Annotated in this window: 50 protein-coding genes, 1 tRNA gene and 2 riboswitches (1 of these 53 running past the window's edge); of the genes, 28 read left to right on the top strand and 23 right to left on the bottom strand. The window is 67.5% G+C overall.

Translation table 11 applies throughout. The features are described from left to right. The 3 genes in view from AC1RQF_RS04640 to AC1RQF_RS04630 are tightly spaced (at most 30 nt apart) and all read left to right on the top strand, a layout consistent with a single transcriptional unit that may run on beyond the window. A protein-coding gene (locus AC1RQF_RS04640; RefSeq protein ID WP_492871421.1) for a phage tail tape measure protein crosses the window boundary here: on the top strand, positions 1 to 1,786 show its 3' portion. 866 nt of this gene lie to the left of the window's left edge; the window shows 1,786 of its 2,652 coding nt (coding positions 867–2,652); the start codon falls outside the window, past its left edge; its stop codon occupies positions 1,784 to 1,786. A 30-nt stretch (positions 1,787 to 1,816) separates the two neighbouring features. After that, on the top strand, positions 1,817 to 2,281 hold the full coding sequence (locus AC1RQF_RS04635; protein WP_274000256.1) for a phage tail protein: 465 nt from the start codon (positions 1,817 to 1,819) through the stop codon (positions 2,279 to 2,281). Then, positions 2,278 to 3,318, top strand: a complete 1,041-nt coding sequence (locus tag AC1RQF_RS04630; protein ID WP_274000255.1) for a phage late control D family protein — start codon at positions 2,278 to 2,280, stop codon at positions 3,316 to 3,318. The genes AC1RQF_RS04635 and AC1RQF_RS04630 overlap by 4 nt, the downstream gene beginning before the upstream one ends. An 85-nt stretch (positions 3,319 to 3,403) precedes the next feature. Here AC1RQF_RS04630 and AC1RQF_RS04625 read toward each other — a convergent pair whose 3' ends face one another. Both AC1RQF_RS04625 and AC1RQF_RS04620 read right to left on the bottom strand, forming a co-directional pair. Further along, positions 3,404 to 4,129, bottom strand: a complete 726-nt coding sequence (locus tag AC1RQF_RS04625) for an alpha/beta hydrolase (RefSeq protein WP_492871420.1) — start codon at positions 4,127 to 4,129, stop codon at positions 3,404 to 3,406. A 60-nt stretch (positions 4,130 to 4,189) separates the two neighbouring features. Further along, positions 4,190 to 4,618 carry a helix-turn-helix domain-containing protein gene (locus AC1RQF_RS04620; RefSeq protein WP_492871419.1) on the bottom strand — a complete coding sequence of 143 codons (429 nt, stop codon included), beginning with the start codon at positions 4,616 to 4,618 and terminating at the stop codon, positions 4,190 to 4,192. A 104-nt stretch (positions 4,619 to 4,722) separates the two neighbouring features. Here AC1RQF_RS04620 and AC1RQF_RS04615 point away from each other — a divergent pair, with 104 nt between their 5' ends. The 9 genes from AC1RQF_RS04615 to AC1RQF_RS04575 all read left to right on the top strand — a co-directional run bounded on the left by AC1RQF_RS04615 (position 4,723) and on the right by AC1RQF_RS04575 (position 11,263). Further along, positions 4,723 to 4,953: a hypothetical protein gene (locus tag AC1RQF_RS04615; protein WP_492871418.1), complete on the top strand. Its 231-nt coding sequence runs from the start codon at positions 4,723 to 4,725 to the stop codon at positions 4,951 to 4,953. Between the two features lie 67 nt (positions 4,954 to 5,020). After that, on the top strand, positions 5,021 to 5,269 hold the full coding sequence (locus tag AC1RQF_RS04610; protein WP_252982054.1) for an Ogr/Delta-like zinc finger protein: 249 nt from the start codon (positions 5,021 to 5,023) through the stop codon (positions 5,267 to 5,269). A gap of 111 nt (positions 5,270 to 5,380) precedes the next feature. Beyond that, positions 5,381 to 5,587 carry a hypothetical protein gene (locus tag AC1RQF_RS04605; RefSeq protein WP_492871416.1) on the top strand — a complete coding sequence of 69 codons (207 nt, stop codon included), beginning with the start codon at positions 5,381 to 5,383 and terminating at the stop codon, positions 5,585 to 5,587. A 63-nt stretch (positions 5,588 to 5,650) separates the two neighbouring features. Next, positions 5,651 to 8,419, top strand: a complete 2,769-nt coding sequence (locus AC1RQF_RS04600; protein ID WP_492871415.1) for a toprim domain-containing protein — start codon at positions 5,651 to 5,653, stop codon at positions 8,417 to 8,419. Continuing rightward, the gene (locus tag AC1RQF_RS04595) at positions 8,416 to 8,895 is read left to right on the top strand and encodes a hypothetical protein (protein ID WP_492871414.1); all 480 of its coding nucleotides are present in this window, start codon (positions 8,416 to 8,418) and stop codon (positions 8,893 to 8,895) included. Before AC1RQF_RS04600 ends, AC1RQF_RS04595 begins: the two co-directional genes overlap by 4 nt. Continuing rightward, entirely contained in the window at positions 8,892 to 9,242 is a 351-nt protein-coding gene (locus AC1RQF_RS04590; protein WP_274000241.1) for a helix-turn-helix domain-containing protein, read from the top strand. The genes AC1RQF_RS04595 and AC1RQF_RS04590 overlap by 4 nt, the downstream gene beginning before the upstream one ends. Further along, positions 9,155 to 10,195 (top strand): tyrosine-type recombinase/integrase, encoded by a 1,041-nt coding sequence (locus AC1RQF_RS04585; protein ID WP_492871443.1) that lies wholly within the window; start codon positions 9,155 to 9,157, stop codon positions 10,193 to 10,195. Before AC1RQF_RS04590 ends, AC1RQF_RS04585 begins: the two co-directional genes overlap by 88 nt. Positions 10,196 to 10,499: 304 nt before the next feature. Beyond that, entirely contained in the window at positions 10,500 to 10,982 is a 483-nt protein-coding gene (locus AC1RQF_RS04580) for a DUF2778 domain-containing protein (protein WP_492871413.1), read from the top strand. Next, positions 10,979 to 11,263, top strand: a complete 285-nt coding sequence (locus AC1RQF_RS04575; RefSeq protein WP_274000237.1) for a hypothetical protein — start codon at positions 10,979 to 10,981, stop codon at positions 11,261 to 11,263. Before AC1RQF_RS04580 ends, AC1RQF_RS04575 begins: the two co-directional genes overlap by 4 nt. A gap of 298 nt (positions 11,264 to 11,561) precedes the next feature. Here the strand turns inward: AC1RQF_RS04575 and AC1RQF_RS04570 are convergent, their stop codons facing one another. From AC1RQF_RS04570 to AC1RQF_RS04555, 4 genes are all read right to left on the bottom strand, one after another. Then, a complete protein-coding gene (locus AC1RQF_RS04570) occupies positions 11,562 to 13,190 on the bottom strand; it encodes a TIGR04141 family sporadically distributed protein (RefSeq protein WP_492871412.1) in 1,629 nt (542 codons plus the stop codon). 247 nt (positions 13,191 to 13,437) lie between these two features. Beyond that, positions 13,438 to 13,743 carry a DUF3892 domain-containing protein gene (locus AC1RQF_RS04565; protein WP_492871411.1) on the bottom strand — a complete coding sequence of 102 codons (306 nt, stop codon included), beginning with the start codon at positions 13,741 to 13,743 and terminating at the stop codon, positions 13,438 to 13,440. A gap of 158 nt (positions 13,744 to 13,901) precedes the next feature. Further along, complete coding sequence (locus AC1RQF_RS04560) at positions 13,902 to 14,756, bottom strand: tyrosine-type recombinase/integrase (protein ID WP_492871410.1); 855 nt, start codon at positions 14,754 to 14,756, stop codon at positions 13,902 to 13,904. Positions 14,757 to 14,849: 93 nt separating this feature from the next. Beyond that, positions 14,850 to 15,629, bottom strand: coding sequence for a rolling circle replication-associated protein (locus AC1RQF_RS04555; RefSeq protein WP_492871409.1), 780 nt, complete (start codon positions 15,627 to 15,629; stop codon positions 14,850 to 14,852). Between the two features lie 518 nt (positions 15,630 to 16,147). Here AC1RQF_RS04555 and AC1RQF_RS04550 point away from each other — a divergent pair. Further along, entirely contained in the window at positions 16,148 to 16,396 is a 249-nt protein-coding gene (locus tag AC1RQF_RS04550; RefSeq protein ID WP_492871407.1) for a hypothetical protein, read from the top strand. Between the two features lie 194 nt (positions 16,397 to 16,590). Here the strand turns inward: AC1RQF_RS04550 and AC1RQF_RS04545 are convergent, their stop codons facing one another. From AC1RQF_RS04545 to AC1RQF_RS04505, 9 genes are all read right to left on the bottom strand, one after another. Continuing rightward, positions 16,591 to 17,394, bottom strand: a complete 804-nt coding sequence (locus AC1RQF_RS04545) for a DNA cytosine methyltransferase (RefSeq protein ID WP_492871406.1) — start codon at positions 17,392 to 17,394, stop codon at positions 16,591 to 16,593. Beyond that, positions 17,391 to 18,746 (bottom strand): type II secretion system protein GspD, encoded by a 1,356-nt coding sequence (locus AC1RQF_RS04540; RefSeq protein ID WP_492871442.1) that lies wholly within the window; start codon positions 18,744 to 18,746, stop codon positions 17,391 to 17,393. The genes AC1RQF_RS04545 and AC1RQF_RS04540 overlap by 4 nt, the downstream gene beginning before the upstream one ends. Beyond that, positions 18,746 to 19,666, bottom strand: a complete 921-nt coding sequence (locus AC1RQF_RS04535; protein ID WP_492871405.1) for a zonular occludens toxin domain-containing protein — start codon at positions 19,664 to 19,666, stop codon at positions 18,746 to 18,748. The genes AC1RQF_RS04540 and AC1RQF_RS04535 overlap by 1 nt, the downstream gene beginning before the upstream one ends. Beyond that, on the bottom strand, positions 19,663 to 19,941 hold the full coding sequence (locus AC1RQF_RS04530; RefSeq protein WP_492871404.1) for a DUF2523 family protein: 279 nt from the start codon (positions 19,939 to 19,941) through the stop codon (positions 19,663 to 19,665). Before AC1RQF_RS04530 ends, AC1RQF_RS04535 begins: the two co-directional genes overlap by 4 nt. Then, entirely contained in the window at positions 19,938 to 21,587 is a 1,650-nt protein-coding gene (locus AC1RQF_RS04525; RefSeq protein WP_492871403.1) for an IgG-binding virulence factor TspB family protein, read from the bottom strand. Before AC1RQF_RS04525 ends, AC1RQF_RS04530 begins: the two co-directional genes overlap by 4 nt. A gap of 73 nt (positions 21,588 to 21,660) precedes the next feature. Then, the gene (locus AC1RQF_RS04520; protein WP_492871402.1) at positions 21,661 to 21,927 is read right to left on the bottom strand and encodes a hypothetical protein; all 267 of its coding nucleotides are present in this window, start codon (positions 21,925 to 21,927) and stop codon (positions 21,661 to 21,663) included. 73 nt (positions 21,928 to 22,000) lie between these two features. Further along, positions 22,001 to 22,207 carry a major capsid protein gene (locus AC1RQF_RS04515; RefSeq protein WP_492871401.1) on the bottom strand — a complete coding sequence of 69 codons (207 nt, stop codon included), beginning with the start codon at positions 22,205 to 22,207 and terminating at the stop codon, positions 22,001 to 22,003. 82 nt (positions 22,208 to 22,289) lie between these two features. Continuing rightward, positions 22,290 to 22,592, bottom strand: coding sequence for a cellulose synthase (locus AC1RQF_RS04510; RefSeq protein WP_492871399.1), 303 nt, complete (start codon positions 22,590 to 22,592; stop codon positions 22,290 to 22,292). 856 nt (positions 22,593 to 23,448) lie between these two features. Continuing rightward, a tRNA-Arg gene (locus AC1RQF_RS04505) sits at positions 23,449 to 23,524 on the bottom strand. A gap of 252 nt (positions 23,525 to 23,776) precedes the next feature. Between AC1RQF_RS04505 and AC1RQF_RS04500 the strand changes: the two genes are divergently transcribed. After that, positions 23,777 to 24,682: a c-type cytochrome gene (locus AC1RQF_RS04500; protein ID WP_274000236.1), complete on the top strand. Its 906-nt coding sequence runs from the start codon at positions 23,777 to 23,779 to the stop codon at positions 24,680 to 24,682. A 77-nt stretch (positions 24,683 to 24,759) separates the two neighbouring features. Here the strand turns inward: AC1RQF_RS04500 and AC1RQF_RS04495 are convergent, their stop codons facing one another. Beyond that, positions 24,760 to 26,847: a UvrD-helicase domain-containing protein gene (locus tag AC1RQF_RS04495; RefSeq protein WP_274000235.1), complete on the bottom strand. Its 2,088-nt coding sequence runs from the start codon at positions 26,845 to 26,847 to the stop codon at positions 24,760 to 24,762. Positions 26,848 to 27,097: 250 nt separating this feature from the next. Between AC1RQF_RS04495 and AC1RQF_RS04490 the strand changes: the two genes are divergently transcribed. The 8 genes from AC1RQF_RS04490 (at position 27,098) to AC1RQF_RS04455 (ending at position 37,359) form a co-directional block, all read left to right on the top strand. Next, a complete protein-coding gene (locus tag AC1RQF_RS04490; RefSeq protein WP_492871398.1) occupies positions 27,098 to 27,856 on the top strand; it encodes an SGNH/GDSL hydrolase family protein in 759 nt (252 codons plus the stop codon). 202 nt (positions 27,857 to 28,058) lie between these two features. After that, positions 28,059 to 29,111: an oxidoreductase gene (locus tag AC1RQF_RS04485; protein ID WP_492871397.1), complete on the top strand. Its 1,053-nt coding sequence runs from the start codon at positions 28,059 to 28,061 to the stop codon at positions 29,109 to 29,111. Positions 29,112 to 29,272: 161 nt separating this feature from the next. Beyond that, positions 29,273 to 29,635: a hypothetical protein gene (locus AC1RQF_RS04480; RefSeq protein ID WP_492871396.1), complete on the top strand. Its 363-nt coding sequence runs from the start codon at positions 29,273 to 29,275 to the stop codon at positions 29,633 to 29,635. A gap of 113 nt (positions 29,636 to 29,748) precedes the next feature. Beyond that, positions 29,749 to 29,849: riboswitch (glycine riboswitch) on the top strand. 35 nt (positions 29,850 to 29,884) lie between these two features. Continuing rightward, positions 29,885 to 30,010, top strand: a riboswitch (glycine riboswitch). 89 nt (positions 30,011 to 30,099) lie between these two features. Next, positions 30,100 to 31,218, top strand: a complete 1,119-nt coding sequence (gene gcvT, locus AC1RQF_RS04475) for a glycine cleavage system aminomethyltransferase GcvT (RefSeq protein WP_274000226.1) — start codon at positions 30,100 to 30,102, stop codon at positions 31,216 to 31,218. A gap of 64 nt (positions 31,219 to 31,282) precedes the next feature. Beyond that, positions 31,283 to 31,663: a glycine cleavage system protein GcvH gene (gene gcvH, locus AC1RQF_RS04470; RefSeq protein ID WP_274000224.1), complete on the top strand. Its 381-nt coding sequence runs from the start codon at positions 31,283 to 31,285 to the stop codon at positions 31,661 to 31,663. Between the two features lie 96 nt (positions 31,664 to 31,759). Continuing rightward, a complete protein-coding gene (gcvP, locus tag AC1RQF_RS04465; RefSeq protein ID WP_274000223.1) occupies positions 31,760 to 34,690 on the top strand; it encodes an aminomethyl-transferring glycine dehydrogenase in 2,931 nt (976 codons plus the stop codon). Between the two features lie 127 nt (positions 34,691 to 34,817). After that, complete coding sequence (locus AC1RQF_RS04460) at positions 34,818 to 35,942, top strand: alginate lyase family protein (RefSeq protein ID WP_274000220.1); 1,125 nt, start codon at positions 34,818 to 34,820, stop codon at positions 35,940 to 35,942. Positions 35,943 to 35,970: 28 nt separating this feature from the next. Further along, on the top strand, positions 35,971 to 37,359 hold the full coding sequence (locus AC1RQF_RS04455; RefSeq protein ID WP_274000217.1) for an L-serine ammonia-lyase: 1,389 nt from the start codon (positions 35,971 to 35,973) through the stop codon (positions 37,357 to 37,359). A 13-nt stretch (positions 37,360 to 37,372) separates the two neighbouring features. On the opposite strand, the gene AC1RQF_RS04450 is transcribed toward AC1RQF_RS04455, so the two are convergent. After that, the gene (locus AC1RQF_RS04450; protein WP_492871395.1) at positions 37,373 to 38,623 is read right to left on the bottom strand and encodes a calcium:cation antiporter family protein; all 1,251 of its coding nucleotides are present in this window, start codon (positions 38,621 to 38,623) and stop codon (positions 37,373 to 37,375) included. Between the two features lie 430 nt (positions 38,624 to 39,053). On the opposite strand from AC1RQF_RS04450, the gene AC1RQF_RS04445 reads away from it, so the two are divergent. Together AC1RQF_RS04445 and AC1RQF_RS04440 are read left to right on the top strand one after the other, a co-directional pair. Further along, a complete protein-coding gene (locus AC1RQF_RS04445; RefSeq protein WP_274000213.1) occupies positions 39,054 to 40,757 on the top strand; it encodes a thiamine pyrophosphate-binding protein in 1,704 nt (567 codons plus the stop codon). 18 nt (positions 40,758 to 40,775) lie between these two features. Beyond that, positions 40,776 to 41,846, top strand: a complete 1,071-nt coding sequence (locus AC1RQF_RS04440) for a glycosyltransferase family 9 protein (RefSeq protein WP_492871394.1) — start codon at positions 40,776 to 40,778, stop codon at positions 41,844 to 41,846. Between the two features lie 167 nt (positions 41,847 to 42,013). Here the strand turns inward: AC1RQF_RS04440 and AC1RQF_RS04435 are convergent, their stop codons facing one another. Beyond that, the gene (locus AC1RQF_RS04435) at positions 42,014 to 43,030 is read right to left on the bottom strand and encodes a helix-turn-helix domain-containing protein (RefSeq protein ID WP_274000210.1); all 1,017 of its coding nucleotides are present in this window, start codon (positions 43,028 to 43,030) and stop codon (positions 42,014 to 42,016) included. Positions 43,031 to 43,331: 301 nt separating this feature from the next. Here AC1RQF_RS04435 and adh point away from each other — a divergent pair, with 301 nt between their 5' ends. After that, positions 43,332 to 44,852: an aldehyde dehydrogenase gene (gene adh, locus AC1RQF_RS04430; RefSeq protein WP_274000209.1), complete on the top strand. Its 1,521-nt coding sequence runs from the start codon at positions 43,332 to 43,334 to the stop codon at positions 44,850 to 44,852. 237 nt (positions 44,853 to 45,089) lie between these two features. Here adh and AC1RQF_RS04425 read toward each other — a convergent pair whose 3' ends face one another. Continuing rightward, positions 45,090 to 46,658 carry an MFS transporter gene (locus tag AC1RQF_RS04425; RefSeq protein WP_492871393.1) on the bottom strand — a complete coding sequence of 523 codons (1,569 nt, stop codon included), beginning with the start codon at positions 46,656 to 46,658 and terminating at the stop codon, positions 45,090 to 45,092. Between the two features lie 187 nt (positions 46,659 to 46,845). Here AC1RQF_RS04425 and AC1RQF_RS04420 point away from each other — a divergent pair, with 187 nt between their 5' ends. Beyond that, on the top strand, positions 46,846 to 47,736 hold the full coding sequence (locus AC1RQF_RS04420; RefSeq protein ID WP_274000205.1) for a LysR family transcriptional regulator: 891 nt from the start codon (positions 46,846 to 46,848) through the stop codon (positions 47,734 to 47,736). A gap of 19 nt (positions 47,737 to 47,755) precedes the next feature. Here the strand turns inward: AC1RQF_RS04420 and eutC are convergent, their stop codons facing one another. The 3 genes from eutC to eat all read right to left on the bottom strand — a co-directional run bounded on the left by eutC (position 47,756) and on the right by eat (position 51,424). Next, on the bottom strand, positions 47,756 to 48,550 hold the full coding sequence (gene eutC, locus AC1RQF_RS04415) for an ethanolamine ammonia-lyase subunit EutC (protein ID WP_492871392.1): 795 nt from the start codon (positions 48,548 to 48,550) through the stop codon (positions 47,756 to 47,758). Further along, positions 48,547 to 49,944: an ethanolamine ammonia-lyase subunit EutB gene (locus AC1RQF_RS04410; RefSeq protein WP_274000202.1), complete on the bottom strand. Its 1,398-nt coding sequence runs from the start codon at positions 49,942 to 49,944 to the stop codon at positions 48,547 to 48,549. The genes eutC and AC1RQF_RS04410 overlap by 4 nt, the downstream gene beginning before the upstream one ends. Before the next feature lie 70 nt (positions 49,945 to 50,014). Continuing rightward, positions 50,015 to 51,424: an ethanolamine permease gene (eat, locus tag AC1RQF_RS04405; protein WP_492871391.1), complete on the bottom strand. Its 1,410-nt coding sequence runs from the start codon at positions 51,422 to 51,424 to the stop codon at positions 50,015 to 50,017. 278 nt (positions 51,425 to 51,702) lie between these two features. Between eat and AC1RQF_RS04400 the strand changes: the two genes are divergently transcribed. Further along, a complete protein-coding gene (locus tag AC1RQF_RS04400; protein WP_492871390.1) occupies positions 51,703 to 52,755 on the top strand; it encodes an acyltransferase family protein in 1,053 nt (350 codons plus the stop codon). A 67-nt stretch (positions 52,756 to 52,822) separates the two neighbouring features. On the opposite strand, the gene AC1RQF_RS04395 is transcribed toward AC1RQF_RS04400, so the two are convergent. Then, positions 52,823 to 54,286: a mechanosensitive ion channel gene (locus AC1RQF_RS04395; protein WP_274000196.1), complete on the bottom strand. Its 1,464-nt coding sequence runs from the start codon at positions 54,284 to 54,286 to the stop codon at positions 52,823 to 52,825. Between the two features lie 304 nt (positions 54,287 to 54,590). On the opposite strand from AC1RQF_RS04395, the gene AC1RQF_RS04390 reads away from it, so the two are divergent. Then, a complete protein-coding gene (locus tag AC1RQF_RS04390) occupies positions 54,591 to 55,460 on the top strand; it encodes an AraC family transcriptional regulator (RefSeq protein ID WP_274000195.1) in 870 nt (289 codons plus the stop codon). The last annotated feature ends 13 nt before the right edge of the window (positions 55,461 to 55,473 follow it).

Below are 55,473 nucleotides of genomic sequence, written 5' to 3'. Positions count from 1 at the left end.
GCTCGCGACGTCGCTGCGCCAGGCGACCAACAGCAGCGCGAAGGATCTCGTCGCCCTCAGCGACGTGGCCCAGCGCGCGCTGCACTCGGGCCTCGACGACAAGGACCTGACCGCCGGCTTCGACAAGCTCGCGCCCGCCATGCGCAAGCTCGGCCTCGAGGGCTCGCGCGGCGCGCAGGCGCTGACGCCGCTGCTGATGATCGCGAAGCAGTCCGGCGACCTCGACGGCAAGGCGGCCGGCGCCGGCTACGCGAAGATGCTGTCGACCGTGACCCGGACCGACAAGGTCGGCCGGGCCAACCGCCTGCTCGATCCCGCGATGAAGCTCGACTTCACCGACGGCAAGGGGGGCTTCGGCGGCGTCGAGAAGATGGCCGCGCAGCTCGGCAAGCTCAAGGCGCTGTCGGACGAGAAGCGCGAAGCCGTGCTCGCGCAGCTGTTCGGCCGCGACGACACCACCCGCAAGGCCGCGTCGGCGCTGATCGACGCCGGGCCGACCGGGTACCGCGAGAACGCCGACAAGCTCGCGGCAGGCCCCGGCATGCAGCAGCGCGCAGACCTGCAGACCAACACGCTCGGCAACGCGCGCGAAGCGCTGATGGACCGCGGCACCGAGGCGCTGAGCATCGCAGGCGCGGCGATCGCGCCCGACGCGCAGGCCACGCTGCAATTCCTGTCGGACATCGTCGGCAAGATCACCGAGTGGATGCGCGCGAACCCCGAGCTGACCGCGAGCCTGATGCGCGTCGCCGCCGTGCTGGGCGGCGTGATGGCCGCGGGCGGTGGCCTCCTGATGATGGTCGGCAGCATCCTCGGTCCGATCGCGATGCTGCGCGGCGCGCTCGGCGGGCTCAGCCTGTTCGGCCCGCTGATCGGCCTGTTCCGCGGCGTCGCGGTCGCGATCGGGCTCGTCGGGCGGGTGGCCCTCGCCAATCCGCTGATGCTGCTGGTGACGGTTGCGGCGTTGATCATCACGCACTGGGACGTCGTGCAGCGCGTGTTCGCCGGCGCCGTGGAGTGGATCAAGAAAGCGGCGCACTACGTCGGCAAGCTGTTCGGCATCGGCGGCGACGACGCCGACGACAAGACCAAGCCGCTGCCCGGAGACGTCGGCGCCGCGCTCAAGAATCCGTCCACGCTCGCGCGGCTCGCGAATCAACCCGCCGCGCCGGGATTGTTCGACGCCTCCGGACAACTGGCGCCCGTGACCGCGCCCGCCGCGGGCGCGCCGCTCGATCCGGCGCGCTTCGGCGGTCGAAGCGCAAGCGCCGGTCCGCTCGCCGCGCCGCGGCTGCCCGACGCCTCCGCGCATCTGGCGCCCGTGACCGCGCCCGCGGCGGGCGCGCCGTTCGATCCGGCCAGCTTCGGCGGACGACGCGCAAGCGCCGGCCCGCTCGCCGCGCCGACACTGCCGACGTTGCCGGCCGCGACGCCGCTGCCGCCTGCGGCGCAGCCGGCAGGCGCGGGGCCGCGCGCGAGCGCGTGGGCCCCGGCCGCCGCGCCGCTGCCCGCGCCCCTCGCACCGGTCGCGCCGCTGCGTCTCGGCCAGTCCGACGCCTTCGCCCCGGCCGCCGCGCCGCTCGCGTTCGACACGCGCGCACCGCTCGGCGTACCGACCCCGGGCAAGACCGTCAACGTCGCGGGCGACACCTACAACATCACGCTGACCGCCAACTCCGGGCCGGCCGGCGACGAACTGTTGCGGATGGTGCGCGCCGAGCTCGCGCGCGGCGAGGAACTGAAGCGCACGCGCGTCGTGTCGAGCTTCTCCGACGCGCTCGCCTGACCCCACGTCTCACTCGCAAGGATCGCCAGCATGCTCGCCTCTCTCGGTCAATTCGCGTTCGGTCTGCCGACGCTCGCCTACCAGGACCTGCGCCGCTCGATGGACTGGAAGCACGTCACCGCGCCGCGCGTGGGCGTGCGCGACGCCAGCCAGTTCACCGGCCCCGGCAAGGACACCGTCACGCTCAACGGCGTGCTCGCGCCGCAACTGGCGGGCACGCTCGACTCGCTCGACGAACTGCGCGCGATGGCCGCGCGCGGCGACGCCTACGTGCTCGTGGACGGCGCGGGTCACGTCTACGGCGCCTACCTGATCGAAAGCCTCGACGAGACGCAGGCCTACCTGCAGCGCGACGGCGTGCCGCGCAAGATCACCTTCTCGATCGTCCTGCGCCGCGTCGACGAGCGCCCCGCGATCGCCGCGGACGAACCGTCCGACGCGGACGCGGACGAGAGCGATCCGGACACGGTGCAACCGCAAGGCCGACGCGCATGAAGCAGCCGCAAGCCGACTACCGCATCACGCTCGACGGCCGCGACCTGACGCGCGCGCTCGATCCGCGCCTCGTGAGCCTGTCGCTGGTGGAGAGCCGCGGCGGCGAGGCCGACACGCTCGAGCTGGTGCTCGACGACAGCGACGGCCGGCTCGACCTGCCCGCCTGCGGCGCGGAGCTGACGCTCCAGCTCGGCTGGATCGAGCCCGGCCTCGTGGACAAGGGCCGCTTCACCATTGACGAGGTGAGCTTCCGGGGCGCGCCGGACACGATCACCGTGCGCGCGCGCGCCGGTTCGATGACCGATGCGATGAGCGAACGGCGCGAGAAGAGCTGGCACCGCACCACGCTCGGCGCGATCGTGCAGGCGATCGCTGCGCGCTATCACCTGAAGCCCGTGATCCCGGCGGATCTCGCGAAAATCGCGATCGCGCACATCGACCAGACGCACGAGAGCGACATGTCGTTCATCACGCGCATCGCGAAGCGCTACGACGCGGTCGCCTCGGTCAAGAGCGGCAATCTGCTGTTCATGCCGATCGGCAAAGGCCGCACCGCGAGCGGCAAGCCGCTGCCCGCGCTCGCGATCACGCGCGCGAGCGGCGACCGGCACCAGTACAGCCTCGCGAAGCGCGACGAGTTCGGCGGGGTGCGCGCGTACTACCACTCGACCGGCAGCGCGAAGCGCAAGTCGGTGGAGGTGGGCGGCGGCAAGGACGCGAAGAACACCAAGGTGCTGCCGGAAACCTACCCGGACGAAGCCGCGGCGCGCGCGGCGGCGCAGGCGGAATACCAGCGCACGATCCGCAGCCAGGCGACCCTGGATTACGCGCTCGCGCTCGGCCGGCCGGATCTCTATCCGGAGATGCCGGTGAACCTGAGCGGCTTCAAGCCGGAGATCGACGGGACCGTCTGGCTCGCGAAGAAGGTGACGCACAAGATCGACGCGGGCGGCTTCACGACGACGCTCGAACTGGAGGTCAAGGGTGATCCGCCGAAACAGAAAAACGGCTCGGGCGGCAAGCCGAAAGGCAAGTGATCACGGAGAACGTTTGCCGGGTGCGCTACCACGCGCGCTCGGCCGGGCCGCCCGGTACGGCGACGGTCCGTCGCGCCGGATCGCGTCAGCGCCGGTGGCCCGGCACCTGCTCCCAAGCGGCGTGTTCGCCCGCCGCGACGCACTGCTGACGCGTGCCCGCCTGCATCACGATGCTGCCGACCGTATAGCGGGCGCCGCCGTACTCGCATTGCAGCACGCGCGGCACCGTCGGCATCGCGACGGGCTCCGGCGCCACCAGGCGGCCGCCCATCGCGTACGCGCCGGCCACCAGACCGGACAGCGCGAGTGCGCCCGCCAGCACGGCGCGCCACGGCAGCTTCTTCGCGCCGGGATTGAGCACCGACGACTGAATGAACATCGGCTGCCGCAGTTCGGCGACCATCGCGGCCGGCGCCGGCGCAGGTGCCTGGCGATAGCGCGGCGCGTCGAGCCCGTGGCTCGCCGGCCGCTGCGGCTGACGGGCGGCGGAGGCCTGCCCCGCCATGCCGTTGCGCAGCCAACCGTCGAGATACGACATCACGCGCGCGTACTTCTCGCGCGGCAAGGTCTCCACGCTCTCGAAATTGAATACGCTCATCAGGCGGCGGTACACCATCAGCTTGTCGGTGCCCGTCTTCGACTCGATCTCGAACGCCTTGCGCGCGATCGCGTTGCGCTGGCGATCGCTGACGGGCGTAGGGTCGACCCCGTGGTGGATATGCAGGTCGACATGCGCCTGCACCGTGTTGGACTTGATGTTGCCCCCGGCAACCTGTCCCACTTCGCGTTCAAACTCGTACTTTGTTTTCATTTTCCGTACCGTTTGTCACAAATCAGCTCGATACCGCCCTGGCCTGGGGCGGGGGAAGGGCTACTTCCGTTTCTTCGCGCGTCCACCTCCGAGATTGAGTTCGACATTGCCGTGGAACGTCGCGTCGCCCTGGATCTGCTGGCCGACGTCACCCTTGAACGTCATCGCCGCGACCGGTTGCGGTGCGCGCAAGCCGCCGATCAGTGCACGCACCCCCGCGCGGCCCTGCTCGTCCAGCCCGCGATAGCCCGCCAGCAGCGCGGCTTCGTCCGCGTCCAGCGCGGCCGACGCGCGCACGCCCGTCAGCACGAACAGCAGGTCGACGCCGGCCGCCCCGATGCCGACCAGGTAGTGGGCGTCCGGCGCCCGCTCACCCTTCTCGTACAGCACCTGGGTCTTTTCCGTGACGCCGCCGCGTTCGCCGAACGCGCGCAACGACAGCGCGATGCGCTTGCGCTCCGCGCGCAGGCGCTCACCGATACTTTCCATTTGGTTTGTTTGGACGTTGAAAGCACACCGAATGGTGTGTATTATGAACTTGTGCAAGGTTAACGACAGGAAGTATATCCGTCATGTCCACCAAACGAATCCCCATGTCCCGCTCCCCGCGCGGCGTGCTGTCGAGCAAGCCGGTGTACATGCGGCTGATGCCGCATGAGCAGCATACGCTCGCGCAACTGTCCGAGCGGCAACGCCGTTCGATGTCGAGCGTCGCGCGGCTCGTCTACCTCGAAGGCCTCGACCGCTACCTCGAGAAAAGCATCGCGCCGGGCGCCGATGCGTCGGGCGCCGATGCGTCGGACGCCGCCACGCCCCAGGACTGACGCCGATGCGCGCCCCGTCCGTTCCCGCCCGCCTCGCGCGCCCGTTCCCGCTCCGGAGCCCGATTCCATGCGCATCCTGAACCGCTGCCCACATTGCCGCGCACGCGCCACCGCGCGCAGCAGCCGCGACATGTCCCTCACGTTCCGCGAAGTGACCTTCGCCTGCTCGAATCCCGAGTGCGGCCACACCTATGTGGTGAACATGGAGTTCGCCCGCACGCTGTCGCCGTCGGCGACGCCCGACCTGTCGCTGAACCTGCCGCTGTCGCCGCACGTGCGCGAGCGGCTCGAACAGCAGCTGGACCTGCCCGGCTAGACCCCAGCGCGTTCCCCGTTTCCTCGCATCGTGCCCGCGCGGTGCGAGGGACCCGTTTTGCCCGGCGTCGCGTGGGCAGGCCCCACCGTGCGCCGCCGCCAGGAGACCTCGATGAAAAACACACTGTTCAACCTCGGCCTGCTCGCACTGCTCGCCTTCACGCTCATGGGCCTCACCGACGCCGTCGCGCGCCTCTTGCGGCGCGCCGGCCACCCGCCCGCGCGGCTCGCCGCGTTCAGCGCCGCGTGCGCGACGCTGATCCTGCTGCTGGCCCTGCTCGCCTGGGCGCTGCCGCCGCGAGGCGCGCATGGCGCGTGACCGCCGGCCCGCACGACTCACCATCGCCGTTTCCCCGATCCCTGTAGAACCGCGTCCGCAATCATGGCTTCGATCGACGAACTGAAACAACGCATCGACCTGCACGACCTCGCCGGCCGCCTCGGCCTCAAGCGCGGCCGCGGCGGCGAACGCGCGCTGTACCACTCGCCCGCGCACGAAGACCGGCACCCGTCGCTGTCGATCTTCCAGCACCACCCCAAGCACGGCAGCGGCTGGCGCGACCACAGTGCGGACGTCGGCGGCTCGTGCATCGACCTCGTGATGTACGCGCGCGGCGGCACCGTCGCCGACGCACTGCGCTATCTGCACGACGCCTACGGAATCCCGTCCGGCCCGCCGGCGGCCGGCGTCGCGCGGCGCGACAAGACCACGGTCGACTACATCGCCGAGCGCTGCATCGCGGCCCGCGAGCAGGCCCGCGACTACCTCGCCGGGCGCGGCATCGCGCCCGAAGCGCTCGACGCGGCGCTGCAAGCGCGCACCGTCGGCTTCAACGACTGGGCCAGCATGAAGACGCCGCCGGGCAACGTCGGCCACGGCGGGCCCGCCGCCGCGTTCATCGTGCGCGCGCCGGCCGGGCACGAGATCGTCGCGGTCGACGTGCGCTATCTCGACCCCGCGCTCAACGGCGACGTGAAGACCCAGACCCACGGCGACAAGGCCGGCTACGGCTGGACCGCCGATCCGCGCCGGCTTGCGCGGGCGCAGCGCGTGGTGCTCGTCGAAAGCGCGATCAACGCGCTGTCGGTCGACAGCTGCGCGCTGCCGGACGTGGCCGCCTACGCGCTGCGCGGCCTCGCGAACGTCGCGCGGATCGACTTCTCGTTCCTGCGCGGCAAGCAGGCCGTGATCTGCCTCGACAACGACGAGCCGTTTCCCGACGGCCATCCGCGCGCCGGCCAGCGCCCCGGGCCCGAGGCCGCCTGGGCCCTGTACGAACGGCTCACGGGCCTGAACGTGAGCGCGGTGCTGGTCGACCAGCGCGAGTGGCGCGCCGATCTCGCCGACGGCGAGCCCGACGCCGCACCGCTCAACGACGTCAACGACTACCTGCGGCAGCGCGGCGTCGCCGCGCTGCGCCGCGCGCTCGAACACTACGAGCCGTGGCTGATCGTGGGCCTGCCCGGCGACGACAGCCGGCGCGGGCGGCCGCGCATCTTCCTGCCGCCGCACGACTTCGCGCAGTACTGGCGCTTCCGCACGCGGCCCGACTTCACGAGCCATATCGCGAAGCTCGAACGCAACGACGAGACCGGCATCGAGACGCCCGTGCTGGTCGACCTGTGCGGCTTCCGGATCGCGTCGATCAGCCGCGTCGCGGTCGCGAGCGCCACCTCGACGATGACGGGCGACGCCGACCAGGCACCGACCGTCTATTTCGCGGTGTCGGTCCAGGCGCCGCGCCACGGCGCGACGCTGATCCGCCGCGTGATGCTCGACGACCAGTTGCACAACACCGACCAGTGGTCGAAGTTCGGACCGATCTGGGCGCGCGCGCCGTTCCTGCGCATGGTGAACATCCTGGAGCGCGGCGCGGATCTCGGCGCGCGCCACGCGGTGAACTTCGTCGGCCTCGCCTGGCGCGACGGCCGGCTGATCGTGAACGAAGGACCCGACTGCTACTTCACCGAGGCGGACAAGCAGTGTCCATATCACAACCTGAGCTTCCCGTCGGGGCCGCGCGGCGACGCGCGCCGCGTGATCGGTGCGTACCAGCAGACGTTCCGGCAGAACGCGGCGACGCTGCCGCTCGTGTGGGGGCTCGGCGGCCACCTGAAGGCGCTGCTCGGCTTCTGGCCGCACCTGACCGTGCAGGCCGACAAGGGCGCGGGCAAGTCGACGCTGATCAAGCGCCTCGAACGCACGCTCGCGTTCACGATGTTCTCGGGGCAATCGCTGCAGACCGAATTCCGGCTGCTCACGAGCGTCAGCCACACGAGCCATCCGGTCGGCTGGGAGGAACTGTCGGCGCGCCGCCAGGACGTGATCGACAAGGCGGTCGGGCTGCTGCAGGAGAACTATCAGTACACGATCACGCGACGCGGCGCGGACATGACGGAATACCTGCTGTGCGCGCCGGTGATGCTCGCCGGCGAGGACGTGCCGGTGCGCAGCCTGCTCGGCAAGCTGGTGCGCACCACGCTGACGGGCAAGCGCGGCCCGCTCCTGCCCGACGAGCTGCCGCGCTTCCCGGTGCGCGAATGGCTCGCGTTCCTCGCGAGCCTCGCGCCGCGCGACGTCCTCGAACAGTACCGCGCGCTGCGCGAGCGCTGCCTCGCGGGCAGCCGCGCGAGCGGCGCGGACGACGGCGCGCTGCGGATGGCCGGCAACTACGCCGCGGTCGCGCTCGCGTGGCGCTACCTGTGCGAGTTCGCCGGCATGGACCCGGACGAGGGCGACTTCGAACGCGACCTGCTCGCCGAGATGAACAGCCACATCGCCGAGACGAGCGCCGACCGCGAGCCGTGGGTATGGATCATGGAGACCGTGCTGTCGGAGATCGACAGCGGCAACTTCAAGCACCCGCATACGTTCGACACGATCGACGGCGAGCTTTGCCTGCTGCTGCGCACCGGCCACGTGATGGACCACATCGCGCACACGAGCGCGCTGCGCGACAAGTGGAACAGCCTGCCGGTGAAGTCGGACCGGGTCTTCAAGAAGCAGCTGCACCACGCGGGCGTGGTGGTCGGCGAGAAGGAGGTCGAGCGCCGCATCTGCCTGCGCCGCGTGCCGTACCTGACGCCGGTGTCGCTCGCGCGGCTCGCGGGCTTCGGCCTGCACGTCGCCGTGCGGGAGGATCTGCGATGAGCCGCCTGCGGACCACGCCCGCGCGGGAGACGGCACACAGCGCGCCGGAATCACGGCATTCGGCCGGCGCGTATCGCAAGTGCTTGATTCGCGAGGAAAACCGCGCCATGAAAAGCGGTCATATCGCCATCAGTGGGATGTGCAACGCCAGCAATGGCGCGGCCTGGGGCCACCGTTCCTTCTTTCTTTCTCTTCTCTTCAAGTTATTGAAAGAGAAAGAAAAAAGACAGCGCGCCGCAACCGGCCGCGCGCCGGACGCGACGCCACGGGTTGCGGCCGTTTCGCCAGGAGTCGGCGAGCGCGGCCGCGCGGCGCGCCACGAGTCCGGGCCGCGCCATGTGTCGGACGCGTGGCGACATACCGCCCGCCATCCCTTAACCATCAATGCGTTGCGCACGCGCGACGGGCAGGCCACGAGTCCACGCGTGGCGCTGCGTGTGGGCGTGCCGTCCGGTCGACGAGGAGGCCGCCGATGAACCCAGTTATCCAGACGCTCGATCTGATCGCCGCGGCCGCGCTGCTCGGCGCCCATCCTGAAACCGTGCGCCTCAAGGCGAAGGCGGGCGCGCTGCCCGGCCGCAAGGTCGGCAAGCGCTGGATCTTCTCGCTGCTCGCGCTGCAGCGCTATCTCGCCGGCGAATGGACGCCGGACCGCCCGCCCCCCGCTCACCCTGGCCTGGATGAAACCGCATGTCGCTCTATCAACGAACCGGCAGTCCGAACTGGTATTACAAGCTGTACCCGCCTGGCGGCGGAAAGCCGCTACAAGGCAGCACTGGCACCCGCGACAAAGTCCGCGCGCAGGAGTTCCACGACCGCCTGAAGGCCGAGCTGTGGGATGTGGCGAAGCTCGGAAGGCGGCCGCGGCATCTGTGGAACGACGCGGTCGTGCGTTACGTGAGCGAGCGCGAGGGCATCGCGAGCCTGGAGACGACCAAGGCGCACCTGCGCTGGCTCGATCGTCACCTGGCGGGCGTGCCGCTCGCGGCCATCGACCGCGCGACGATCGACGCGATCGCCCGGGCGAAGCGCGACGAACCGCGCGTCGTGCTCACGCGCGCGGGCCCGAAACCGACGGGCGGGCGGGTCAGCGCGGCGACGGTGCGGCGCGTGACGGGCGTGCTGAAGGCGGTGTTGAACGCGGCGGTGGCATGGGAATGGCTCGATCGCGCGCCCGTCACGCCGCGCGGCCGCACGACCGGCCGGCGCATCCGCTGGCTCACGCCGGCGCAGGCCGACACGCTGCTGACCGCGCTGCCGACGCATCTCGCTCAGATGGCGCGCTTCAGCCTGGAAACCGGCTTGCGGCGCGCCAACGTGACGGGCCTGCAGTGGTCGCAGGTTGATCTTGCGCGGCGCATCGCGTGGATCCATCCGGACCAGGCGAAGGCGCGCAAGGCGATCGCGGTGCCCTTGTCCGAGACGGCGCTCGCGGTGCTGCGCCGGCAGTTGGCGGCGCAGCGGCAGCCGGCGTATCGGGACAGCGTGTTCGTGTATCGCGGCCGGCCGGTGCGGCAGACCTCGACCGCGGCGTGGAAGAAGGCGCTGGCGCGCGCGGGCATCGAGGACTTCCGCTGGCACGACCTGCGCCATACCTGGGCGAGCTGGCACGTTCAGCGCGGCACGCCGTTGCAGGTGCTCAAGGAGCTGGGCGGCTGGGAAACGATGGAGATGGTGCAGCGCTATGCGCACCTGTCGGCGGAGCATTTGACGCAATGGGTGAGCCCGCTGACGCGCGACGTAGGTGCAGTTCAGGTACATCGGGAGGGGGGATGAAACGAGGGAAGCCTCGTGGCAATTGGCGCGCCCGGCTGGGATCGCCCCCTGCCTTCGGGGTTGCGGATTAGCGGCGCGCTTTCTTGAGAATCAATGCTTTATGCGAATCGCGAATTTCAAGCTCTCCGGGTGAAACCGAATTGAAACCTCAGCGTACTGGCCACACATGCGGTCGAGCCTGCATCCTCATGCGAACGTCTATTTCGAGATGGCCATTGTGTAACACTATCGCTGCGCCAAGGATCGAGTCCATCGATCCGGCACAACGAAAACCACCTGAGAGCCACGTTCCGAGGATCCACATATGCCAGTGGAATGCACGTTCACCCTGAACAAGCACAATCTGTCGGTGCTGAATTGCCCCGGCTTCGGCGGTGTCCCCGCGTTCTCTGGAAACAGCCGATACGTCAACGACCCGAACTCGACGGCCGTTCAGGACAAAGGCCCTCTCCCAACCGGCACCTACTATATCGTCGACCGGCAAAGCGGCGGCCATCTCGGTTGGCTGTACGACGCGGCGAAGGACCTCTCACTCCACACGCATCGGGCGGACTGGTTTGCGCTCTATCGCAACGACGGGAAAATCGACGACTGGACGACCATCAACGGCATCCGCCGCGGCCATTTCCGGCTGCATCCGGTCGGCCGCCTTGGCGAAAGTGACGGCTGTATCACACTATCGAGCCGAGCCCAGTTCGACCGGCTGCGGGCATTCCTGAAAGCTCAACCTGCATTCCAGGTACCGGGCACGACACTCAAAGCATATGGAAAGGTGACGGTTCGATGAAACTGATCGGTCGCATCGTGCTTGCGCTGCTGCTCACGCTGCCAGTTCAAGCTGCCATCACGTCCCTCCCGTGGATGGAACATTGGTTCGGCAACGGCGGAGAAGGTTGGAACGTCATGGCGCCGCTGTTTCGCGCACTGGGATCTGTGGGCGGCGAACAGAACGAAGACATTTTCGTTGGCGCCCTGTTGCTCGTCAGCTTTGCAATCGCGTTTTTGCTGTCGCTTCCCTTGATCAGCTTGCTGGCGCGGTTCCGTCGGCCGCCCAAACACCAGCAATAGCGCGCAAATGGGAGACGCAGCCCGCACAGGTCAGGTCATCGGGCTGTGCCGCGACATCGAAACCGCCGATGCTCGCAGCCGGCCAGCTGAAATTGCGCTGCAGCAGGGAAAAACGAGGAAATAGCGAAACCGCTGGAAGCCTTGTCAGACTTGGCGCGCCCGGCTGGGATCGAACCAGCAACCCCTGCCTTCGGAGGGCAGTTGGTAGCTTCGACAATTTACCAAGTGCTCTGCAAGATAATTGGACTGATAGCTCGGCCCACATCGTCACCGCTTTCCGCACCCATCTAGTCTCTCTTCACCCATGCTTATTTTTTTTCTTAGGCATCTCTTTTGTCTTTGCATAAATTTCATCGACCGATATTTTCAGAAGCTCAACATTGTAGCCAAATCCCGCCAATATTTTTTTTGTGTTATTTAGATTAACCCGTGAGAAAAATGGAAGATAAAGTATCTCACCGGGCTCCTCACTAATTACAGCATAAACTATCGTAAACTCTCCTTTTTCAGGAGGTTTTTCAATTTGGAAAATATCTTTAAATTTCCCCTCAAGCTTCGCCACAACCTTCTCACGAAACTTAGGGTCCGTCTGTATAAGCTGGCCAGAAACAAAACCTTGCGCGAACAGATGACTCATAACACTAGATTTGCTATATATCTTTACGTGAATTAACTCACGATTAATTGACAGCAAATCACAAACCTCAACCTGACCATGTCCGCCCCCGTGCATAATTTTATTTTTATCGTCCAGAAGCGCATAAGCATCAGAGTTCAAATCCGCAATCTCAGCGTTGTACCCTCCTTCCCCGCCCCCCTTGTAATCTGGAAAATTTAACTTCGAGATAGGTATTTTTCCAAAATCCTCATTTGTTCGCGCAACAAAATCATTTGCCACCTTAAACCAATTTCCATCATTCAGTATATATTTTTCATCGCCAACACTAACTTCCGCATACAGACATTTATATACCTTCCACGATTTATGTACTTTTTTGTGATCTGCGTCAGCACAATGAACTTCGCGGGATTTTAGCAAATCAAGATTAACATTCTCACTCTCATCCAGAGTTGAAATAAATCCATTTAAATTAATATCATGATAAATTACCCTCTTTCCGTGCGAGTACATAAATCCACACACCGAATTCCAGTCTATAATTTCCGGGATCGATAACCAAATATTGTCATATTGCTTCAAACTCAAAATTTCATTCAATTGAATTTCAAGCCTCTCAATAATCTTGGAATTTCTTACCATTGAAATATTATTGACCCACTGATAGTCATCAGCACTCAAATCTTCTTCGAATTTTTTTCTATATTCATTTAACAAGGATGGCAAATCAGACAAATCCATCTTAACCGATACGGTCAAGGAATCGCTTCCCGTCATTCTATTTCCCAAGCCAGGATTTATCGGCGCACCAACTATCGCCTTCAACATGTCTTGTTCAACATCAAGCCCAAACTGATTCGCGCTAGTTTCTTGCCCAGACTGAATTCGAGTGTGACTTTGAATCGCATCGAGCGACTGAACGTCGACACATCGGAAGCTATTTTGGTCAACTGAATTTAAAGCACAAAGCAGCCCAAAACGCTCTTCAAAAACCTCATCTTGAAGCAAGAAGCGCCCTCCTTGCCCAAAAGTAAGCACAAAACATCTTTCGTTAATTTTCAAAAATAGAGCAGCAGATACACCGGGAACAACGATATCGCTTAAGTCCAGATAATCTTTAAATAAAGCCGTCCATTTGGGTTGGCGCGGGGGTTGATTTTTAACATGCAGCTCCGCCTTTCCATGTCCAGAAAAATCAATAATGAACGATTTTCCACACTCTTCCTTTCGAATCACCTGCTCACATGTGTCGTATTGTTTTTTTATTAAAAATATCGTTAGATGGTTGACATGTTTTTCAGCAGACATCCCTCATCCCCGAAAAGATAGCTTTCACAATGATGCCGCCGCAGAATGCAACTAAAATCAGCCTTTTTGCTCTCTGTCTTACAGAAGGCGGCGAACATTATCTGTTCCATTCATCCGATCACCATCTACCCTCCCGCCTCATCCCAACGCCTCACCTCCTCCATATCTAGGCGCCCGGCCCAACTACAAATCGTGAATTGATCACACCAGTCCGAATTTAGCAGTAAGATCTTTATCTGTCACAAATCTAAAATTCCGGCAGATTATCCAAATTATCAACAAGCTTGTTGTCACTGACGGTTTTCAGAAACTCTAAGCCGTTTATTTTAATAACATAGACCGGCTTACCCTTATTCCAATTCCCTTCCGTATTTTTGTAAATGGTTGTGAAAGTGGTTCCATTATTTATGGCATCAACAACCGTTTGTCGACGATACTCGCCAGATTGACCTATTGAGTCACCATTATCGGCATAAACCCTCAGCCGGTCGATATGTGTGTGCTTTTCATTAAATTTAACTTCGTAGATCAGATAGTCCGCCCACTTTGGCATACATCCTCCCGAAATTTTCTAAAATGGCACGCCATGCAATCCACTTCTAGCTCATCTCATTAGTTAACAATCTCAATGGTCACACACTATAGAACAAGCAACGCTTATTTCAAGTCAGCCGGGGTAGTCACCATTGATATCATGTCCCCATTTTTCATCTAAAGCGGCAGAAGCTTCTGCACGGCCGCACGCCCTTGATCTGGCGATAGATGCGCGTAGCGCTCCGTCACGGAGATCGAAGAATGCCCAAGCAGATCTTTCACAACGTACAGGGAAACACCGTCCATAACTAACCAGGACGCGAACGTATGGCGTAGATCGTGGATGCGGAAATTGTCGATGCCTGCCCGAGTGCATGCTGCATAGAAGCCCTTCTGGAGTGTTTGGACGTGTGTCCCCGTTCGTGACGGAAAAACCCACTTCGACGCGGCACAGTGGCGCAAAACCCAATCCCGCTGATCTCTCAACGCAGACATCGCCCCGCTGTTCAACGGTACAAGCCGGCGTTTGCCGTTTTTCGTGTGCTCGACCTCTAACCGCAAACAAGCTCGTTCGAAATCGACGCGACGCCAGTCAAGCGCGAGTAGTTCGTTCTTACGGCACCCTGTGCTGAGAGCAAGACGCACGAAGTTCGGTAGGTGCGGACGCGTCGCAGTCGCACCTGCCGCGAGAATCAATAGCGACGCTTCATCCCGAGAAATCCAGCGCACACGAGCCTCTCCACCATCCAAGCCGAGGCTTTGCACAGGATTCGGCAGCTCGAAATGATCATGCTCAATGCGAACGAAGTTGATCGCCGCCGCCAAAAACTTCAACTCCCTCTTTACTGTCGATTCCTGTACGCCATCGCCCAGGCGAGCTGTCACATATCTGCGCACGTCGCCGCGCTTCAATTCCAGCAGGCTCCGACCACCAAAGTACGGTTGCAGACGCTTCAACGAGTACAAATCACGCTGCTTACTGCGATGACTCTTTTCCGAGAGGTAAATTCCCACAACGTCCTCGAAGATCATTCCAAACGCCTCTTGCGTCATCAGTGACCCTACGAATATCGGTATGCCCAACAAAGCTCTTTAACTAAATGACAAAAATACAAATCTGAATGTTTAGCTTTCCCGAGTAGACAACCAAAATACGCCCAACTCCTGTCGCCAGAACGCCTGACACCGATCCAGCGTCGCGCCAGCGCGCAACGCTGCCTTGAACGCAATCTTCAGCGCCTCAGCCGGGTCGTTCGACATGATGTGATCGATCGGCATGACCTCGGGAACGACGACGCCGCGGCTTGACCAATACCGCTTCTCGTTCAGTGCGTGCTCCTCGAAATCCTTCGTGATGTACTTCGCGAGATAAGCCGCGAGCTTGTGCCGCAATCCCTTTTCCTTGAACGGGTTCCGCACGTTGATCTGACCGTTACCGATGCCGACGATGCTTTGCCAGATCGAGCGCAGCACCCGGTAGTTCTGGCGCCCACGCACCGCGACGTGGAGGTGCCACGCGCCGCGTTTCTGCCTCTCTGCGACGGCTACATACTGGAAGTCAAACAAGCCGCCTAAACGCCGCCGCAGCTTGTCGAAATCGCGCTTCAAGCGGTCCTTGTCTTCCATGTTCTCCCGGTAGGTCAGCGTGATCATGCGATCCGCACCAATCGCCTTGCAACGGAGCCGCACCTGTTGCTTCGCACGCTTCGCCGCATCGAGCAGGTTCGATTCGCTGTTCTCCGACTCGCCGCGCTTCGCCTTGGGCATCGCATTCATTGCCAGCGCGCCCATGTATCGATCGAATCGTGTAGCCGTGACCTCGACCTGACCGTCACCGAAATTCCGTCCCCGGACCACCCATTCCCGACGGAACGGGGAATAGTCGCCTATACTTTCGTCGTGCATTGCAATCACCCTTGTAATGCGCTGTTGTGCCAAGCCCTGACCGTTCCAGCGATCAGGGCTTTTCTTTTTCTGAACTGCCCGCCTGTCCTTGCTCGCCCTGCTTTTCCGTCCCTGCTCGTGTCCCGTATCCGTTAAGTGTCCCTGATACAAGTTTAGGGGCCGCGCTGCGCGCGGCCCGCTCGGCGCGCTCTGCTGCGCCGGGCGCGCCCCGCGCAGCCCCCACCCCCACCCTTCGCTACTCGACCGCCCTCGCATCCTCCTATCGCGCCCGGGCCGCATCCCCAGGCAGGAGGTTTTGCAAGAGGGAGGTTTGCTCGCTGCCCCTGCCTCCACTTCGCCGCCTCGCGAGTACCCGCTACTCGGTCCGGCAAGCCGCGCTGAGCCGCGCGACAACCGCCACAACTCCGCATTCCAGCCGTCGCGCTACGTCGCTGCGATTCCGGCCGGACACTCCTGACGCTAGTCGCCCGATCGGGTGACATACAATCGCGCCAACAATAAACGACCGAGGGACCACCGTGAGCCTTGATGATCGCGACTGGTATCGCGAAGCAATTCGAGAGAAAGCGGAGCGCCTGAACAAGCCGCTACCACCACCAGCTGACACACTTCCCCCACACCTTTGGCAGATCCCCAAACTGCCCCCACAACGCCCGCGAATTCAGAAGCGGGAACTGACATGGGCGGTAATCATCCCCATTGCCTTGGGCGCGGGGAAACTCTCCTTCTGGCTTGTTTTCACCGTCTGCGAATACTTCTCTCGCTAGATCCGTTGCACCTGTAGCGTGCCCCGACGATCGTGACCTGGTGCCGGCGAGTCACGGCGCGTCGTGACGCAACCCATGTGACATCGCGCAGCTGGGTCACACCAGGTCGGTCACCGCGACCGCCTTGGCACGCATGCACCTGGACCTGTCACGCAGCATCCGTGACTGACCTGGTGTGACGCCCACCAGCTCGGTCACGCCAGGTCAGTCACTGTGACCGAGCTGACGCTGGTTACGCCGGCACCGTCACGCTTCCGTTGCGCACGCTTCCGGCACGACACGCCCGCGTACATGGCTCGTCCATCGACCGGGCGCGCACAACCACACTCGCACAACCGGACTTCGGGCATCGCCCCCAACCCGCGCACCGCGCGCGCAAGAAAACGCGCCATCGGCACGGGCACACCATTGCCTACAGCTCGATACCGAGCGGACAAGGTGAACGACGGCAGTTCAAACGAACGCGGCAAACCTTGCAGTTCGCAAAACGTCGACCAATCCCGGCGATCCGACTTGCCCGCCTCAACCGCAACGCAGGTCGCCTCCCCACCAGTCCGAGCCGCCGACGTGCGGGGCAGAACGAGCGGCACACCGTCGACGTGCCCGAACTGGAAGTGACGCAAGCGACGCTGCAGCATGCCCACGTCCCGCGCGTCCAGGTCGATGCGCTGATATCCATACCCATCGATCCGAAGATCCGGGCAGCCCGGTACGTTCTCCAACAACCACCATGTAGGCCGCGCTTGCTCGACCACACGTCTGAACTCGCCCAACATGCGAATACCGTCGCCTGATGGTGCGCCACGTCGAGCGCGCGAAAAATCCGGGCATGGCGAACCGCCTATGACGCCATCGAAGCGCCCGGAAGGCGCGTTGAACCGCACCACGTCACCGCCGAATATCAGATCCGGGCCCCGGACAACACAGAACCCCTCTTCCTCGAAACCTCGGCCGAACAAATCGATACCAGGGAAGAGCGAAAGCACAAGCTGATTCATATCCGCTGCACCTGGAGAACGAGCAGAACCTCGGTGCGCTGCTTCGAGCTGGACCGGCCATCGAGGAAACTGGGAAGCCATGCATAGCCGCTGCGCGCGTTCGTGCTCTTGTCCTGCACGAGCCCGCCCAACACGACAACCTCGCCGTCCTTGATCCGCGTGATCGTTTGCAGCTGACGGGTGTTTTTGGTCGGCGAGGTGTAGACGCCTGTTTTCGTCGCGACGAAATCGGAGATCTCTTCGTGGACGCGCAGCTCGATCGCATCGCGCATGACCGTCGGCTGAACATCGAAGATCAGCCCCGCGTCCTGATAGGTGATCGACTGAACAGGTGTGCCGCTCGCCCCTTGATAGCTCACGCTCGATTGCGTGGGAACCTGCTGACCGACGTTCAGCCGGACCTGTTCGCCGGACGCGACGCGCACGTGCGGCGTGCTGAGCACCTTGAACCGCGAATCCGCGTTCAGCGCCGAAATCGCCGCATCGATCCCGGGCCCGGTAAAGCGCATCGCGCTCGAATCCGATGCCGTGTCGCCGCTCGAGATCCGCAGCTGACCGCCCAGTACCTTCGCCGCGATGCTCCATGCCGTGTTGCTCGAATCGGTGTTCGAGACTTCATACGCCCACCCACGCACAACGACTTCGCCCGGCGCGGTATCCAGCTCGGGCACCAGCTTCCTCAACAACGCGACCTGGTCGGTCGTACCGATCAGCACCAGCTCGTCGCCACGCGCCTGAATCGCCGTCCGCACGGGACGAGGTGCGGGCGCAGCAGCAGCCGGCACAGTTCCCGGCACATCAACCGCCCCAGGCTGCACGGGCGCGGTGACGGCCGGCGCAGCAGAGAGCAGATCACGGTCACTGATCAGCGGCGCGACCAGCTCGCGAAGATCGTCGGCTTTTCGATAGCGCGGCCGGTAGACGAACACCTCCCGGTCGGTCTTTTGCTGTGCGCCCGGCTTCTTCATTACGTAGTCGACGCCGTTTTTCGCGATGACCTGAAACCCGAGTGAATCGAGGAAATCGACCATAACGGTGCGCACGTCGCGGGATTGATCATCGAGCCGGAACGACACCATGCGGTTGTCGCTCAACACGTCGGGCCCCAACACATACGGGGTTCGCATCGCGTCTTGGTAAATCAGATCGACCACCTGGGCGACCGTCACAAACCGGAGGTCAAACGCGGTCCCCTTGACGTGTTTCAAAGAGGTCAGCGCCACTGCAGGCACAGCCGCCGATGACACGGCACCAGCTGGAAGAGGTGGAAGAGATGGCAATGGCGGAACCGTATCCGCCGCGCGAGCCAGTACACCCCACGCCAGAAGCGTCGCAACAGCCGCCGCTCGCATCATCTTGCACCCCCGCCTTGTTCTATTTTTCTCGTGAAAGCCCCGGTCCATCCGCTAACCGTCTTGCCGTCAACCTCGCCTGTCAGCTGGACGCCCTCGCCGCGAAAATCTGCCGCCGGCACCACGCGCAGCCGACCATCATCCGCAGCCAGAACAACGAAGCCCACTTCAGCGCGTGCGTACCGCCCCGCTACCCGCCACTCTACGGACCGCGCAGGTGCTGTATCACGGCTCGACGTTGATGCCGAGGATGCCGAAGCATTGACCGGTGCGCTGGTAGCCGCGTCTGGAGAGACGCCGAAGCCTTCGCGACTCTTGTGATAGATCTTCACCGCGAGAACCGCGAATATCAGCACGCCGATCGGGATGAGAAACATCGACTTCGGCACCACGGCCTGCTTCTTTGTGTGAACCTCAGCGCTGGTGTACAGGCTGAACACGTCGCGCGGATACGGCCACATCGTCTTAACCGCATCTTTCAGGCTGCTCGGATTGTGGCAATGGTCCCACTCGTACAGCATCGCGCGCTTCAAGCCGAACAGGTTTCGGACGTGAACATGACGGCCGACGAGATCGCGCACCGTTTTGCTGATGCGCTGCGGATGCTGCGTGATGATGATGAAATCGACACCCATGTGTCGATGCACGTGCAGCTTCTCAACGTCGGGCGTCGGCCTCTGGCTCGCAGTGGTCGGCGGGTAAATTCGTTGCGCCTCATCGATGACGATCAAGTCGTGAGCTTGCGCGTTCTCATGCCAGCTGCGCAGCCAAGGCTCGTCAATCTCGACGTGTTCCAGCGCCAAGTCGCGAATGCCGTCGACCAGCACGCGCCGGCCACCCTGCCCGTGCAATTTCTTCAGGAGCCAGACCGCATACAGCGTCTTTCCGCTCCCCGGCACCCCGGTTATCAGCGTGATCATTTGAACACCATCTTGGTGGCCGAGGTCAGCATGTAGAACGACACGCGGGCCGACAATCCACCGAGAACGAACGCGATGCCATCGCCAACGCCACCGAGCGCCAGGACGTTGGCGATATCCGCGCCGAGACCACCTATTGCGGAAGTCATCCAGCCTGTAATTTGGGTCATCGCGAGATCCAACCCGGTCACGGTGAGGAAGCCAATGCCGAGCGCGACGAGAACGCGCGTAACGATCGGCCCGACCAGAGAAACCAGCAAGCTTGCCCATGTCATGCGACTAACCCCGTCACGAAAATGATGCCTGCCAGCAGCGCGCCAAGCGCCAGCACAAGCGGCCGCAGCTTCTCAGCAAATTGGCACATCGGATCGAAGCTGAACCGAAGCGGCGCGCCGAAAACCTCGACCTCATACGGCGCAGGACAAACGCCGTTGTTCAACCCGACCGAGATGGGCCCTAGAGAAATCCCCTTCGAATTGCGGCCGACGTCGACAGCATCAGCCGCCCCCAACTTCGCGCACGCCGAAATGTCCGGATGCTTCGCGCATACGTCCGGCGGCGGCGTCGGCTTCCCACCGTTTCCAGGTTCCGTGCCCGGCTCAGTCCCGGGGTTGGTGCCCGGGTTGGTTCCGGGGCTCGTGCCTGGATCTGGCCCGGGGTTCGGCTTCGGTCGCTGATCGGTCCCGGGGTCTGTGCCCGGCTCAGTCCCGGGGTTCGGTTTTGTCCCGGGATTTGTGCCTGGATCCGGGCTCGGATTTGGCTTTGGTTTCGGATCGGCTCCGGGGTTCGTGCCCGGATCGGGGCCGGGGTTTGGCTTTGGTCTCGGATCGGTTCCCGGGTTCGTGCCGGGGCTCGTACCCGGGCTCGTGCCACCTCCCGGACTAGCGCCTCCTCCCGGGCTACCGTTCGGCATTGGCATCCGCGTAGAACCGTTGTCCGTGTTCACGTTGCCGAACTCCTGCACGTTCGGAACCCAATCGGGATTTTGCTGATTCCACGCGCTCACATCCGCCGCCGTAACCGGAACGGTCGGGTCATATTTCACGCCCGCGTAACCCGGCTGATCCGATGCCTGCTTCCACAGCGCGTTAGCGAGTGCCGCGACGATTTGAGGATTCACTGGTTTTTTCAGATCTTCGGGAGGAACCTTTTCTAGCGCCTCCTTGGCCGTGGTCTTTCCCGAGCCTGCACAAGCCGGGTAAACGTCGGCAGCCGTGACCGTGAACGAATCACCGCCGATCGTCAGCGTCACCGGTAGAGACTCCATGGTTGTGTAATACGTCCACGGGCCGTGGGGATCGCGATAACAGCCACTTCGCGGAGCAGTACCCTTGCAGCTGTACGAAAAACTCACCATCCCCGTCGTCGGGCACTGCGCCTCCGTCGCTTTCACAATGTCATCGAGGGATAGCGACGGTTTCGTCGGAAACAGCCAACGCACAAGCCCGTCAAGCGCCAGTTGCACGCCAGCGCCAAGAACTGCACCGAGCCCATAGCAAACCGCCAAACCGAAAAATCCGCTCCCCAACGTGCATGCGCCCGACGCAATGCCGCCGACAACGGATCCGACAACGCTCGTGATCGTGTTGATCCCTAACATGGTCGCCGCGGCTTGCTCGCCCGCGACCTCATACCCACGCTTTGCCTCAGTCGCCGCGATGACGCCGGCAAGTTGCATTGCCCCACGCGATTCAGTTGCCTCGACTATCTGATCAAGCCCTGGTCTCTGCTCCGTCGCCTGCACAACACGATCGAGCATCCCCGCAGGCTTCGCGGTCACATTCGGCTCCAGGACGATATTCCCGTGCGTATCGAGGTGCACAGGCGCCGGCCGCGCAGGCGCAGGTAGCGGACCAGCTTGCGCCGTCGCCAGCGAGACGATCAGCACCGCGATAATGACGAGGCGGGCCAGCTTCTTCATGAGAGGATGATCATGCCGGCTGAATAGATGGTCCCGACGACCACGATGAACTCAATGCAGTACCAAAGCATGATCAACTCTCCCCCGCCGATTCGATAAAGCGGCGCAACGCCCGCAAGCCGAACGCAACAGCCAACGCCGCGAACACCGCACCACCGACAACTAGGCCAGCCGCAGCCCCTCCCGAAATCGCCACGTCGTTCCCGTCACTGACAAGCGATAGGTGCGCAATCTGCTGAACGCCTTGCAATCCATCCGACATCGTGCATGGAGCCTGTGCGCCATTGGCCAGCCCCGCCGACGCGCTACCGCACACCACCACGTCGATTCCCTGCGCCATCTACAGGCCCTCCCCATGCATGAAAAAGCCCCGGGTGCCGTTACGCATTCCCGGGGCTCGTGACACTGCGTGATCAGCGGCCGATGAAGCCGCGCACGGTGCGATAGCCGAACGTGACAGCCGCCACCGCCAGCACTGCACCGCCAACCAACACGATGCTCGGGCCGACGGCGTTGACCGCGTTCACGACCGGCGTCACATCCATCGCAGGCGCTGCCTCCGCCGCCGACACACCGGCACCCGCCAATGCCGTCGCTGCTGCTGCAATCAGTTTCTTCATGCTCTTTCTCTCTCAGGTTCTAGCCCGGTGGTAGGGAGCCGTTCGGACGGGCCAGCTTCGAACGGCCTATTGCCCGTAGTGGCTATGCGGTTGCGTTCGCAGCCGGCTTCGCGGTCGTGCGACCGAACGCGGTGAGCGAGATAATGCGCGGCTCAAGCTTTCCTTCCATCGACTGCTGGAAGGCAAATTCCGCGAGGTAATCGCCGGGTGGCGAGTCCTTCAACGCAGTCGGCAGGTTGATCGTTCCAACGAGAAGCTGTTTGCCCTCGCTGTTCTCCTGCTCCAACACGCACTGAGCCGTATGGATTTCCCACGGCAGATGCGTGCGCTTCGAGATACCACTGCGCGCGATCACTTGGAGAATCGTCAGCTTTTGCTTTGCCATCATCGTTCCTTGAGTTAGGACTACTACCCATATAGATCGGAGCCCGTTCGACTCCGGGTTTGTGCGCGACGGACGCGCTACGAATCAAAAAGGTGGACGCTAGGTCAGCCGTCCACAAAACACCGCACCATCCGAGGGTGATTTGCGGTGCGGCGGGCTACAAAGAAAATGGATTACGAGACCGAGAAACCGCCACCGGAACCAATGTGCAAAGGTCCGGTTTGCGGCCAGCCCGCAACAGTTTGGCGCGGGCTTTTTCACGAGCACCGTCGACACTCCGGGCACTCACATCGAAGACGGCAACGCGGTTGTGTCCGCACTGCGTATAGGCATGAACTTGGTACTTCGGCACCACTCACCCCCACTCAGTTGTGATCCGGCCCCGTCAGCGCGGGGTTTACCTTTCCGGACAGCCTGATAGACTGCCAACGTTACCCAATTGGTACATGTACCGTTTTGGGAATCCTACGTACCAATCTGGTACACGTCAAGAGGAATCGTATGGATATTGCCGAGCTGATCGAACGCGCCAAAGAGACGTCCGGATCTCAGCTTGCAGTGGCCGAGAAGATCGGGCGCCCGCACTCGCGTATAAGTGACTGGAAAGTTGGACGACGGAAGCCCGACGCCGCTGACATCATGCTGCTCGCCGAAGCGGCAGGATTGCCGGCGCTCGAAACCCTGGCCGAAATCGAAATGGGACTGGACGCTGAACGCAGCTCAGTCTGGCAACGTGCTTTGGGAAATTTGCGTGCGGCGGGTGTAGCGGCGACTGTGGTGCTTGGCGCTACCGCCGTGGTGAGCTTGACATCGAAGCCGGCTGATGCGGCTGAAAAAGCTCAAGAAAACAAAGACTTGGCGCGCCCGGCTGGGATCGAACCAGCAACCCCTGCCTTCGGAGGGCAGTACTCTATCCATTGAGCTACGGGCGCTTCGGAGACGCAGCGCTACGGCCCTAAAAAACCGCGGCACTGGCAAGACGGCAAGGATACCCGGTTTCCACCCAAGCGTCCACCATCGGCCGCGGCGCCCCGCCCGGCCTGCCTCCGTGCGGGTAAACACACGCCATTCGATCGCTCCCCACCATGTAAACGTTCCGTCTATAATCGTCCGTGCTTCATCGATCAGCCATTCTGCCATTGCCGCACCCGCTCACAATTCCTATTCACGGAGACGAGGCAAGCATGAGCGAAGCACCCCACGAAGCACCGATCAAAACCACTGGGCAACTCATCGCGGTTGTCGTCGCCTCATTCGCGATCCCGATCGCGATCATCGTCCTGCTCGCCAACTACGCCAACCACGCGTTCCGCATCGGCGCGGGCACCGACGGGCTCACCGACGAGGCCGTCGCGCAGCGCATCGCGCCGATCGCGCAGGTCGACATCAAGGACGCCAACGCGCCGCGCGTCTACAAGACCGGCGAGGAAGTCTACAAGGCGGTCTGCGTGACCTGTCACGGCACCGGCGCGGCCGGCGCGCCGAAGTTCGGCAACGCCGGCGACTGGGCCCCGCGCATCGCGCAGGGCTACGACACGCTGCTGCACGTCGCGCTGACCGGCAAGGGCGCGATGCCGCCGCGCGGCGGCACGAGCCCCGACGACTACAGCGACTTCGAGATCGCCCGCGCGGTCGTCTACATGGCCAACAACGACGGCGCGAAGTTCGCCGATCCCGCCGAACCGTCCGCCAACGCCGCCCCGGCGGCCGCCTCGGGCGCGGCCGCCCCCGCCGGCGCCTCGGGCGTACCGGACGCCGCCGGCGCCGCCAATGTCCAGGCCGCCGCGGCGATGGCCGCGATCGCCGCGCTCCCCAAGCCGGGCGCCGCCCCGGCTCTCGCCAGCGCCGACGCGTCGGCCGGCAAGGCGCTCTACGAATCGACCTGCCAGTCCTGCCACGCGAGCGGCCTGCTGAACGCGCCGAAGTTCGGCAACAAGGACGACTGGGCGCCGCGCCTCAAGGATTCGATGGACACCGTCTACAACTACGCGCTGCACGGCAAGGGCGCGATGCCGCCGAAGGGCGGCTCGACCGCGTCGGACGCCGACGTGAAGGCCGCCGTCGACTACATGGTCAAGGCCGTGAAGTAAGCGTCGCGCCCGCGTAAAAAACCCCGCGTCTGCAGCGCGCAGCGCGGGGTTTTTCATGGCACGGCCTGCAGGCCGGCCTATTTCTGCAGCAGCGCCTTCAGGCTCGCCAGCCGGTCCTTCGGCGACATCGGCGCTTCCTCGGCCGTCGGCGGCGGCGCCTCGTCGAGCCCCATCTCCGACACGAAGCGCGACACCTCGCACACCACGGTCTCGCGCGCCCGCTTGCGCTTCTTGCACCAGTTCAGGTGCAGGCTGCGCTGCGCGCGCGTGATCGCCACGTACATCAGGCGGCGCTCCTCCTCGATCCGCTCGTCGTCGACCGGCCCGTCGTCGGCGCCGCCGCGGTGCGGCATGATGCCTTCCTCCACGCCGACCAGGAACACGTGCGGATATTCGAGCCCCTTCGACGCATGCACGGTCGACAGGCGCACCGCGTCCGGATCCTCTTCCTTGCCTTCGAGCATCGACATCAGCGCGACGGTCTGGATCAGGCCGAGCAGGTTCTTGCCGGTGTCGGCCAGCCCGTCGGCGTTGTCGAAGCCGGTCGCCTCGCCGTCGACGGCCTCCGCGGCCTCGGGCTTGGTGCCCTTGCGCTTCAGCCATTCGAGGAATTCCAGCACGTTCTGCCACTTGCTCTGCGCCTGACGCTCGTCGTACGCGTCGTACAGGTAGGCCTCGTAGTGGATCGCCTCCATCATGTCGTCAAGCACGACGGTGGCCGGGTCCTTGTCCGCGCGCTCGGTGAGCCGCTGGATGAAATCGCAGAACATCCGCAGCGGCTCGATCTGGCGCGCCGACAGCCGCGCCTCGATGCCGCCCATGTACACCGCCTCGAACAGCGACACCTTGGCCTGCCCCGCGAACGCGCCGAGCGCCTCGAGCGTGGTGTTGCCGATGCCGCGGCGCGGCGTCGTGACCGCGCGGATGAACGCGGGATCGTCGTCGGCGTTCGCGATCAGGCGCAGGTAGGCGCACAGATCCTTGATCTCGGCCTTGTCGAAGAACGACTGGCCGCCCGACAGCACGTACGGGATCCGCTCGCGCCGCAGCACCTGCTCGAAGATGCGCGCCTGGAAATTGCCGCGATACAGGATCGCGTAGTCGCGGAACTGCGTGCGGCGCTCGAACTTGTGCGCGGACAGCCGGAACACCACCGATTCGGCCTCGTGCTCCTCGTCGTTGCACGGCGTGACGGTGATCGAATCGCCCATGCCGTGCTCGGACCACAGCTTCTTCTCGAACAGCTTCGGGTTGTTCGCGATCACGTTGTTCGCGGCGGTCAGGATCCGCACCGTCGAACGGTAGTTCTGTTCGAGCTTGATCACGTGCAGCTTCGGGAAATCCTTGCCGAGCTGGGCCAGGTTCTCGAGCGTCGCACCGCGCCAGCCGTAGATCGCCTGGTCGTCGTCGCCGACCGCCGTGAACGCCGCGCGCGGGCCGGCCAGCTGCTTCAGCAGCTCGTACTGGCAGGCGTTGGTGTCCTGGTATTCGTCGATCAGCAGGTAGCGCAGCTTGTTCTGCCAGCGGTCTCGCACCTGTTCGTTGCGCGCGAACAGCTCGGCCGGCAGCCGGATCAGGTCGTCGAAGTCGACCGCCTGGTACGCATGCAGCGTCGCCACGTAGTTGCGATACACGAGCGCCGCCTGATGCTCGTCCTCGTTCGCGGCGAGCGTCATCGCCTCGTCCGGCATCACGAGCCCGTTCTTCCACAGCGAGATGATGCTCTGGATCTTGCGGATCAGGCCCTTGTCGGTCGTGCCGAGTTGCTCCTGGATCATGCCGAAGCAGTCGTCCGAATCCATGATCGAGAACTGCGGCTTGAGCCCGACGTGCTCCGCCTCCTGGCGCAGGATCTGCACGCCGAGCGAGTGGAACGTGCACACGGTCAGCTGGTTGACCGGCACCTTGCGGCCTTCCTTGCCCGGCGTGGTGAGCGTCTTGCCCTCGAGCAGCTTCGAGACGCGCTCGCGCATTTCGGCCGCGGCCTTGTTCGTGAACGTGACGGCGGCGATGTGGCGCGGCTCGAAGCCCTTGGCCTCGATCAGGTGCGCGATCTTCTGCGTGATGACGCGCGTCTTGCCGCTGCCCGCGCCGGCGAGCACGAGACAGGGACCGTCGAGATAGCGCACCGCTTCGTTCTGGGCGGGATTGAGACCTGCGGACATGATGGCGGATGGTGTTGCGGTTGACTCGGCGGAGAAGCCGAAGGGATGCCGCGGCGAATCGGCGCGCGGGACCGGCATGTTAACACGGCGGCGGGCCGGCTTCCCGCGCACGCCGCGGCGCAAGGCCGGGCGGCGCCGCCACGCCGCCGGCCCGGCGCGCGCGCCGGTTTGTTAGCATGCGCTCGTCATGCGGCGGGCGGCGCCCCGCTCCCCGTCGCACCCGATCGACCGCTCAAGGAAACCACGCCGAATGGGCTACCAGTTCGCCACCGTCGCGCTCGGCCCCCTGCTGCTCGCCCAGGGCCGCCATGTCCGCCGCGTCACGCCGCGCCTCGCGGAAGCCGCCGGCCCGCGAGAAGGGGTCGCCGGCGACGGGCCGCCGCTGCGCGTGCTCGTGCTCGGCGATTCCGCCGCGGCCGGCGTCGGTGTGACGACGCAGCGGCAGGCCTTCGCCGGCCAGCTGGTCGACGCGCTCGCGCCGTCGCACCGCGTCGCCTGGAAGCTGCTCGCACGCACCGGCGCCACCACCCGGGACCTGCTCGACTGGCTCGCCGCCGAGCCGCCCACCCCCTTCGACGTCGCGGTGACCTCGCTCGGCGTCAACGACGTCACCGACGGCGTCGCTCCCGCGCGCTGGCTGCACCGGCAGGCCGCGCTCGTGCAGCTGCTGCAGACGCGCTTCGAGGTGGCGCACGTGTTCCTGTCCGCGGTGCCGCCGATGGGCCGCTTCCCCGCGCTGCCCCAGCCGCTGCGCTGGTATCTGGGCCTGCGCGCGCAACGGCTCGACGCGGCGCTCGCCGCCTGGGCGGCGGGTCAGGCCGGCTGCGAGCACGTCCCGTTCGGCTTCCCGCTCGAACCGGGCCTGATGGCGTCCGACGGCTTCCATCCCGGGGCGTCCGCCTGCGCGACCTGGGGCCGGCAGGCGGCGGCCGCCGTCACGCGCCGGCTGAGCCGCGCGACGCCCACGCCCACGCCCACGCCCACGCCCACGCCCACGCCCGCGTACTGAACGTACCGAACCGCGGGCCGGCCTGCGCGCCGCTTCGCGCACGGCCCGAACCGACCCGCGCACAGCGCGCGCGTCGCCCCTGTCCGTCCGGCCGACGCGCCCTCCGGCGCGCGTCGCGCCATGCCACAATAGCCCCTCGTCGCGGGCCGCCACGCGCCGCGCCAGCCGCCTTCCCCGTTTCGCTCGCAGACAGGATTTGCCCATGTCGTCATTGCTGAAGATTGGTCTCGTCGGTTTCGGTTTCGCCGGCGCGACGTTCCACGCGCCGGTGATCGCGCAGTGCGGCCGCGCGCTGCTCGCCGCGATCGCCACCAGCCAGCCCGCGGCCGCGCAGGCCGCGTATCCCGAAGCCGCCGTCGTGCCCGACCTCGATGCGCTCCTCGCGCACTCCGGGATCGATTGCATCGTGATCGCCACCCCGAACGACACGCACTTCGCGCTGGCCAGGCGCGCGCTCGAGGCCGGCCGTCATGTGGTGGTCGACAAGCCGGTCACGCTGAGCGCGGCCGACGCGGTCATGCTCGCGCGGCTCGCCGCCGAGCGCGGCGTGGTGTTCGCGCCGTTCCACAACCGCCGCTGGGACGGCGACTTCCTGACCGTGCGCGCACTCGTCGACAGCGGCGAACTGGGCCGCATCACCTACTTCGAGTCGCACTTCGACCGGTTCCGCCCGCAGGTGCGCCAGCGCTGGCGCGAGGACGTCCAGCGCGGCGGCGGCCTGCTGTTCGACCTCGGCCCGCACCTGATCGACCAGGCGCTCGCGCTGTTCGGCCCGCCCGAGACCGTCTCGGCGACCGTGAAGACCCGCCGCGACCAGGGCAGCGCGCCCGACTTCGCGCACCTGCAGCTCGGCTATCCCGACAAGGACGTGGTGTTGCACGCCAGCGCGCTCGCCGCGATCGAGCCGGCCCGCTTCACCGTGCTCGGCACGCGCGGCGGCTACCAGAAGTACGGCCTCGACACCCAGGAGGATCAATTGAAGGCGGGCCTCACGCCCGGCGACGTCGAGTTCGGCGGCGGCAATCCGCCCGGCGTGCTGCGCGGGCTCGCGGGCGAGATCGAGACCGAGCGCCCGGTGCCGACGCTCGACGGCCAGTACGCGGAGTTCTACCGCGCGCTCGCCGCGTCGATCCAGGACGGCGCGCCGTTCCCGGTCACGCCGCAGGACGCGGTCGACGTGCTGACGATCATCGAGCTGGCCGAGCGCAGCGAACGCGAGGGGCGACGCCTGCCGTTCGTGCGCGCGGCGTCCTGAAAGCCCGCCGGAAAGCCCGCCGAAAGGCCCGCGGCCGCGAACCTGACGATTCGTCAGCCATGCGGCCCTCGTTACAAACATTTGCAGCGCGCCGGTCATCGGCGCGCGCCGCTGGCGCGTTCTTCCACTGCCCATCCGGCACCGACAAACAGGAGAATGCAATGCAACGGTTGATTCGTGCGGCGGCGTGCCTCGCGCTCGCTTCCTCGCTCGCGGCGTGCGTGGTCGCGCCCCCGCCCCGCACCGCCCCGCCGCCGCCGCCGCGTCCGAATCCGCAAGCGGCCGCCTATGAGCGCATGCAGCAGATTCAAGGCCGCATCGACAACCTCAGCCGCCGCATCGACGCGCGCGTGAACGCGGGCTACTATCCGCCGCCCCAGGGCGGCGCGCTGCACCGCCGGCTCGACGTGATCCGCCAGGAATCGAACGACATGTCGGCCCAGCATGGCGGCGGTCTGTCCGGCGACGAGCAGCGCGTGCTGAACCAGGAACTCGACACGGCCGCGCGCGCGATCGGCGAGTAAGTCCCATACGGCCCCGCGGGCCGACGGGCGCCCGCGCCGGCGCACCGCCGCTTGTCGCCAAACGACACCCATTTGGTCAAATTGACAAGCCCGACGGCCTCGCGTACATTCGCCCGCACGCGTCGGGAGAGCGCGTGACCGCCGTTTCCAGGCCGGTCGCGCCGCCGAAGGGGCATACCCGCAAACTCTCAGGCAAAAGGACCGACCGCGTCGAAAAACCCGCTTGGCCGCAGTTCGATCGAGCGCTGTTTTTCGCACTCTGGAGAGCGGCAGTAGCCGGCTGAACGCCCGGCAAGCTGCCCACCGAAGGGGCGCGCGCCCGCCGGCTCATGGCCGCGGCGCAATCTCTCAGGTATCGAGGACAGAGGGGCATGCAACGCATCGCGCAGCCACGTCGGCCGCCGCGTTTCGTCGCATCGCCGTTTTGTTCCTGCGCCCGCGCCGGCGCACTGCCCGAGGCCTCGATGACCGTACTCAAACACACCCCGCTCCACGCCGCGCATGCTGCGCTCAACGCCCGCATGGTCGACTTCGGCGGCTGGGACATGCCCGTCAACTACGGTTCGCAGATCGACGAGCATCAGGCCGTCCGCACCGACGCCGGCATGTTCGACGTGTCGCACATGTGCGTGGTCGACTTCACCGGCGCGCGCGTGCGCGCCTTCTTCGAGCACGCGCTCGCGAACAACGTCGCGAAGCTCCAGACGCCCGGCAAGGCGCTCTACTCGTGCCTGCTCAACCCGCAGGGCGGCGTGATCGACGACCTGATCGTCTATTACTTCACCGAAGACTTCTTCCGCGTGGTCGTCAACGCCGGCACGGCGGACAAGGATCTCGCCTGGTTCGGCCAGCTCAACGCCGAAGGCGGCTACGGCCTCGTGATCACGCCGCGCCGCGACCTGTCGATCGTCGCGGTGCAGGGCCCGAACGCCCGCGCGAAAGCCTGGGACACCGTGCCCGCCGCGCGCAGCGCGACGAGCGAGCTGAAGCCGTTCAACGCCGCCCGCGTGGCGGAAACGCCGTTCGGCGAACTGACCATCGCGCGCACCGGCTACACCGGCGAAGACGGCTTCGAGATCATCGTGCCCGCCGCCCACGTCGACGCGCTGTGGGCCGCGCTGAACGCAAACGGCGTGCGCCCCTGCGGCCTCGGCGCGCGCGACACGCTGCGCCTCGAAGCCGGCATGAACCTGTACGGGCAGGACATGGACGACACCGTGTCGCCGCTCGACGCCGGCCTCGCCTGGACGGTCGACCTCGCCGCGCCGCGCGCCTTCGTCGGCCGCGCCGCGCTCGAAGCCGACGGCACGCGCGCCGCGTTCGTCGGCCTGATCCTGCAAAAGGAGAACGGCAAGGCGGGCGGCGTGCTGCGCGCCCACCAGAAGGTCGTCACCGCGCACGGCGACGGCGAGATCACGAGCGGCACCTTCTCCCCGTCGATGCAGGAATCGATCGCCTTCGCGCGAGTGCCCGCCGGCGTCGCGATCGGCGACACCGTGCACGTCCTGATTCGCGACAAACAGCTTCCCGCGCGCGTGGTAAAACTGCCGTTCGTGCGCAACGGCAAGGTGCTCGCCGCGTGAGCGGCCGTCCGCGGCGCCCGACCCTAATCAAGAACATTCAACGAATCAACACCAGGAGCATTCCATGAGCAACGTCCCGGCCGACCTGAAGTACACCGACGAACACGAGTGGATCCGTACCGAAGCTGACGGCACGCTGACGATCGGCATCACCGATCACGCGCAGAACACGCTCGGCGACATCGTCTTCCTCGAACTGCCGCCCGTCGGCAAGCACGTGAAGGCGGGCGACGCGATCGGCGTCGTCGAATCGGTGAAAGCCGCCTCGGACATCTACTCGCCGGTCTCGGGCGAGGTGGTCGCGATCAACGCGGACGCCACCGACACCCCCGAGGAAGTCAACAGCGATCCGTACGACGTCTGGCTGTTCAAGATCAAGCTGGCGGCCGACGCCAACACGAACGGCCTGCTCGACGCGGCAGCCTACAAGAAGCTGGTCGACTAACCCTCCCACCCACGTCGCGGCGCCCGCCCCGCGCCCAGCCAGGGGCAGGCGCCGCGAGAGACCAGGGCCCGTCGCCCTGGTCGACACAGGATCGCCATGAAGCTCGAACACCCGGACCGCCTGATGAACCGCACGTCCCTCTCGCTCACCGCGCTCGAAACGCACGATGCGTTCGCCGAGCGCCACATCGGCCCCGACGCCGCCAGCCAGCAGGCGATGCTCGACACGCTCGGCTTCGCGTCGCGCGCCGCGCTGATCGACGCCGTGATCCCGGCCTCGATCCGTCGCGCCGAAGCGCTGCCGCTCGGCCCGTTCGCGCAGCCGAAGAGCGAAGCGGAAGCGCTCGCCGCGCTGCGCGCGCTCGCGGACCGCAACCAGGTGTTCCGCTCCTACATCGGCCAGGGCTACTACAACGCGCACACGCCCGCGGTGATCCTGCGCAACGTGCTCGAAAACCCGGCCTGGTACACCGCCTACACGCCGTACCAGCCGGAAATCTCGCAAGGCCGCCTCGAAGCGCTGCTGAACTTCCAGCAGATGGTCACCGACCTCACGGGCCTCGCGGTCTCGAATGCATCGCTGCTCGACGAGGCGACCGCCGCCGCCGAGGCGATGACGCTGCTGCAACGCGTCGGCAAGCCGGCCTCGAACGTGTTCTACGTCGCCGACGACGTGCTGCCGCAGACGCTCGAGGTGATCCGCACCCGCGCGCAGCCGATCGGCATCGAGGTCAAGACGGGCCCCGCCGCCGACGCCGCGCAGGCGAACGCGTTCGGCGTGCTGCTGCAATATCCGGGCGTCAACGGCGACGTGCGCGACTACCGCGCGCTCGCCGAGGCGATCCATGCGGCGGGCGGCCACGTGGTGGTCGCCGCCGACCTGCTCGCGCTGACCGTGCTCGCGCCGCCCGGCGAATGGGGCGCGGACGTCGCGGTCGGCAACACCCAGCGCTTCGGCGTGCCGGTCGGCTTCGGCGGCCCGCATGCCGCGTACCTCGCGGTGCGCGACGAATTCAAGCGCCAGATGCCGGGCCGGCTGGTCGGCGTGACCGTCGACGCGCAGGGCAAGCCCGCGCTGCGCCTCGCGCTGCAGACGCGCGAACAGCACATCCGCCGCGAGAAGGCGACCTCCAACGTGTGCACCGCGCAGGCGCTGCTCGCGATCATGGCGAGCATGTACGCGGTCTACCACGGCCCGCACGGCCTGCGCACGATCGCGCTGCGCGTGAACCGGATCGCCGCGCTGCTCGCGGCCGGCCTGCGCCAGCTCGGCTACCCGCCCGTCAACGACAGCTTCTTCGACACGCTCACGATCGACACCGGCGCCCGCACGGCCGAGGTGCACGAAGCCGCGCGCGCGCGCCGCATCAACCTGCGCCGCGTGAACGCGACCCAGGTCGGCGTGTCGATCGACGAAACCACCACGCGCGGCGACCTCGCCGACCTGCTCGCGGTGTTCGCGCAGGTGGCGGGCGCGGGCGCGGCGCCCGACGTCGACGCGCTCGACGCGGGCCTGCCCGGCAGCCCGGCGCTGCCGGCCGGCCTGCTGCGCGACAGCGCCTACCTGACGCACCCGGTGTTCAACCGCCACCATTCGGAAACGGAGCTGCTGCGCTACCTGCGCAGCCTGTCCGACAAGGACCTCGCGCTCGACCGCTCGATGATCCCGCTCGGCTCGTGCACGATGAAGCTGAACGCGACCTCGGAAATGCTGCCCGTGACCTGGCCCGAGTTCGGCCAGATCCACCCGTTCGCGCCGGCCGAGCAGACCGTCGGCTACCGCGAGCTGATCGACCAGCTCGAGCAGATGCTGGTGGCCGCGACCGGTTACGCGGCGGTGTCGCTGCAGCCGAACGCCGGCTCGCAGGGCGAGTACGCGGGCCTCCTGATCATCCACGCGTACCATGCGTCGCGCGGCGAAGGCCACCGCAACGTGTGCCTGATCCCGGCGTCCGCGCACGGCACGAACCCGGCGTCGGCGCAGATGGCCGGCATGCAGGTCGTGGTGGTCGCCTGCGACGCGCAGGGCAACGTCGATGTCGCCGACCTGAAGGCGAAGGCCGGGCAGCATGCGGCGAACCTCGCGGCGATCATGATCACCTACCCGTCGACCCACGGCGTGTTCGAGCAGAACGTGCGCGAGATCTGCGAGATCGTGCATGCGCACGGCGGCCAGGTCTACGTCGACGGCGCGAACATGAACGCGATGGTCGGCCTCACGGCGCCCGGCCAGTTCGGCGGCGACGTCTCGCACCTGAACCTGCACAAGACCTTCTGCATCCCGCACGGCGGCGGCGGCCCGGGCGTCGGCCCGGTCGCGGTCGGCGCGCACCTCGCGCGCTTCCTGCCGAACCAGCGTTCGAGCGGCTACACGCGCGACGAACAGGGCATCGGCGCGGTGTCGGCCGCGCCGTACGGCTCGGCGTCGATCCTGCCGATCTCGTGGATGTACATCGCGATGATGGGCGCGAAGAACCTGACCGCCGCCACCGAGACCGCGATCCTCAACGCGAACTACATCGCGAGGCAACTCGCGCCGCACTACCCGGTGCTGTACTCGGGCCCGGGCGGGCTGGTCGCGCACGAGTGCATCCTCGACCTGCGGCCGATCAAGGAATCGAGCGGCATCACCGTCGACGACGTGGCGAAGCGCCTGATGGACTACGGCTTCCACGCGCCGACGATGAGCTTCCCGGTGCCGGGCACGCTGATGGTCGAGCCGACCGAATCGGAAGCCAAGGAAGAGCTGGACCGCTTCATCGCCGCGATGATCGCGATCCGCGACGAGATCCGCGCGGTCGAGGAAGGTCGCGCGGACCGCGAGGACAACCCGCTGCGCCATGCGCCGCACACGGCCGCCGTCGTCACCGCGAACGACTGGCCGCATGCGTACTCGCGCGAGGCGGCGGCCTATCCGGTCGCGTCGCTGACGGCCAACAAGTACTGGCCGCCCGTCGGGCGCGCGGACAACGTCTATGGCGACCGCAATCTGTTCTGCTCGTGCGTGCCGATGTCGGACTACGCCTGACGTCCCGTTTGCGCCCCGCACCGCGCTGACACACCGCACGCCCCCCCGGGTGGCGTGCGGTTTTCGCGTTCGCGCGCAAGTCCGGCTAACATCTCACACCGCGATCCAGCCAACGAAGGAGTTCCGCATGGTGCGTATGAGATTTCCGGGCAACGCATGGGCGCTGCCGCGACGGGCGGGCGCCCGGGCGCTGGCCCGGGCCCTGTGCGCGTGCGTCGCGTTCGCGGCCGCCGGCCCCGCGCGCGCCGCGATGAATTTCTGTGCCGCGCCCGCGCTGCAAAGCAACGAGACGACCTCGGCGGAGCCCGGGGTGCAGGCGCTGATCCGCGGCGTCGACGCGCGCCTGGGCGACCTGCCGAAGGCGCTGCCGCGCGTGCACACCGAGGGCACGCTGCCGGGCGAAGGCATCCACGACCAGAGCGAAGAGGCGCTGAAGGACCTCGAACTGATGCGCAACGCGGCGCTCGCGTGGCGCGTGACGAACCAGAGCCGCTACCTGGCGCTCGTCGACCGCTTCCTGTCGGCGTGGGTGAAAACCTACCAGCCGAGCTTCAACCCGATCGACGAGACCCGTTTCGAGAGCCTGATCCTCGCCTACGACATGACCGCGAGCGTGCTGCCGGTGAAGACCCGCAACGCGACCGCGGCGTTCATCGCGAAGCTCGGCAACGGCTATGTGCAGCAGGTCGATGCGCAGAAGCGCCCGCTCGCGGGCACCTGGCGCAACAACTGGCAGAGCCACCGGATCAAGCTGATCGCGCTGTCGGCGTTCACGCTCGGCGACCGGCGCATGATGAACGCCGCGCAGCGGCTGTTCGCCGAGCATCTCGCCGACAACCTGAAGCCGGACGGCACGACCTTCGACTTCGAGGAGCGCGACGCGCTGCACTACGCGGTCTACGACCTGCAGCCGCTCGTGACGGCCGCGCTCGCGGCGCGCCGCTTCAACCGCAACTGGCTGCGCGAGCGCGCGGCCGGCGGGGCGTCCCTCGCGACCGCGCTGAACTGGCTCGAACCGTACGCGCGCGGCGAGAAGACCCACGAGGAATTCGTCAATTCGCCGGTGCCGTTCGACGCGAAGCGCCGTGAAGCGGGCCTGCCCGGCTACTCGGGCCAATGGGATCCGAAGAACGCCACCGAACTGTTTTATCTCGCTGCGCGGCTCGACGGCCGCTACCTGAGCGTCGCGCAGCAGTTGTCCCCCACGACGCCCGCCTGGCTCGCCATGTGCCTGCCCTTGCCGGCGCGTTGATACTTATATTGCATGACAGGAAAGACAAATGGCAGTCAGCGTGTTCGATCTATTCAAAATCGGTATCGGTCCGTCCAGCTCGCACACGGTCGGGCCGATGCGCGCCGCGCTGATGTTCGTCCAGGGGCTCGAGCGTGACGCGCTGCTGGCCGCCACGGCGCAGGTGAAGGTCGAGCTGTACGGCTCGCTCGGCGCGACCGGCAAGGGCCACGGCACCGACCGCGGCGTGATGCTCGGCCTGATGGGCGACGCGCCCGACACGGTCGACCCGGACAGCATCGTCGCGCGGCTGGAAGCGGTGCGCGCATCGAAGACGCTCGCGCTGCTCGGCACCCACCCGGTGCCGTTCGTGCTCCGGGAGCACATCGCGTTCTACCGGCAGGCGCTGCCCGAGCATCCGAACAGCATGAAGCTGCGCGCGACCGGCGCGGACGGCGCGGTGCTGCGCGAAACCACCTACCTGTCGGTCGGCGGCGGCTTCGTGGTGACGGCGGGCGCGCCGAACACCAAGGTGCTGAGCGCGGCCGACCAGATGGCGCATCCGTTCAGCACCGGCGCGGAACTGCTCGCGCTGGCCGACTCGACCGGCAAGTCGATCGCGCAGCTGATGTGGGACAACGAACGGGTCTGGCACACCGAGGCGGAAACCCGCAGCGGGCTGCTGAAGATCTGGGACGTGATGCAGTCGTGCGTCTCGCGCGGCTGCGGCATCGGCAATCCGGACGCGGAGGGCAACCTGCCGGGTCCGTTCCAGGTCAAGCGCCGCGCGCCGCAGCTGTACCGCGCGCTGACCGGCCAGCCGGAGCGCGCGCTGCAGGACCCGCTGTCGATGATCGACTGGATCAACCTGTACGCGATCGCGGTGAACGAGGAGAACGCGGCGGGCGGGCGCGTCGTGACCGCACCGACCAACGGCGCGGCCGGCATCATCCCGGCCGTGCTGCACTACTACACGCGCTTCACGCCGGGCGCGAGCGAACAGGGCGTGATCGACTTCCTGATGACGGCCGCCGCGATCGGCATCCTGTACAAGCTGAACGCATCGATCTCGGGCGCGGAAGTCGGCTGCCAGGGCGAGGTCGGCGTCGCGTGCTCGATGGCCGCGGGCGCGCTCGCGGCCGTGCTGGGCGGCACGCCGCGCCAGGTCGAGAACGCGGCCGAGATCGGCATGGAGCACAATCTCGGGCTGACCTGCGACCCGGTCGGCGGGATGGTGCAGATCCCGTGCATCGAGCGCAACGCGATGGCGTCGGTGAAGGCCGTCAACGCCGCGCGCATGGCGCTGCGCGGCGACGGCAGCCACTACGTGTCGCTCGACTCGGTGATCAAGACGATGCGCGAGACCGGCGCGGACATGAAGACGAAGTACAAGGAGACCTCGCGCGGCGGGCTCGCGGTGAACATCGTCGAGTGCTGAGCCGCGCCGCCCGTCATGACGCGACGGGCGCGCGGCCCAGCGCGGCGCGCACCAGCGCCGCGAGCCGCCGCCCGTTCGCCGCGAACACCCCCGCGGCAAGCGCCATGTAGAGCCACGCCATTCCGGTCAGCGCGGCGATCTCGCGTTCCGGCTGCGCCTGCCATGCCATCGCGATGCCGATCTGCGTCGCGAACAACACGAACAGCGCGGCCGCGCCGGCCAGCCCGAGCCGCAGCCGCAACAGCAGCGCGAGCCCGAACAGCGACTGCGCGGCGGTCAGGAGGAACTCCTCGTGCTGCCGCGCATCGAGCGGCAGCGACGTCAGCGCGCCCGCGCCGACGCTCATCGCGATCGGCAGCATGCCGACCAGCAGCGTCCACTGGTTGATCTTGTCGCTGATCATCGCCGACAGGCCGGCCCGCGCGCGCTGGTTGAGCACGAAGATCACCGCGATCGTCACCGCCGGCGCCTCGCTCGCGAGCGGCGCGAGCCACTGGATCAGCAGGAAGCGGTCGATGCCCAACCGACCGCCGAGCTTCACGAGCGATTCCGCGAACGGCTCCGCGCTCAACAGGATCACCAGCGCCGACAGCGCGGTCATCGCGCCGATCGCGGCCCAGCGCGGCCCGGGCGCGAGTGTGGCGATGAACGCGCCCGGGCCGGGCTCGGCGTCCTCGTCGTCGCCCGCCTCCGGCTCGGCCTGCGCGGTGCGCCACAGATAGAAGAAGAACAGCGCCGCGAGCACCACGAAGTCGATCAGGCCGATGCGGTTCTTCAGCACGATCACGAACGCATATGCGCTCGCGAGCCCGAGGAACACGATCTCGATCGCGTTCTGCGGCGCCAGCTCCACCGCGCGGCGCCGGTAGCGCCAGCAGTGCAGCACCACGAGCAGCGGCCACGCAAGGCCGATCAGCATGCGGTTCGCGCCGGTCATGTTGGCGGCCGCGTAGGCCACGTAGCCCGACTGCGGGTCCTGCCCCGCGCGGAATGCGTAGTAGATGTCGACCGCATACTCGGGCAGCACCGTGACAAGCGCGACCAGCGCGATCACGAAGCCCGCCGCGATATAGCGCTCGGCGGTTTCCGCTCCCCACGACAGCATGAAGCCGGCCGCGAGGATCGCGACGCCGAAGCACGCGGCGTCGAGCGCGAGGCCCGCGCTCGCGCCGCTTGCGCGCAGCACGAGCGCGGGCAGCATCGCGACGCATGCGGCGCCGACGGGCAGCAGGAAGGCGGAGAGGAATGGGCGTGGCGACGACACGGAACCTCCTGGCGAACGCGATGCGGGATGCCAGTATCGGGCGGCCGCCGGGCATTCGCCTAACGATTCCGTGCGCTGCGTCGGCCCCGGAAACAATGCGGCGGCCGCGCGCGCGATTTGCGGCGGCGCGCGGCGCAATGCGCGGCGGGGCGTCATGTTGGCGTCATCGTGCGATCATCTGGGCGCAAAGGGCATCGAACGTCGCATGCGCCCGTCCGTCGACCGATGGCGAGAACGCCCGGCGGAACGGCGCGTGAAGCAAGCCCGTCGCCGCCTCGCCGCCGCGATGAAGACGAACCCGCCGCACGGCGGATGCACGGAGCCGGGCGCGCCAATCGCGCCCCTCGAAACCCACCCGCCATCCCCGCCTTTTCTCTCCTGCCCATCCGGCGTAAGCTATCCCTCCCGTCAAGAAGGGAGCCCGCATCCGATGTCGAATTCCCCGGATTTCGAAGCGCGCACCACCACCGGTGCCCGATTGCTGGTCGACGCGCTGCTCGCGAATCATGTCGAGCGCGTGTTCTGCGTTCCCGGCGAGAGCTTTCTCGCCGTCCTCGATGTCCTGGCCGACGAAACCGAACGCCTGCCCACCGTCGTCTGCCGCCACGAAGCCGCCGCCGCGAACATGGCGGAAGCGACCGGCAAGCTGACCGGCAAGCCCGGCGTCGCGTTCGTCACGCGCGGCCCCGGCGCGACCCATGCGTCGATCGGCGTGCACACCGCGTTCCAGGATTCCACGCCGATGATCCTGTTCATCGGCCAGTGCGCGCGCGAGCATCTCGACCGCGAGGCGTTCCAGGAAATCGACTACCGCCGCATGTTCGGCCAGATGGCCAAGTGGGTGGCGCAGATCGACGATCCGCGCCGGCTGCCCGAATACCTGAGCCATGCGTTTCACGTCGCGACGTCCGGCCGCCCGGGCCCCGTCGTGCTCGCGCTGCCGGAGGACGTGCTGTCCGAGGCCTGCGCGCCGCAAGCGATCGCGCCCGCCGCGAAGCGCGTCGCCGCCGCGCCGTCGGGCGCGCAGATGGACGAGCTGCGCGAACGCCTCGCGCGCGCCGAGCGGCCGTTCCTGATCGTCGGCGGCAGCGGCTGGACCCCGCAGGCCCACGCCGACCTGCGCCGCTTCGTCGAGGCCTGGCAGCTGCCGGTCGGCTGCGCGTTCCGCTACCAGGACACCTTCGACAACGAACATCCGCTGTACGCGGGCGACGTCGGCCTCGGCGTGAACCCGGCGCTCGCGCGCCGGATCCGCGAGGCGGACCTGCTGTTCGCGCTCGGCCCGCGCCTCGGCGAAGCCACCACGGGCGGCTACACGCTGCTCGACATCCCGAAGACGCGGCAGACGCTGATTCACGTGCACCAGGGCGCGGACGAGCTGGGCCGGGTCTACGCGGCCGACCTGCCGATCGTGTCGGGGATGCCGGAGATCGCCGCGTCGCTCGCCGCGCTCGCGCCGCCCGAGACGCCCGCCTGGGCCGGCAGCGCGGCCGACGCGCATCGCGCGTATCTCGACTGGCGCGCGCCGCTGCCGATGCCGGGCGACCTGCAACTCGGCGAGGTGATGCAGACACTGCGCGCGCGCCTGCCGCACGATGCGATCGTCACCAACGGCGCGGGCAACTACGCGATCTGGCTGCACCGTCACTTCCCGTACCGGCATTTCCGTTCGCAGCTCGCGCCGACGAGCGGCGCGATGGGCTACGGCGTGCCGGCCGCGCTCGCCGCGAAGGCGCTGTATCCCGCGCGCACCGTCGTCGCGTTCGCGGGCGACGGCTGCTTCATGATGGCCGGCAACGAGCTGGCGACGGCGATGCAGTACGGCCTCGCGATCGTCGTGATCGTCGTCAACAACGGCCACTTCGGCACGATCCGGATGCACCAGGAGCGCAACTATCCGGGACGCGTGCATGGCACGGGCCTCACCAATCCGGATTTCGCGGCCTACGCGCGCGCCTTCGGTGCGCATGGCGAGACCATCGAACGCACCGCCGACTTCGCGCCCGCGTTCGAACGCGCGCTCGCGAGCGGCCTGCCCGCGCTGCTCGAACTGCGCGTGCCGCAGGCGGCCAGCACGCCCGCCGCGACGCTCGACCAGATCCGCGCGCAGGGCGAGCGCGCGCACCAGCGCTAGGCGATGGACGCGGCGGCGATGGCAGCGCGCCCGCTTACGCGCGACGAGGCGCTCGTGCATCCCGGCTCGCTGCTGACGCCGGACGGACGGCTCGTCGCGCCGTACGATCTCGCGCACGCGCCCGCCTCGGCGGCCGCCGCGTGCGTTCCCGCGTCGCAGCTGCCGGGCGTCTTTCACGCCGCGCACCACGCGTTCCGGCTCGACTACGCGCAGTGCGGGACGGTTCACGTGATCAACGGGATGGGCATCGCGCTCGGCGATTCGGTGATCGGGCTCACCGCGCTGGCGGCGCTGCGCGCGCGCCATCCCGCGCTGCGCTTCGTGCTGTACCGGCCGGCTCACGCGCCCGCCTATGTCGACGCGCTGTACCAGCTGGCGACCGCGGCGATCGCCCCCTGCCGCCGCCTGCCGTGGCCCGCGGATCGGCTGCCCGCGCACGAACCCCGCATCGACCTCGGCAATCAGCTGTATTGGCCCGCGTTCGCCGAGCGGCCGATGATCGACTTCTTCCTGTCCGCGCTCGGCGTCGATCCCGCCACGATCCCGGCCGACGCGAAGCGCAACCGCTGGCTCGCCGATCTCGCGCTGCCGGCCCTGCCGCCCGCCTGGCGCACACGCCGCTACGCGCTGTTCTGCCCGACCGCGAGCACCCCGCTGCGCAGCATCCCGGCCGCGCGGCACGCCGCGCTCGTCGGCCGACTCGCCGACGCCTACCGGCTGCCAGTGCTCGGCTTCGGGCCGGTCGACCATCCCGCCTATGTCGACGTGCAGGCGCACTCGACCGACACCGCGCGATTCATCGCGTGGGTCGCCCACGCCGACGTGCTGCTCGCCGCCGACACCTCGGCCGTGCATCTCGCGGCCGGCTTCGACGTGCCGACGCTCGCGTGTTTTTCCAGCATCGCGCCCGCGCTGAGGGTGCGCGACTATCCGCACTGCACCGGCGTCGCGCTGCCCGTGCCGGAAGAATGGCGCGGCCGGCATGCGGGGGCGTCGGAGGCGGAACTGGAGGAACTCGACGCCCTGTACCGGGCAGTCGACTGGAGCCGGATCGTGTGGCCACGCGCGCGTGAGCGTGCAGGCCGCTGAGCCGCTACCCGAGCAGGCGCCGGCTCACGCCGCATGAACCCGCGCGCGCAGCGGATCCGCGCGGAAGCGCCGGAACCGTCCGCGCAGCACGGCGCGTGCCGACCGCCGCGAAAAGCGCCGGCGCGCACCCGCGCGGCCGGCCGCGCGGCAGACGGGCGCGCAGACGTTCAGCATGCGAGCGCCGCCCCGCGCAGCGCCTCCGAGGGCCGCTCGCCGAACATGCGGCGATAGTCGGTCGCGAACTGGCTCAGATGCCAGAAGCCCCACGCGGCGGCGACGTCCTGCACCGAGCCCGCGTCGCGCCCGCACAGGTCGCGGCGCGCGCCGTTCAGGCGCAGCGTGCGCAGGTAGGTCGCGGGCGCCATCCCGAGCACGTCCTGGAAACAGTACTGCAAGGTGCGGCGGCTCACGTGCAGCTGCTCGCACAGCTCGGGCACGCCGACCGGCCGCGAGCGGTGCGCGAGCACGTAGTCGCGCGCCTGTGCGACGATCCTGCGGCGTCGCGACGGCTGGCCGGCGTCGGCCGCCCCGGCGGGCGCCCCGTAGAGATCGAACAACGCCGCGAGCAGCCCGGCCTGCAGGTCGCGGCGCTCGCAGTCCGACAGCGGCGCGGCCGCCGCTTCGGCCCGCCCGAGCCCGCGCGCGAGCTGCGCGCACAGACGCGCGAGCCGCGCCTCCCCGACCTGCGCGACCGCCTGCCCCGGCAAACGCTCGTCGAGCCCGCAGCGCTCGACCTGCTCCGCATAGCGCCGCAGCACGTCGCCGCGCACCACGAGGCCGTAGATCGAGAAATGCGCGGGCGTCAGCAACTCGAATTCGACGTTGCCGGGCCGGAACGCCAACGCGTCGGCCGTGATCGGGCACGCGTCGATCCGCGCGCCGCCGTCGCGCGCGAGCGGCACGCCGAACCAGTACGCATCGCCGCGCACCTCGCAGGCCTGGCGCAGCGTATGGCTCGTGGTCTCGCGAAACAGCTTCATCGTGTCGAGCGGCAGCTCGGTCAGCGTGCCGACGAAGCGGCCCGCCGCAAGCTGGTCGTAGGTCTGGCGCCAGCCGATCAGGTTGCGGGCCTGCTCGTCGGCGTCATGGGCGACGCTGACCACCGCGCGCCCGGCCGGCCCTTCCCCGCCCCCCGCGCTGCGCCGGGTGTCCGCCGCCGTCGTCTCGACCCGCCCCTGTTCCATGAACGCCTCCGCGATTCCGCTGAACCTCACCGGCCGCGAGCGATGCAATTCCCGTGCCGAAGCGCCGCCCGCGCCCGCGCGCTGCGACGCCGCGCCGCACTGTTCAAGGCTGGCGCAACCCGGCGCACACGCATTGCGCCATCCCGGCACAGTCGCCGCCGCGCACCCGCGCGGTGCGCCGGGCCGGCCCGCGCGCAGGCCCGGCGCGGCGGCGCACCGGCGGCTGGCACGCTTCTGGCGTAACGCTCGGACGCCGCGCGCTCGCGCGGCGCATTCCAATCGACATGCGAGGAGCAACGCGATGAATCACGCGGACATGCAGCACCTGAACATTGAGTTCCCGTTCCGCAAGCAGTACGGGAATTTCATCGGCGGCGAATGGGTCGCCCCGGTTGGCGGCGAGTACTTCGACAACATCTCGCCCGTCACCGGCCAGCCGTTCACCGCGATCCCGCGCTCGCGCGAAGCCGACATCGAACGCGCGCTCGACGCCGCGCACGCCGCGAAGGCCGGGTGGGGCGCGACGTCCGCCGCCGATCGCGCGAACGTGCTGCTGCGGATCGCCGACCGCATGGAGGCGAACCTCGCGCGCCTCGCGGTGGCCGAGACGATCGACAACGGCAAGCCGCTGCGCGAGACCACCGCGGCCGACATCCCGCTCGCGATCGACCACTTCCGCTATTTCGCGGGCTGCATCCGCGCGCAGGAAGGCTCGATCGCCGACATCGGCGGCGATCTCGTCGCCTATCACTTCCACGAGCCGCTCGGCGTGGTCGGGCAGATCATCCCGTGGAACTTCCCGATCCTGATGGCCGCGTGGAAGGTCGCGCCCGCGCTCGCGGCCGGCAACTGCGTGGTGCTCAAGCCCGCGGAGCAGACGCCCGCGTCGATTCTCGTGCTGGCCGAACTGATCCAGGATCTGCTGCCGCCCGGCGTGCTGAACATCGTCAACGGCTTCGGGCTCGAAGCGGGCAAACCGCTCGCGTCGAGCAAGCGGATCGCGAAGATCGCGTTCACCGGCGAGACCTCGACGGGCCGCCTGATCATGCAGTACGCGAGCGAGAACCTGATCCCCGTCACGCTCGAACTGGGCGGCAAGAGCCCGAACGTGTTCTTCGCCGACGTGATGGACCGCGACGACAGCTATTTCGACAAGGCGCTCGAAGGCTTCGCGATGTTCGCGCTGAACCAGGGCGAGGTCTGCACGTGCCCGTCGCGCGCGCTCGTCGAGGAAAGCATCTACGACCGCTTCATCGAGCGCGCGCTCAAGCGCGTCGAGTCGATCCGCCAGGGCCACCCGCTCGACGCGCAGACCATGATCGGCGCGCAGGCCTCGGCCGAGCAGCTCGAGAAGATCCTGTCGTACATCGACCTCGGCCGCCAGGAAGGCGCGCAATGCCTGACGGGCGGCGAGCGCAACACGCTCGGCGGCGAACTGGCGGAAGGCTATTACGTGAAGCCGACCGTGTTCCGCGGTCACAACCGGATGCGCATCTTCCAGGAAGAGATCTTCGGGCCGGTGCTGTCGGTGGCCACCTTCAAGAACGAGGAGGAAGCGCTCGAAATCGCCAACGACACGCTGTATGGGCTCGGCGCCGGTCTGTGGACCCGCGACGGCAATCGCGCCTACCGCTTCGGTCGCGCGATCCAGGCGGGCCGCGTGTGGACCAACTGCTACCACGCGTATCCGGCGCATGCGGCGTTCGGCGGCTACAAGCAATCGGGGATCGGCCGCGAAACCCACAAGATGATGCTCGACCACTACCAGCAGACGAAGAACCTGCTCGTCAGCTACAGCGACAAGCCGCTCGGCTTGTTCTGAGCGGCGCCGCGCCGGGTTCGGCGCGGTGCGGCCGGCGGGATCGTCCGGGCGTCTTGGGCGGTTCCGCCGGGCTTGTTCTTCGGCCCGGCGCGTGTCGCCGGCGATCTCCCCGGTCATCCGCGCGCCGCGCAGTGCCATTCGCCCGGCCGCGCGACCGCGCCTCACCTGTCATTTCGCTCCAGCAGGAGTCGGCGCGCCCGACGTCCCTCCTCCCGCCACGCCATCTCGCGCCCGCCCTCACCCGCCGTCCCGCTCCAGCACCAGCGAGCCCGCGCCCGACGTCCGGCCGCCCTTGCGCGGCGCCGCCTCGTCCGCGCGCACCCGGCTCAGGAACGCGAACACCACCACCGCGCACGCAGCCGTGACCACGGTCAGCCCGTCCAGCAGGCTGCCGAATGCGTCCCGGTACTGCGCGGCCAGATCCTCACGCGTCACCCCCGGCAACACGACGGCGGCCCGCGCTAGATCGCCCGTCGCCAGCCGCGCCGCCGCCTCGGCTAGCGCATGCGGCGCGGCCGCCGGCGCGATCCCGTGCAGCCGCGTCGCGACGAGCGCCGCGAGCAGCGCGCCGACGATCGCGAGCGCGATTCCCTCGCCCGCCACGCGCGTCGTGCTGAAAATCCCGGTCGCCATCCCCGCGCGCTCCTTCGGCACGACGCTGATCGACAAGCCATCCATCAGTCCCCAGGGCAGGCCCGCGCCGACGCCGATCACGGCCATCGGCGCGAGCGCCGCGCGCCCCGCGCCCTCCGTCAGCGCCGCGCCGAGCCAGTGCAGGCCGGCCGCCGCGACCAGCAGGCCGACCCCGGCGATCAGCCCGGCGGACATCCAGCGCGTCAGCAGTGCGGCCACGAGCGGCACGATCAGCATCGGCGCGGACAGCGCGAGCATCAGCAGGCCGGCGTCGAGGGCCCGGTAACCGTCGACGCCGATGAAGCGCAGGGGCAGCAGCACCAGCAGCACGATGTAGCAATAGCAGGTCGCGACCGGCAGCACCTGCACGCCGACGAAGCGCGGATAGCGGAACAGCGACAGGTCGAGCATCGGCCGCGCCACGCGCGCCTCGATCGCGGCGAAGCCGGCCGCGAGCACTGCCGCGCCCGCGAGCAGGCCGACGACGAGCGGGCTCGTCCAGCCGTCCTCGGGCGCCTGGATCACGCCGAACGTGAACAGCGACAGCGCGCCGGTGAAGCTCGCCGCCCCCGCCCAGTCGAGCCCGGCCGCGGCCGGATCGCGCGTCTCGCGCAGCCGCGGCGCGCCCACCAGCAGCGCGAGCGCACCCACCAGCGCGCCCGTCGCGAAGATCGCGCGCCAGCCCAGCAGCTCGATCAGCCAGCCCGCGAGCACGGGGCCGAACGCGAGCCCGAGCCCGAAGGTCGTGCCGAGCAGGCTGAACGCGCGGGTCCGCGCCGCGCCGTCGAACTCCTGCGCCAGCGCGGCCGTCCCGCCCGCGAGCGCCGCCGCGGCGGCCGCGCCCTGCGCCGCACGCAGCAGGTCGACCACGAGCAGCGTCGGCGCGAAGCCGAGCGCGGCCGACGCCAACGCGAAACCGCCCACGCCGATCAGGAAGACCCGCTTGCGGCCGAACTGGTCCGCGAGCGCGCCCGCCGCCATCAGCAGGCTGCCGAAGCTCAGCATGAAGGCATTGGTGATCCAGTTCAGCGCAACCGGGCCGCCCGGCAGCGCGCGGCCGATCGCGGGCGTCGCCACCGCGCCGCCCGCGAAGCTCAGCGGCAGCGCGAGCGCGGCGAGGCACACCGCCAGCAGAATCATGCGGCGCCGCCGCGCCGCCAGGGGGGAAACCATCGACGCTCCTCGTCAGTAGCCGGGGCCGCCCGTCGCGCATGCCCTGCGCGCGGCCCGTCGGAGCGATGAAAGATAATTCGGATCTAATCAAAGAAAAACAACGTGAAACTCCTCAGATAGTGGAGTTAAATTCCGCAATTGCATTCGGCATTCGGTATTTGGCCTCTGACACCCGGAATCGGCTCCCATGGACAACCTCAACGGCATCGTCGCCTTCGTGCGCACGGCGGAGACGCTGAGCTTCGTCGCCGCCGGGCGCAAGCTCGGGATCTCGGCGTCGGCGGTCGGCAAGACGATCGCGAAGCTCGAACAGTCGCTCGGCGTGCGGCTGTTTCACCGCACCACGCGCCGGGTCACGCTCACCGACGAAGGGCGGCACTTCCACGAACGCTGCCACCGGATCCTGGAGGAGCTGCGCGACGCGGAGGCCACGCTGTCGGAATCGGCGCAGACGCCGCGCGGCCGGCTGCGCGTGAGCCTGCCCGTGATCGGTTACCGTTTCCTGCTGCCGGTGCTGCCGGAATTCCGCGCGCGCTATCCGGACATCGAACTCGATCTCGATTTCAACGACCGGCTCGTCGACGTGGTCGACGGCGGCTTCGACGCGGTGATCCGCAGCGGCCAGCTGACCGATTCGAGCCTGATGTCGCGCCGCCTGGGGCCGTTCCGCTTCGTGCTGTGCGCGGCGCCCGCCTATCTCGAACGGGCCGGCGCGCCCGGGATACCGGACGACCTCGCCGCGCATGCCTGCGTGCGCTACCGCTTCCCGACCACCGGCAAGCTGCAGCCGTGGGCGCTCGCGCACGACGGCGGCGAGCCGCCGAACCTGCGCGCGGCGATGACCTGCAACAACATGGAGGCGTTGCGCGCGGCGGTGCTGGCCGGCTTCGGCATCGGCTACATGCCCGATTTCCTCGCGCGCGACGCACTCGCATGCGGCGCGCTCGTCACGGTGCTCGACGACTACCGGATCGCGCCCGGGCAATTCTCGGTGCTGTGGCCGTCGAGCCGCCAGCTGTCGCCGAAGCTGCGGGTGTTCGTCGACTTCCTGTGCGCGCGCCTGTTCCAGCCCGCCTGAGCGGCGGGCCCGCCGCCGCTCAAACGTCCGACAGCTGCGCGGGCGCCGCCGCGCCGGGCAGCGTGGCGTCGCTGTCGTCCTTGAGCCCGACGCCCGTGAGGCCGAGCCGCCGCGCATGGGTGAGCAGGTAGTGGAGCTTGTGCGCGGCCGCCGCGTAGGGCAGCCCCTCCGGCCGCACGTTCGAGATGCAGTTGCGCAGCGCGTCGTGGCAGCCGACCTTCGGCGCATAGGTGAGATAGACCCCGAGGCTGTCCGGCGAGCTGAGCCCCGGACGCTCGCCGATCAGCATCGCGACGAGCCGCGCGCGCAGCAGCTCGCCGATCTCGTCGCCGAGCGCGACGCGCGCCTGCTGCGCGACCACCACCGGGCCGACCCGCCAGCCGTCGACGTCGAGCCGTCCGCGCACCGCCTGCAGCAGCGGCAGCGCCTGCTTCGCGGCCGCGAACGCCGACAGCCCGTCGCCGATCACGAACACCAGCTCGGGCGGCTCGCCCGCCGCCTCGCCCGCTTGCGCGAGCGCCGCGCGGCTGGCGTCCGACAGCCGCCGCCCGAGGTCGGGCCGCCGCAGGTAGTGCTGGCGATCGGGCGCCGCGCTGTGCGCGTTGAGCGACGCGAATCCCGCGTCGGCCAGCGCGCGGTGCAGCGCCTCCACGTCGAGCGGCTGGTGCACGGCGTCGCGCGCCTGCGCGTGCGACAGGTTGAACGCGAGCAGCGGCGCGGTCGGCAGGCTGCTGCCCGTGCGGCCGAGCGCGATCCGCGCGTTCGTGAACGCCTTCAGTTCGCCCCACGGATTCTTCTCGATGGCGTCGCTCATGCGTCGAGCCCCATCCATTCGTGCGCGCCCGCGAGCAGGGGTTGGCGCGGCGATGCGGCCAGGAGCGCGCCGCGCGCGTCCGCGATGCCCATCGTCTCCAGCCACTCCTCGAATTCCGGCGCGCGCCGCAGCCCCAGCACCTCGCGCACGTACAGCGCGTCGTGGAACGAGGTGCTCTGGTAGTTGAGCATCACGTCGTCCGCGCCGGGGATGCCCATGATGAAGTTGATGCCGGCCGCGCCGAGCAGCGTCAGCAGCGTGTCCATGTCGTCCTGGTCGGCTTCCGCGTGGTTCGTGTAGCAGATGTCGCAGCCCATCGGCACGCCGAGCAGCTTGCCGCAGAAGTGATCCTCGAGCCCCGCGCGGATGATCTGCTTGCCGTCGTACAGATACTCGGGGCCGATGAAGCCGACCACCGTGTTGACGAGGAACGGCTCGAACTTGCGCGCGACCGCGTAGGCGCGCACCTCGCAGGTCTGCTGGTCGACGCCGTGATGCGCGTTCGCGGACAGCGCGCTGCCCTGGCCCGTCTCGAAGTACATGAGGTTGTCGCCGACCGTGCCGCGCCGCAGCGACAGCGCGGCCTCGCGCGCCTCGCGCAGCAGCGCGAGCGAGATCCCGAAGCTCGCGTTCGCGCGCTCGGTGCCCGCGATCGACTGGAACACGAGATCGACGGGCGCGCCCTTCTCGACCGCCGCGATCGTGTTGGTCACGTGGGTCAGCACGCACGACTGGGTCGGCACCCGGTAGCGCTCGCGGAACCCGTCGATCATGTCGAGCAGCCTGACGATCGCCGCGAGGCTGTCGGTGGCGGGATTGATGCCGATCATCGCATCGCCGCAGCCGTACATGAGGCCGTCGAGCATCGACGCGGCGATGCCCTTCACGTCGTCGGTCGGGTGGTTCGGCTGCAGGCGCACCGACATCCGCCCCGCCAGCCCGACCGTGTTGCGAAAGCGCGTGACCACACGACGCTTGCGCGCGGCCGCGATCAGATCCTGGTTGCGCATCAGCTTCGACACCGCGGCGACCATCTCGGGCGTGAGGCCCGGCGCGACGCGTTCCAGCGCCGCGCCGTCGACGGCCGACGACAGCAGCCAGTTGCGGAAATCGCCGACCGTCAGGTGCGCGATCTCGGCGAAGGCTGCGCGCGAATGATCGTCGAGGATGAGGCGCGTGACCTCGTCGTCCTCGTAGGGGATCAGCGCCTCGTTCAGGAAGGTCGCGAGCGGCACCTCGGCGAGCGCCATCTTCGCGGCGACGCGCTCCTCCTCGCTCGCGGCGGCGACGCCCGCGAGCTGATCGCCGGACCGCAGCGGGCTCGCCTTCGCGAGCAGGGTTTTCAGGTCCGCGAAGCGGTAGGTGCGCGAACCGATCGTCTCCGTATAAGCCATCCGATGCCGACTCCTTGTGATGCCCGCGGCGCGTGCGCGCGCCGCGGTGCGGGGGCGGGCCGCCCGCGCGTCATTCCTCGACGAGCGCGTCGGCGGGCGCCGCCGAACGCTGCGCGCCGGTCGCGAGGAAATAGCCGTAGCCGAGCGCGAGGAACGCGACGAAGATCAGCGCGACGAGCCCGTTGAAATACACCATCGTCGCGAGACACACGAGCGCCGCGACGAGCGCGAAAGCTGGAAAGAACGGATACAGCGGCGCGCGGAACGGCCGCGCGAGGCGCGGCTGCGTGCGGCGCAGCTTGAACAGGGCCGCCATGCTGACGATATACATCACGATAGCGCCGAACACCGACATCGTCACGATGTTCGCCGTGAGCGTCTGGCCGCCGAACTGGATCAGCTCGTCGCTGTAGATCGCGACGATCCCGACCACGCCGCCCGCGAGGATCGCGCGGTACGGCGTCTGGAAGCGCGGATGCACCTTGGCGAGCCACTCGGGCAGGTAGCCCTCGCGGGCCAGCGCGAAGATCTGTCGCGAATAACCGAGGATGATGCCGTGAAACGACGCGACGAGCCCGAAGAGGCCCAGCCACACGAGCATGTGCATCCAGCCGCTGTTCGCGCCGACGATGTACTTCATCGCCTGCGGCAGCGGATCGTTGATGTTGGCGAGCCTGGTCCAGTCGCCCGCGCCGCCGGCGAACACCATCACGCCGATCGCGAGCACGACGAGCGTCAGGATCCCGGCGACGTAGGCGATCGGGATCGAGCGCTGCGGATTCTTGGCCTCCTCGGCCGCCATCGCGACGCCCTCGATCGCGAGGAAGAACCAGATCGCGAACGGGATCGCGGCGAACATCCCGTGGAACGCGCCGAGGCTGAAATGATCGGCGCCCGCCCAGCCGCCCTTGGCGAAGTTGCTCCACGCGAAGCCCGGCGACACGACGCCCATGAACACGAGCAGCTCGAAGATCGCGAACAGCGTGACGACCAGCTCGAAGGTCGCCGCGATCTGCACGCCGACGATGTTGAGCGCCATGAACACGAGATAGGCGCCCATCGCCGCGTGCTTCGGTTCGAGGCCCGGGAACTGCACATGCAGATAGGCGCCGATCGCGAGTGCGATCGCGGGCGGCGCGAACACGAACTCGACCAGCGTCGCCGCGCCCGCCAGATAGCCGCCCGCCGGCCCGAACGCGCGCCGGGCGTAGGCGAACGGCCCGCCCGCGTGCGGAATCGAAGTGGTCAGCTCGGTGAAGCTGAAGATGAAGGTCGTGTACATCGCCGCCACGAACAGCGCGGTGACGACGAAACCGAGCGTGCCCGCGCTGGCCCAGCCATAGCTCCAGCCGAAGTACTCGCCCGAGATCACGAGCCCGACCGCGATGCCCCACAGCTGCCAGGTGCCGAGCGTCTGCCGGAGAACCGGCTGCGACGCCTTGCCGCCCGCGCCGGGGCGACCTTTCGATTCTGTCTGCATGGATCTCTCCTCAAGTGCGGCTGGCCGGGCGGACCGGTGGTATCTGGCCCCCGCGACTGAAGACCGATCCTAGAGAGTCATTAATCGACGTGTTATCGAAAATCGGCAAACGTCCGGGCTTTCGTTTCGTAAGGGGCAACGCTGCGGGCGAGCGGCATCGGCACGGTGATCCAGGCCACATTGTGGCGCGCGCATGTGTCGGGCGGCCCACACACCGGCGCATGCGCGCTGCCTACATTCATCGCAACGCGGCGTCGCCGCGCCCCCACCAGGCCACCATGCGGGAAACCTATCTCGATACCGCGCGCGGCGCGGGCATCTTCCTCGTCGTGTTCGGGCACGCGCTGCGCGGGGTCGGCGCGGCGGGACTCGTGCCGGACGGCGCGCCCGCCGTGTGGGCGGCCGCGCTCGACTACACGATCCACACGTTCCACATGCCGCTGTTCTTCCTGTTGTCGGGGCGGCACGTCGAGCGCGCGCTGCGCGGCGCGGGCCACGGCTTCCTGCCGGCGCAGCTGCGCGCGGTCGCGCATCCGTACCTGCTGTGGTCGGGGTTGCAGGGCGCGGCGCAGCTCGTGATGACGACGCACGGCACGAACCACGCGTTCGGCGTGGCGGACCTGCTCGCGATCGGCTGGCGGCCGTTCGGCCAGTTCTGGTTTCTCTACGCGTTGATGCTCTGCATGCTGCTCGCGTGGGCGCTCGCCCATACGGCGCCCGCGCTGCTGCGCGCGCACGGGCCGCTCGCCGGCCTCGCGGCGCTCGGTCTTGCGCTCGGCGCGTCGACGCACTGGGGGATCGTCTCGCTCGCGTTGATGAACTGGCCGTTCTTCGCGCTCGGCCTGCTCGCGAACGAGTATTTGCCGCGGCTCGTCGCGCGCGGCGCGACGCCGGGGCGGATCGCCGCGAGCGGCGCCGCGTTCGCGGCGGCCGTGCTGTTCGCGCACGGCCACGGCGAGGCGGACAGCGTCTGGGCCATGCCCGCCGCGCTCGCCGGCATCACCCTCACGCTGCAACTCGCGTGGCGCGCGGACCGGATGCGTGATGCGCCCCGCTGGCGGATCTGGCTCGAATCGGCCGGCATCGCCTCGATGCCGATCTACCTCACGCACATCCTGGTCACGGCGGGCGTGCGTATCGCGCTGCAGCACGCCGGCGTGGCGACGCCCGCCGTGGCGACGCTCGCGCTGCACCTCGCGCTCGGCACCACCGCCGGGCTCGCCGCGCCGATGCTGCTGTACGCGCTGACACTGCGCGCGGGCCTCGCCGGCGTGGCCGGCTTCCCGCCGTTGCCGCACGCGTGGGCAATCGCCTGGAAGCGCGCGGCCTGAGCTTGGCCCGGCCTGACGTGGCTCCGCCTGAACACGACGCGGGGCATGGCACCCCGCATCCCGCGCGTTAGTCCTTGCGATCGCGCGTGTTGATCCAGCGGTCGAGCAGCTTGCCCGCCGCCTCGCGGCCGCCGAGACCGAACGACAGCGCCACCGCCACCGCGACCGCCCCGAGCACGAGCCCGAACGCGAGCTGCACGATCTCATTGGCGATGCCCATCGCGCGCAGCCCCATGGCGAACACGAGGCCGAGGATCGCGAATTGCGCGATCCGCGCGAGCAGGCCGCTCTGGTCGTGGTCGGCCTGCTGGATCACGCGGCGCGCGAGGCCGGCGAGCCAGAAGCCGATCACGAGGATCACGCCGCCCATCAGGATGTGCGCGCCGAACTCGATGAACAGCGTGACGACGTCGCGCACCTGCCCGAAGCCGAGCCGGTTCGCGGCCTCGACGGTCGCGAACAGCATCGCGAAGAAGATCACGAGCCGGCCGGCCAGCACCGACGGCTGCAACGTGCCCGAGAACACCCGTTCGACGCCGAGCACGGCGGGCAGCCCGTCGACGCCCGCCGCCACCAGCAGCTTCTGCACGAGCGTCGCGACGAAGCGCGCGACATAGAACGTGACGAGCAAGATCACGACCGCCGCGACGATGTCGGGCACCGCGCCGAGGAACTGGTCGAGCAGGCGCGTGGCCGGGCCCGAGATCGCCTCGATCTTCAGCGCGTCGAGCGCGGAAATCAGGGTCGGCACGAATACGAAGATATAGACCACGGTGCCGAGCAGGCTCGACAGTTTCACGGGCGTCGCGCTGTCGACGTTCTGCGTGAGACGGTCGGCGCCCGCCGCGCTCAGCAGGTTGACGACGAGGCCGCGCAGGATCCGCGCGACCACCCAGCCGACGAAGCCGATCACGACCGCCGCGAACACGTTCGGGACGATCGCGAGGATCTTGTCGATCATGCCCTGAACCGGCGACAGCAGCCCGTTCAGGTCGAACGCGGCGAGGATCGCGGGAATGAACATCAGGATCACGAGCCAGAACAGCACGTCGCCGAGATAGCCGCTCATCGGCTTCATGCCGGCCGTCTCGGACAGCTTGCCGTCGATCCGGCTCGCCTTCAGTGCCTTCCCCACGATGCTGCGCAAGAGCGAGGCGATCAACCACGCGATCAGCGCGAGCGCGCCGCCGCCGAGCAGGTTCGGCAGGTAGTTGATGATCTTGGTGACGAGCAGCGAGAACGGATTCGATACCGCGTAGAGGTTCAGCACGTTGAAGATGCCGACCGCGGTCACGAGCAGGATCAGCCAGAACAGGCCGCCCGCGACGATGCCTTCGACCTGCGCGCCCTGCCCGGTGCTCTCCGCGATGCGCTGGTCGACCTTCAAGGCGCCCAGCAGCTTGCGCACGCCGGCACGGACCAGCACGGCGATCAGCCAGCCGACGATCAGGATGCCGAGCGCGCCGGCGATCTTGGGCAGGTAAACGCCCAGGGTGCTTTGCAGCGATGTCAAGAAGCCGGATGAATCCATTTGTTCTCTCCCGAAAGCGTGTTGCTGCGGTTGGACATCGATGGACAACCTGCGGACTCCGAAAAATCGGGGCTGCCAGCGCGACCTTACACGGGGAACGATGGCGGATTCAATCGTTTTTCACCGTACTTAAACATTGATCAGCAAATCGTTACGGCCACGCGCACCATGCCGCGTTAAATAGTGCCAGATATAAGGGCGGACGCCCGCGCGACGCGGGCGCGGAACCGGTGCGGAGCGCAAGATTTGTCAAAAGGCGACGTGCTAAGGTGAGCGCCTGTTCCGCCGCCGCCGCGCCGCGCCGATGACCGCCACCCTGCCCGCCTGCTGGACCCGCTACCACGCCCGCCTCGCGCGCGTGCATGCGTATATCCGCGCCCACCTCGACGAACCGCTGGACCTGAACCGGCTCGCCGAGGTTGCGTGTCTGTCGCCCTATCACTGGCACCGGATCTACCAGGGGCTCTACGGTGAGTCGGTGGTGGCGACCGTGCGGCGCATCCGGCTCGCACGCGCGGCGGACGACCTGATCCGGACGGGGCGGCCGATCAGCGACATCGCGCAGCGCGCCGGCTACGGCTCGCCGCATGCGTTCAGCCGCGCGTTTCGCGACGCGTTCGGCATGCCGCCCGCGCAGTACCGGAGCCGGCGCGTGGCGCAACCCGCCCTTTCATCGCAACCAGGAGCGTCATCCATGACCCAGCATGAAGTCGTCTTGCGTCACCTCGATCCGATCGAGGTGTTGTCGGTGGACCATGTCGGCCCGTATCCGGAGATCGGTCTCGCGTTCGAGCAACTCGCGGGCTGGATCGGCGTGCGCGACCTGTTCGGTCCGGACACGCGCTGCATCGGCATCTTCTATGACGATCCGGATGCGACGCCCGCCGCGCAGTTGCGTTCGAAGGCCTGCTTCGCGCTGGGGCCGCGCGCGGCCGGCGTGACGGTCGAGCCGCCGGTGGCGCGCACCGTGATCGCGGGCGGCGAATATGCGGTGCTCACGCATCGCGGGCCTTACCAACAGCTTGCCGAGACCTACGACTGGCTGTACGGCACCTGGCTGCCGGACTCGGGCCGCGAGGCGGCCGACGCGCCGTCGTTCGAGCTGTATCTGAATTCGCCGCAGGAGGTGCGCCCCGCCGAGCTGCTGACGGAAATCCATCTGCCGCTGCGGTGAAGGAAAGCGCCGA

The organism is Burkholderia sp. GW821-FHT14F03 (assembly GCF_058803765.1).
Note: the sequence above shows the minus strand (reverse complement) of the source record. Positions and strands in the feature narration are given on the sequence as shown.

Excerpts from the sequence above, each read along its gene's own strand:
- gcvT (WP_274000226.1), top strand. The coding sequence starts at position 30,100 with ATGACCGTACTCAAACACACCCCGCTCCACGCCGCGCATGCTGCGCTC.
- AC1RQF_RS04390 (WP_274000195.1), top strand. The coding sequence starts at position 54,591 with ATGACCGCCACCCTGCCCGCCTGCTGGACCCGCTACCACGCCCGCCTC.
- AC1RQF_RS04630 (WP_274000255.1), top strand. The coding sequence starts at position 2,278 with ATGAAGCAGCCGCAAGCCGACTACCGCATCACGCTCGACGGCCGCGAC.
- AC1RQF_RS04530 (WP_492871404.1), bottom strand. The coding sequence starts at position 19,941 with ATGACATGGGCAAGCTTGCTGGTTTCTCTGGTCGGGCCGATCGTTACG.
- AC1RQF_RS04410 (WP_274000202.1), bottom strand. The coding sequence starts at position 49,944 with ATGGCTTATACGGAGACGATCGGTTCGCGCACCTACCGCTTCGCGGAC.
- AC1RQF_RS04560 (WP_492871410.1), bottom strand. The coding sequence starts at position 14,756 with ATGATCTTCGAGGACGTTGTGGGAATTTACCTCTCGGAAAAGAGTCAT.
- AC1RQF_RS04590 (WP_274000241.1), top strand. The coding sequence starts at position 8,892 with ATGAACCCAGTTATCCAGACGCTCGATCTGATCGCCGCGGCCGCGCTG.
- AC1RQF_RS04545 (WP_492871406.1), bottom strand. The coding sequence starts at position 17,394 with ATGAATCAGCTTGTGCTTTCGCTCTTCCCTGGTATCGATTTGTTCGGC.
- eutC (WP_492871392.1), bottom strand. The coding sequence starts at position 48,550 with ATGAGCGACGCCATCGAGAAGAATCCGTGGGGCGAACTGAAGGCGTTC.
- AC1RQF_RS04565 (WP_492871411.1), bottom strand. The coding sequence starts at position 13,743 with ATGCCAAAGTGGGCGGACTATCTGATCTACGAAGTTAAATTTAATGAA.
- AC1RQF_RS04460 (WP_274000220.1), top strand. The coding sequence starts at position 34,818 with ATGGTGCGTATGAGATTTCCGGGCAACGCATGGGCGCTGCCGCGACGG.
- AC1RQF_RS04615 (WP_492871418.1), top strand. The coding sequence starts at position 4,723 with ATGTCCCGCTCCCCGCGCGGCGTGCTGTCGAGCAAGCCGGTGTACATG.
- AC1RQF_RS04570 (WP_492871412.1), bottom strand. The coding sequence starts at position 13,190 with ATGTCTGCTGAAAAACATGTCAACCATCTAACGATATTTTTAATAAAA.
- AC1RQF_RS04580 (WP_492871413.1), top strand. The coding sequence starts at position 10,500 with ATGCCAGTGGAATGCACGTTCACCCTGAACAAGCACAATCTGTCGGTG.
- AC1RQF_RS04455 (WP_274000217.1), top strand. The coding sequence starts at position 35,971 with ATGGCAGTCAGCGTGTTCGATCTATTCAAAATCGGTATCGGTCCGTCC.
- AC1RQF_RS04425 (WP_492871393.1), bottom strand. The coding sequence starts at position 46,658 with ATGGTTTCCCCCCTGGCGGCGCGGCGGCGCCGCATGATTCTGCTGGCG.
- gcvH (WP_274000224.1), top strand. The coding sequence starts at position 31,283 with ATGAGCAACGTCCCGGCCGACCTGAAGTACACCGACGAACACGAGTGG.
- AC1RQF_RS04500 (WP_274000236.1), top strand. The coding sequence starts at position 23,777 with ATGAGCGAAGCACCCCACGAAGCACCGATCAAAACCACTGGGCAACTC.
- AC1RQF_RS04575 (WP_274000237.1), top strand. The coding sequence starts at position 10,979 with ATGAAACTGATCGGTCGCATCGTGCTTGCGCTGCTGCTCACGCTGCCA.
- AC1RQF_RS04515 (WP_492871401.1), bottom strand. The coding sequence starts at position 22,207 with ATGAAGAAACTGATTGCAGCAGCAGCGACGGCATTGGCGGGTGCCGGT.
- AC1RQF_RS04440 (WP_492871394.1), top strand. The coding sequence starts at position 40,776 with ATGGCAGCGCGCCCGCTTACGCGCGACGAGGCGCTCGTGCATCCCGGC.
- AC1RQF_RS04600 (WP_492871415.1), top strand. The coding sequence starts at position 5,651 with ATGGCTTCGATCGACGAACTGAAACAACGCATCGACCTGCACGACCTC.
- AC1RQF_RS04605 (WP_492871416.1), top strand. The coding sequence starts at position 5,381 with ATGAAAAACACACTGTTCAACCTCGGCCTGCTCGCACTGCTCGCCTTC.
- AC1RQF_RS04555 (WP_492871409.1), bottom strand. The coding sequence starts at position 15,629 with ATGCACGACGAAAGTATAGGCGACTATTCCCCGTTCCGTCGGGAATGG.
- AC1RQF_RS04635 (WP_274000256.1), top strand. The coding sequence starts at position 1,817 with ATGCTCGCCTCTCTCGGTCAATTCGCGTTCGGTCTGCCGACGCTCGCC.
- adh (WP_274000209.1), top strand. The coding sequence starts at position 43,332 with ATGAATCACGCGGACATGCAGCACCTGAACATTGAGTTCCCGTTCCGC.
- AC1RQF_RS04495 (WP_274000235.1), bottom strand. The coding sequence starts at position 26,847 with ATGTCCGCAGGTCTCAATCCCGCCCAGAACGAAGCGGTGCGCTATCTC.
- AC1RQF_RS04525 (WP_492871403.1), bottom strand. The coding sequence starts at position 21,587 with ATGAAGAAGCTGGCCCGCCTCGTCATTATCGCGGTGCTGATCGTCTCG.
- AC1RQF_RS04445 (WP_274000213.1), top strand. The coding sequence starts at position 39,054 with ATGTCGAATTCCCCGGATTTCGAAGCGCGCACCACCACCGGTGCCCGA.
- AC1RQF_RS04535 (WP_492871405.1), bottom strand. The coding sequence starts at position 19,666 with ATGATCACGCTGATAACCGGGGTGCCGGGGAGCGGAAAGACGCTGTAT.
- AC1RQF_RS04620 (WP_492871419.1), bottom strand. The coding sequence starts at position 4,618 with ATGGAAAGTATCGGTGAGCGCCTGCGCGCGGAGCGCAAGCGCATCGCG.
- AC1RQF_RS04395 (WP_274000196.1), bottom strand. The coding sequence starts at position 54,286 with ATGGATTCATCCGGCTTCTTGACATCGCTGCAAAGCACCCTGGGCGTT.
- AC1RQF_RS04490 (WP_492871398.1), top strand. The coding sequence starts at position 27,098 with ATGGGCTACCAGTTCGCCACCGTCGCGCTCGGCCCCCTGCTGCTCGCC.
- AC1RQF_RS04625 (WP_492871420.1), bottom strand. The coding sequence starts at position 4,129 with ATGAAAACAAAGTACGAGTTTGAACGCGAAGTGGGACAGGTTGCCGGG.
- AC1RQF_RS04595 (WP_492871414.1), top strand. The coding sequence starts at position 8,416 with ATGAGCCGCCTGCGGACCACGCCCGCGCGGGAGACGGCACACAGCGCG.
- AC1RQF_RS04520 (WP_492871402.1), bottom strand. The coding sequence starts at position 21,927 with ATGGCGCAGGGAATCGACGTGGTGGTGTGCGGTAGCGCGTCGGCGGGG.
- AC1RQF_RS04510 (WP_492871399.1), bottom strand. The coding sequence starts at position 22,592 with ATGGCAAAGCAAAAGCTGACGATTCTCCAAGTGATCGCGCGCAGTGGT.
- eat (WP_492871391.1), bottom strand. The coding sequence starts at position 51,424 with ATGCAGACAGAATCGAAAGGTCGCCCCGGCGCGGGCGGCAAGGCGTCG.
- AC1RQF_RS04540 (WP_492871442.1), bottom strand. The coding sequence starts at position 18,746 with ATGCGAGCGGCGGCTGTTGCGACGCTTCTGGCGTGGGGTGTACTGGCT.
- AC1RQF_RS04420 (WP_274000205.1), top strand. The coding sequence starts at position 46,846 with ATGGACAACCTCAACGGCATCGTCGCCTTCGTGCGCACGGCGGAGACG.
- AC1RQF_RS04610 (WP_252982054.1), top strand. The coding sequence starts at position 5,021 with ATGCGCATCCTGAACCGCTGCCCACATTGCCGCGCACGCGCCACCGCG.
- AC1RQF_RS04480 (WP_492871396.1), top strand. The coding sequence starts at position 29,273 with ATGCAACGGTTGATTCGTGCGGCGGCGTGCCTCGCGCTCGCTTCCTCG.
- AC1RQF_RS04435 (WP_274000210.1), bottom strand. The coding sequence starts at position 43,030 with ATGGAACAGGGGCGGGTCGAGACGACGGCGGCGGACACCCGGCGCAGC.
- AC1RQF_RS04485 (WP_492871397.1), top strand. The coding sequence starts at position 28,059 with ATGTCGTCATTGCTGAAGATTGGTCTCGTCGGTTTCGGTTTCGCCGGC.
- gcvP (WP_274000223.1), top strand. The coding sequence starts at position 31,760 with ATGAAGCTCGAACACCCGGACCGCCTGATGAACCGCACGTCCCTCTCG.
- AC1RQF_RS04400 (WP_492871390.1), top strand. The coding sequence starts at position 51,703 with ATGCGGGAAACCTATCTCGATACCGCGCGCGGCGCGGGCATCTTCCTC.